The sequence below is a fragment of the Jiangella aurantiaca genome (genome assembly GCF_004349105.1).
Lineage (GTDB): Bacteria > Actinomycetota > Actinomycetes > Jiangellales > Jiangellaceae > Jiangella > Jiangella aurantiaca.
Window position 1 is genome coordinate 112,054 of the sequence record NZ_SMLB01000009.1, and the last position, 56,733, is coordinate 168,786.

The 56,733-nt window shown below is 72.6% G+C and carries 51 protein-coding genes (1 of these 51 only partly in view); 22 read left to right on the forward strand and 29 right to left on the reverse strand.

Annotated elements, in window-relative coordinates; translation table 11 throughout:
* A protein-coding gene (locus E1262_RS09605) for a DEAD/DEAH box helicase (RefSeq protein WP_132102905.1) crosses the window boundary here: on the reverse strand, positions 1–788 show its 5' portion. Its footprint begins 1,540 nt before the window's first position; 788 of the gene's 2,328 nt are visible here — the first part of the coding sequence; its start codon is at positions 786–788; the stop codon falls past the left edge of the window.
* 89 nt (positions 789–877) lie between these two features.
* Between E1262_RS09605 and E1262_RS09610 the strand changes: the two genes are divergently transcribed.
* Positions 878–1,225 carry an STAS domain-containing protein gene (locus tag E1262_RS09610; RefSeq protein WP_131988954.1) on the forward strand — a complete coding sequence of 116 codons (348 nt, stop codon included), beginning with the start codon at positions 878–880 and terminating at the stop codon, positions 1,223–1,225.
* Between the two features lie 237 nt (positions 1,226–1,462).
* Positions 1,463–3,721 carry a sodium-translocating pyrophosphatase gene (locus E1262_RS09615; RefSeq protein ID WP_132102906.1) on the forward strand — a complete coding sequence of 753 codons (2,259 nt, stop codon included), beginning with the start codon at positions 1,463–1,465 and terminating at the stop codon, positions 3,719–3,721.
* Positions 3,722–3,853: 132 nt separating this feature from the next.
* Here E1262_RS09615 and E1262_RS09620 read toward each other — a convergent pair whose 3' ends face one another.
* A complete protein-coding gene (locus E1262_RS09620) occupies positions 3,854–5,155 on the reverse strand; it encodes an aminotransferase-like domain-containing protein (protein WP_132102907.1) in 1,302 nt (433 codons plus the stop codon).
* 65 nt (positions 5,156–5,220) lie between these two features.
* Between E1262_RS09620 and E1262_RS09625 the strand changes: the two genes are divergently transcribed.
* Both E1262_RS09625 and E1262_RS09630 read left to right on the forward strand, forming a co-directional pair.
* Positions 5,221–6,144, forward strand: coding sequence for a DMT family transporter (locus E1262_RS09625; protein ID WP_162605839.1), 924 nt, complete (start codon positions 5,221–5,223; stop codon positions 6,142–6,144).
* 82 nt (positions 6,145–6,226) lie between these two features.
* Positions 6,227–6,637, forward strand: coding sequence for a protein-tyrosine phosphatase family protein (locus E1262_RS09630; RefSeq protein ID WP_132102909.1), 411 nt, complete (start codon positions 6,227–6,229; stop codon positions 6,635–6,637).
* Between the two features lie 22 nt (positions 6,638–6,659).
* Here the strand turns inward: E1262_RS09630 and E1262_RS09635 are convergent, their stop codons facing one another.
* Entirely contained in the window at positions 6,660–7,202 is a 543-nt protein-coding gene (locus E1262_RS09635; RefSeq protein ID WP_132102910.1) for an RNA polymerase sigma factor, read from the reverse strand.
* Between the two features lie 537 nt (positions 7,203–7,739).
* A complete protein-coding gene (locus E1262_RS09640; RefSeq protein ID WP_132102911.1) occupies positions 7,740–8,432 on the reverse strand; it encodes a biliverdin-producing heme oxygenase in 693 nt (230 codons plus the stop codon).
* 453 nt (positions 8,433–8,885) lie between these two features.
* On the opposite strand from E1262_RS09640, the gene E1262_RS09645 reads away from it, so the two are divergent.
* On the forward strand, positions 8,886–9,536 hold the full coding sequence (locus tag E1262_RS09645) for a LysE family translocator (RefSeq protein WP_132102912.1): 651 nt from the start codon (positions 8,886–8,888) through the stop codon (positions 9,534–9,536).
* A 13-nt stretch (positions 9,537–9,549) separates the two neighbouring features.
* Here the strand turns inward: E1262_RS09645 and E1262_RS09650 are convergent, their stop codons facing one another.
* Positions 9,550–10,509, reverse strand: a complete 960-nt coding sequence (locus E1262_RS09650) for a phosphotransferase family protein (protein ID WP_132102913.1) — start codon at positions 10,507–10,509, stop codon at positions 9,550–9,552.
* Between the two features lie 17 nt (positions 10,510–10,526).
* On the opposite strand from E1262_RS09650, the gene E1262_RS09655 reads away from it, so the two are divergent.
* Positions 10,527–12,020, forward strand: a complete 1,494-nt coding sequence (locus tag E1262_RS09655) for a DUF7059 domain-containing protein (RefSeq protein ID WP_238992886.1) — start codon at positions 10,527–10,529, stop codon at positions 12,018–12,020.
* Here E1262_RS09655 and E1262_RS09660 read toward each other — a convergent pair.
* The 9 genes from E1262_RS09660 to E1262_RS09700 form a co-directional block, all read right to left on the reverse strand.
* Entirely contained in the window at positions 12,017–12,859 is an 843-nt protein-coding gene (locus E1262_RS09660; RefSeq protein ID WP_132102915.1) for a hypothetical protein, read from the reverse strand. The genes E1262_RS09655 and E1262_RS09660 overlap by 4 nt on opposite strands.
* Positions 12,856–13,587 carry a hypothetical protein gene (locus E1262_RS09665; RefSeq protein ID WP_132102916.1) on the reverse strand — a complete coding sequence of 244 codons (732 nt, stop codon included), beginning with the start codon at positions 13,585–13,587 and terminating at the stop codon, positions 12,856–12,858. The genes E1262_RS09660 and E1262_RS09665 overlap by 4 nt, the downstream gene beginning before the upstream one ends.
* A gap of 432 nt (positions 13,588–14,019) precedes the next feature.
* Complete coding sequence (locus E1262_RS09670) at positions 14,020–14,427, reverse strand: VOC family protein (RefSeq protein WP_132102917.1); 408 nt, start codon at positions 14,425–14,427, stop codon at positions 14,020–14,022.
* Positions 14,428–14,469: 42 nt separating this feature from the next.
* A complete protein-coding gene (locus tag E1262_RS09675; protein WP_132102918.1) occupies positions 14,470–16,704 on the reverse strand; it encodes a glycoside hydrolase family 31 protein in 2,235 nt (744 codons plus the stop codon).
* The gene (locus E1262_RS09680; RefSeq protein WP_132102919.1) at positions 16,701–17,840 is read right to left on the reverse strand and encodes a glycoside hydrolase family 15 protein; all 1,140 of its coding nucleotides are present in this window, start codon (positions 17,838–17,840) and stop codon (positions 16,701–16,703) included. The genes E1262_RS09675 and E1262_RS09680 overlap by 4 nt, the downstream gene beginning before the upstream one ends.
* Before the next feature lie 32 nt (positions 17,841–17,872).
* Positions 17,873–19,120: an ABC transporter substrate-binding protein gene (locus E1262_RS09685; RefSeq protein ID WP_132102920.1), complete on the reverse strand. Its 1,248-nt coding sequence runs from the start codon at positions 19,118–19,120 to the stop codon at positions 17,873–17,875.
* A 12-nt stretch (positions 19,121–19,132) separates the two neighbouring features.
* Positions 19,133–19,933: a carbohydrate ABC transporter permease gene (locus E1262_RS09690; protein WP_132102921.1), complete on the reverse strand. Its 801-nt coding sequence runs from the start codon at positions 19,931–19,933 to the stop codon at positions 19,133–19,135.
* On the reverse strand, positions 19,926–20,891 hold the full coding sequence (locus E1262_RS09695) for a carbohydrate ABC transporter permease (protein ID WP_132102922.1): 966 nt from the start codon (positions 20,889–20,891) through the stop codon (positions 19,926–19,928). The genes E1262_RS09690 and E1262_RS09695 overlap by 8 nt, the downstream gene beginning before the upstream one ends.
* A complete protein-coding gene (locus E1262_RS09700; protein ID WP_132102923.1) occupies positions 20,888–22,066 on the reverse strand; it encodes an ROK family transcriptional regulator in 1,179 nt (392 codons plus the stop codon). The genes E1262_RS09695 and E1262_RS09700 overlap by 4 nt, the downstream gene beginning before the upstream one ends.
* A 166-nt stretch (positions 22,067–22,232) precedes the next feature.
* On the opposite strand from E1262_RS09700, the gene E1262_RS30250 reads away from it, so the two are divergent.
* Positions 22,233–22,652 carry a hypothetical protein gene (locus E1262_RS30250; protein ID WP_162605841.1) on the forward strand — a complete coding sequence of 140 codons (420 nt, stop codon included), beginning with the start codon at positions 22,233–22,235 and terminating at the stop codon, positions 22,650–22,652.
* 60 nt (positions 22,653–22,712) lie between these two features.
* Here the strand turns inward: E1262_RS30250 and E1262_RS09715 are convergent, their stop codons facing one another.
* From E1262_RS09715 to E1262_RS09730, 4 genes are all read right to left on the reverse strand, one after another.
* Positions 22,713–24,248 (reverse strand): DEAD/DEAH box helicase, encoded by a 1,536-nt coding sequence (locus E1262_RS09715; protein WP_203453724.1) that lies wholly within the window; start codon positions 24,246–24,248, stop codon positions 22,713–22,715.
* Positions 24,249–24,635: 387 nt separating this feature from the next.
* Positions 24,636–25,715: a fatty acid desaturase family protein gene (locus tag E1262_RS09720; RefSeq protein ID WP_132102927.1), complete on the reverse strand. Its 1,080-nt coding sequence runs from the start codon at positions 25,713–25,715 to the stop codon at positions 24,636–24,638.
* 185 nt (positions 25,716–25,900) lie between these two features.
* Positions 25,901–27,124 (reverse strand): sensor histidine kinase, encoded by a 1,224-nt coding sequence (locus E1262_RS09725; protein ID WP_132102928.1) that lies wholly within the window; start codon positions 27,122–27,124, stop codon positions 25,901–25,903.
* Positions 27,121–27,792 carry a response regulator transcription factor gene (locus E1262_RS09730; RefSeq protein WP_132102929.1) on the reverse strand — a complete coding sequence of 224 codons (672 nt, stop codon included), beginning with the start codon at positions 27,790–27,792 and terminating at the stop codon, positions 27,121–27,123. Before E1262_RS09730 ends, E1262_RS09725 begins: the two co-directional genes overlap by 4 nt.
* A gap of 180 nt (positions 27,793–27,972) precedes the next feature.
* Here E1262_RS09730 and E1262_RS09735 point away from each other — a divergent pair, with 180 nt between their 5' ends.
* From E1262_RS09735 to E1262_RS09745, 3 genes are all read left to right on the forward strand, one after another.
* The gene (locus E1262_RS09735; protein WP_162605842.1) at positions 27,973–28,659 is read left to right on the forward strand and encodes a GNAT family N-acetyltransferase; all 687 of its coding nucleotides are present in this window, start codon (positions 27,973–27,975) and stop codon (positions 28,657–28,659) included.
* A complete protein-coding gene (locus tag E1262_RS09740; RefSeq protein ID WP_132102931.1) occupies positions 28,656–29,663 on the forward strand; it encodes a hypothetical protein in 1,008 nt (335 codons plus the stop codon). The genes E1262_RS09735 and E1262_RS09740 overlap by 4 nt, the downstream gene beginning before the upstream one ends.
* 162 nt (positions 29,664–29,825) lie before the next feature.
* Positions 29,826–30,731: an arginase family protein gene (locus E1262_RS09745; protein ID WP_162605843.1), complete on the forward strand. Its 906-nt coding sequence runs from the start codon at positions 29,826–29,828 to the stop codon at positions 30,729–30,731.
* Between the two features lie 70 nt (positions 30,732–30,801).
* Here the strand turns inward: E1262_RS09745 and E1262_RS09750 are convergent, their stop codons facing one another.
* The 3 genes from E1262_RS09750 to E1262_RS09760 all read right to left on the reverse strand — a co-directional run bounded on the left by E1262_RS09750 (position 30,802) and on the right by E1262_RS09760 (position 32,849).
* Complete coding sequence (locus E1262_RS09750; protein WP_132102933.1) at positions 30,802–31,638, reverse strand: SMP-30/gluconolactonase/LRE family protein; 837 nt, start codon at positions 31,636–31,638, stop codon at positions 30,802–30,804.
* Positions 31,639–31,690: 52 nt separating this feature from the next.
* Positions 31,691–31,942 (reverse strand): hypothetical protein, encoded by a 252-nt coding sequence (locus E1262_RS09755; protein ID WP_132102934.1) that lies wholly within the window; start codon positions 31,940–31,942, stop codon positions 31,691–31,693.
* Between the two features lie 73 nt (positions 31,943–32,015).
* The gene (locus E1262_RS09760) at positions 32,016–32,849 is read right to left on the reverse strand and encodes an alpha/beta fold hydrolase (RefSeq protein WP_132102935.1); all 834 of its coding nucleotides are present in this window, start codon (positions 32,847–32,849) and stop codon (positions 32,016–32,018) included.
* Between the two features lie 145 nt (positions 32,850–32,994).
* Here E1262_RS09760 and E1262_RS09765 point away from each other — a divergent pair, with 145 nt between their 5' ends.
* On the forward strand, positions 32,995–33,504 hold the full coding sequence (locus E1262_RS09765; protein WP_162605844.1) for a CGNR zinc finger domain-containing protein: 510 nt from the start codon (positions 32,995–32,997) through the stop codon (positions 33,502–33,504).
* A gap of 135 nt (positions 33,505–33,639) precedes the next feature.
* Here E1262_RS09765 and E1262_RS09770 read toward each other — a convergent pair whose 3' ends face one another.
* Complete coding sequence (locus E1262_RS09770) at positions 33,640–34,044, reverse strand: VOC family protein (protein ID WP_132102937.1); 405 nt, start codon at positions 34,042–34,044, stop codon at positions 33,640–33,642.
* Between the two features lie 83 nt (positions 34,045–34,127).
* On the opposite strand from E1262_RS09770, the gene E1262_RS09775 reads away from it, so the two are divergent.
* Both E1262_RS09775 and E1262_RS09780 read left to right on the forward strand, forming a co-directional pair.
* Positions 34,128–34,628 carry a gluconokinase gene (locus tag E1262_RS09775; RefSeq protein ID WP_132102971.1) on the forward strand — a complete coding sequence of 167 codons (501 nt, stop codon included), beginning with the start codon at positions 34,128–34,130 and terminating at the stop codon, positions 34,626–34,628.
* Positions 34,629–34,891: 263 nt separating this feature from the next.
* Positions 34,892–37,384, forward strand: a complete 2,493-nt coding sequence (locus tag E1262_RS09780) for a transglycosylase domain-containing protein (RefSeq protein WP_162605845.1) — start codon at positions 34,892–34,894, stop codon at positions 37,382–37,384.
* Here E1262_RS09780 and E1262_RS09785 read toward each other — a convergent pair.
* Positions 37,365–38,714, reverse strand: a complete 1,350-nt coding sequence (locus E1262_RS09785) for an FAD-dependent oxidoreductase (RefSeq protein ID WP_132102939.1) — start codon at positions 38,712–38,714, stop codon at positions 37,365–37,367. The two genes, E1262_RS09780 and E1262_RS09785, sit on opposite strands and share 20 nt — an antisense overlap.
* A gap of 197 nt (positions 38,715–38,911) precedes the next feature.
* On the opposite strand from E1262_RS09785, the gene E1262_RS09790 reads away from it, so the two are divergent.
* From E1262_RS09790 to E1262_RS09825, 8 genes are all read left to right on the forward strand, one after another.
* Positions 38,912–40,348, forward strand: a complete 1,437-nt coding sequence (locus E1262_RS09790; RefSeq protein ID WP_132102940.1) for an MFS transporter — start codon at positions 38,912–38,914, stop codon at positions 40,346–40,348.
* A gap of 94 nt (positions 40,349–40,442) precedes the next feature.
* Positions 40,443–42,632, forward strand: coding sequence for a molybdopterin oxidoreductase family protein (locus E1262_RS09795; RefSeq protein ID WP_132102941.1), 2,190 nt, complete (start codon positions 40,443–40,445; stop codon positions 42,630–42,632).
* Positions 42,629–44,110, forward strand: coding sequence for an FAD-dependent oxidoreductase (locus E1262_RS09800; protein ID WP_132102942.1), 1,482 nt, complete (start codon positions 42,629–42,631; stop codon positions 44,108–44,110). Before E1262_RS09795 ends, E1262_RS09800 begins: the two co-directional genes overlap by 4 nt.
* Positions 44,107–46,623, forward strand: coding sequence for a nitrite reductase large subunit NirB (gene nirB / locus E1262_RS09805; protein WP_132102943.1), 2,517 nt, complete (start codon positions 44,107–44,109; stop codon positions 46,621–46,623). The genes E1262_RS09800 and nirB overlap by 4 nt, the downstream gene beginning before the upstream one ends.
* The gene (gene nirD / locus E1262_RS09810; protein ID WP_132102944.1) at positions 46,620–46,961 is read left to right on the forward strand and encodes a nitrite reductase small subunit NirD; all 342 of its coding nucleotides are present in this window, start codon (positions 46,620–46,622) and stop codon (positions 46,959–46,961) included. The genes nirB and nirD overlap by 4 nt, the downstream gene beginning before the upstream one ends.
* A 38-nt stretch (positions 46,962–46,999) precedes the next feature.
* Positions 47,000–48,130, forward strand: a complete 1,131-nt coding sequence (locus E1262_RS09815) for a uroporphyrinogen-III synthase (protein ID WP_132102972.1) — start codon at positions 47,000–47,002, stop codon at positions 48,128–48,130.
* A complete protein-coding gene (gene cobA, locus E1262_RS09820) occupies positions 48,127–48,849 on the forward strand; it encodes a uroporphyrinogen-III C-methyltransferase (RefSeq protein WP_132102945.1) in 723 nt (240 codons plus the stop codon). The genes E1262_RS09815 and cobA overlap by 4 nt, the downstream gene beginning before the upstream one ends.
* Before the next feature lie 107 nt (positions 48,850–48,956).
* The gene (locus tag E1262_RS09825; protein WP_238992888.1) at positions 48,957–49,673 is read left to right on the forward strand and encodes a sirohydrochlorin chelatase; all 717 of its coding nucleotides are present in this window, start codon (positions 48,957–48,959) and stop codon (positions 49,671–49,673) included.
* On the opposite strand, the gene E1262_RS09830 is transcribed toward E1262_RS09825, so the two are convergent.
* From E1262_RS09830 to ddaH, 6 genes are all read right to left on the reverse strand, one after another.
* On the reverse strand, positions 49,619–50,134 hold the full coding sequence (locus E1262_RS09830; protein WP_132102947.1) for a hypothetical protein: 516 nt from the start codon (positions 50,132–50,134) through the stop codon (positions 49,619–49,621). The two genes, E1262_RS09825 and E1262_RS09830, sit on opposite strands and share 55 nt — an antisense overlap.
* The gene (locus E1262_RS09835) at positions 50,131–51,282 is read right to left on the reverse strand and encodes a hypothetical protein (protein ID WP_132102948.1); all 1,152 of its coding nucleotides are present in this window, start codon (positions 51,280–51,282) and stop codon (positions 50,131–50,133) included. The genes E1262_RS09830 and E1262_RS09835 overlap by 4 nt, the downstream gene beginning before the upstream one ends.
* Positions 51,283–51,319: 37 nt before the next feature.
* Complete coding sequence (locus E1262_RS09840) at positions 51,320–53,596, reverse strand: S8 family peptidase (RefSeq protein WP_132102949.1); 2,277 nt, start codon at positions 53,594–53,596, stop codon at positions 51,320–51,322.
* Between the two features lie 25 nt (positions 53,597–53,621).
* A complete protein-coding gene (locus E1262_RS30255; protein WP_162605846.1) occupies positions 53,622–53,798 on the reverse strand; it encodes a hypothetical protein in 177 nt (58 codons plus the stop codon).
* A 54-nt stretch (positions 53,799–53,852) separates the two neighbouring features.
* On the reverse strand, positions 53,853–55,070 hold the full coding sequence (rocD, locus tag E1262_RS09845; protein ID WP_132102973.1) for an ornithine--oxo-acid transaminase: 1,218 nt from the start codon (positions 55,068–55,070) through the stop codon (positions 53,853–53,855).
* 62 nt (positions 55,071–55,132) lie between these two features.
* Entirely contained in the window at positions 55,133–55,930 is a 798-nt protein-coding gene (ddaH, locus tag E1262_RS09850) for a dimethylargininase (protein ID WP_132102974.1), read from the reverse strand.
* A gap of 212 nt (positions 55,931–56,142) precedes the next feature.
* Here ddaH and E1262_RS09855 point away from each other — a divergent pair, with 212 nt between their 5' ends.
* Positions 56,143–56,613: an Lrp/AsnC family transcriptional regulator gene (locus tag E1262_RS09855; RefSeq protein WP_132102950.1), complete on the forward strand. Its 471-nt coding sequence runs from the start codon at positions 56,143–56,145 to the stop codon at positions 56,611–56,613.
* Positions 56,614–56,733 lie beyond the last annotated feature (120 nt).

The window sequence follows — 56,733 nt, forward strand, 5'->3', positions numbered from 1 at the left end:
AGGGGCGGCTCCCAGAGCAGGAACGTCTTCCCCCCGCTCGGCGACCCGTCATCCGTCACGGCCTCGACCGGCAGCCCGATGAGCAACTCGGCCGTGCGCGCCGGGTCCGCCGTCGTCGCGGAGGCGAGCACGAACGTCGGCGACGACCCGTACATGGCGCAGACGCGCCGCAGCCGCCGCAGGACCTGCGCGACGTGGGAGCCGAAGACGCCGCGGTAGCCGTGACACTCGTCGACCACGACGAACCGCAGCGACCGCAGGAAGCCGGCCCAGCGGTGGTGCGCCGGCAGCATCGCGTGGTGCAGCATGTCCGGGTTCGTCAGCAGGTAGGTCGCGTGGCTGCGGGCCACGTCGCGCAGCTCGACCGGGGTGTCGCCGTCGTAGGTGGTGGCCATGACGCCGGGGACGCCCAGGTCGTCGAGCGAGCGCAGCTGGTCCGCCGCCAGCGCCTTGGTCGGCGAGATGTACAGCGTCGTGCCGCCCAGGCGGCGTCCGGTGCGAGCCGCCGTCAGCGCCGGGAGCTGATAGGCCAGCGACTTGCCCGACGCTGTGCCGGTGGCGACGACGACGTGCCGTCCCGACCAGGCCAGAGACGCGGCCTGTGCCTGGTGGTCCCAGGGCGCTACGATGCCTGCGGTCATGAAGCGATCGCGCACGACGGGGTCCACCCAGAGCGGCCACGCGCCGGGCTTGGCGGCCCGGGCGGGTATCGATTCGATGTGCGTGACACGTCCGGTCCGGTGCGGACCGGTCAGCAGTACATCGAGCAGGTCGTTCGGGCGGGGCACCCCGTGAGTCTCGCATCATGGTTGAATGCGGATGAGCCCGGCACGCGGTGAACGCTGTGTGTTGACCGATGGAGGCATGGAGGATCTGCGTGGACCTGTCGTTGTCGACCCGTACCGAGAGCGGCCGCAGCGTGGTCGCGGTCGGGGGTGAGATCGACGTCTACACGGCGCCGAGACTGCGCGACCAGCTGGTCGAGCTCGTCGACTCGGGTCACTACCACATCGTCGTCGACATGCGTGAGGTCGAGTTCCTCGACTCGACCGGGCTCGGCGTCCTCGTCGGCGGCCTCAAGCGGGTCGGCCAGCACGACGGTTCCCTCCGGCTTGTCTGCAACCAGGAGCGGATCCTGAAGATCTTCCGCATCACCGGTCTCACGAAGGTCTTCCCGATTCACGAGACGCTCGAGGAGGCCGTGGCCGCCACGGAGATGCCCTGAGCGGGTCTGTCGAGGCGGCATCGTGTGGGTACTTTCACACGATCGTAACGATGTCGGTGGGGGACCGACGTGAACTTTGGGTCCAGGTCGCTCTAGACTCCGCAGGTCGGCCGGATCCTACCCACCTCGCGGTCCGGCGACACAGAACGAGCCGATTCCTGTCAGCGGTCGGTCCAGCGGACCGACCGCGGACAGCTGTTTCAACGCCCTGCCCGAGGGCGACGTCAAGGAGGACGAATGACCGGGCTCAACCTCTCCTACGTGGTTGTCGTCGCGTTGATCGCGGTGGCAGCCCTGGCGATGGCGGCGCTGTTTCGCCGAGAGGTTCTCAGTGCCAGTGAGGGCACCGAGAACATGAAGACGATCGCGCGCGCCGTGCAGGAGGGCGCCGCGGCCTATCTCAACCGGCAGTTCCGGACACTCGGCATCTTCGTGGTGCTGGTGTTCGGCCTGCTCTTCCTGCTCCCCGGCGATGCCGGCGTCCGGTTCGGCCGGTCGTTGTTCTTCCTGGTCGGTGCGGCCTTCTCCGCCGCCATCGGCTACCTGGGCATGTGGCTGGCCACGCGGGCGAACGTCCGTGTTGCCGCCGCTGCTCGTGACGAGGGCCGCGACCCGGCGATGAAGGTCGCGTTCCGCACGGGCGGTGTGGTCGGCATGGCCACCGTCGGTCTCGGTCTCCTGGGTGCGGCCGTCGTCGTCCTCACCTACCAGGAGGACGCCCCGACGGTGCTTGAGGGCTTCGGCTTCGGCGCCGCGCTGCTCGCCATGTTCATGCGTGTCGGTGGCGGCATCTTCACCAAGGCCGCCGACGTCGGCGCCGACCTCGTCGGCAAGGTCGAACAGGGCATCCCCGAGGACGACCCCCGCAACGCGGCGACCATCGCGGACAACGTGGGGGACAACGTCGGTGACTGCGCCGGTATGGCGGCCGACCTGTTCGAGTCGTACGCCGTGACGCTGGTCGCCGCGCTGATCCTGGGCCAGGTCGCCTTCGGCCAGGAGGGCCTGGTCTTCCCGCTGATCGTCCCGGCGCTCGGTGCGCTCACCGCGGTGCTCGGCATCTATCTGACCCGGCCGCGCGTCGGCGAGAACGGCCTGACCACGATCAACCGGGCGTTCTACATCTCCGCGGTGTTCTCAGCGGTGCTGTGCGCGATCGCGGCGTTCGCCTACCTGCCGGACAGCTTCGCGCAGCTCGACGGCGGCCTCGGCGACCACGACGGCGACCCGCGTGTGCTGGCGACCGTCGCCGTGTTCCTGGGCATCGTGCTGGCCGGCGTCATCCTGTGGCTGACCGGATACTTCACCGGCACCGACAAGAAGCCGACCGAGGACGTCGCCAAGACCTCGCTCACCGGCCCGGCCACGGTCGTGCTCTCGGGTATCGCGCTCGGCCTCGAGTCCGCCGTGTACACCGCGCTGGTCATCGGTGGTGCCGTCTACGGTGCGTTCCTGCTGGGTGACGGCTCGGTCGAGCTGTCGCTGTTCCTGATCGCGCTGGCCGGCACCGGCCTGCTGACCACGGTCGGCGTCATCGTCGCGATGGACACGTTCGGCCCGGTCAGCGACAACGCCCAGGGCATCGCCGAGATGTCCGGCGACGTCGACGGCGAGGGCGCGCAGATCCTCACCGAGCTGGACGCGGTCGGCAACACGACCAAGGCCATCACCAAGGGCATCGCCATCGCCACCGCGGTCCTGGCGGCGACAGCGCTGTTCGGCTCGTACACGCGGGCGATCAGCGACGAGCTGGCATCGATCGGCGCGGACATCACCGGCGAGACGTCGTTCCTCATCGACATCGTGTCGCCGAACGTCCTCGTCGGCGTGATCATCGGCGCCTCGGTCGTGTTCATGTTCTCGGGCCTGGCCATCAACGCCGTCGGCCGGGCCGCCGGCGCGGTCGTGTTCGAGGTGCGCCGGCAGTTCCGCGACGACCCGGGCATCATGGCCGGCACGTCGACGCCGGCTTACGGCCGCGTCGTCGACATCGTCACCAAGGACTCGTTGCGCGAGCTGGCCACGCCGGGTCTGATGGCGGCCCTGGCGCCCATCGCGGTCGGCTTCGGCCTCGGCGTCGGCCCGCTGGCCGGTTACCTGGCCGGTGCCATCGCGACCGGTGTGCTCATGGCGGTGTTCCTGGCCAACTCCGGTGGAGCCTGGGACAACTCGAAGAAGCTGGTCGAGGACGGCAACCACGGCGGCAAGGGCTCCGATGCCCACGCGGCCACCGTCATCGGCGACACCGTCGGCGACCCGTTCAAGGACACCGCCGGACCGGCCATCAACCCGCTGATCAAGGTGATGAACCTGGTGTCCGTGCTGATCGCGCCGGCCATCGTCTCCATGTCGGTGGGCGCCGACGCCAACGACGGGCTGCGCTACACGATCGCGCTGGTCGCGGTCGCGATCATCATCGGCGCGGTCTGGTTCTCCAAGCGGCGCTCGACGGTCATCGGTGAGGACCAGCCGGCCCGGGAGGGCGCGGCGGTCTGACCGACTGATCCACGGCGCGGCGGCCGCTCCCCTCGTGGGGGCGGCCGCCGTTCCATGTCCGCTGCTGTCTCTCCGCCGTACGACGGCGCCGGCAGCCGCTGGGTTCCTGGTCGCGGTCGACGACAGCCGGCCTCAGCGGACGGCGGCGACCGAGATCACGGCGCCCGGGTGCCCCTCGTCCTCGACGACGGCGGCGGGTATGCCGGCGGCCCGCAACTCGCCCGACAGCGCCGCCGCCTCGTCCGTCGGGGCGAAGGCGTGCACCCCGACCGGCGCGCCGCTCAAGGCGTATCGGGGGGCCAGCCGCTTCGCCAGCAGCGCCCGGCGTCCGTCGTAGACCCGGCGTGCCCGGCGCAGGTGCCGGTCCAGGTCGCCGGACTCGATCAGCGCCGAGACCGTCAGCTGCAGCACCGTCGACACCCCGAGGTCGGAGTCCTCGCGCTGTTCGCGGAGCCGGTCGGCCACGGACGGCGGCGCGACGATCCAGCCCAGCCGCAGTCCCGGCGCCAGCAGCTTGGACAGCGACCCGGTGAACACGACCAGGTCCGGCGCCAGCGCCTGCACCGCCGCAGGCACGACGCCCGGTGCGGCGAGGTGCGAGTCGTAGTCGTCCTCGACGATCCAGCGGCCGCCGGCGCGGCAGGCGTCGACGAGCGCCCGTCGCCGCGGGGCGGACAGCTGCACGCCGGTCGGGTACTGATGGCTCGCCGTGATCATCACCGCCCCGATCCCGCTGCCGCCAGCTGGAGCGCCGGGCAGCAGGGCGGGATCGAGACCGGCGGCATCGATCGGCACCTCCACCACCTCGACCCGGCGGCGCACCAGGTGATGCGTGGTGCCGGGGGAACATGGCCGCTCGACCGCCCAGGTCCCTACGCCGAGCACCGTCGCCAGCATCCACATCGCGTGCGAGACGCCGCCGGTGACGTGGATCTGATCCGGTTCGGCCGACACGCCGCGGGTCCGGGCGAGCCAGTCCGCCAGCGCGGCGCGCAGCCGTGGATGACCGGCCGGATCCGGATAACCGAGGTCCCGCTCGGAGAGCCCGGCGAGCGCGGCGCGGGTCGCGGCGGCCCAGGGCCGATGCGGGAAGAGCGCCGGGTCGGGCACGCCTGGCGACGGCGGCGGCGCGGCCGAGCTCGGTGGGGCCAGCGCCGGTGCTCCGGGACCGGGTCCGCCGGTCACCATCGGCCGTCGCCGCGGTTCGGAGCGGATGAACCCCTCGTCCTGCAGCTGCGCGTACACCGCGTCGGCCGTCCCGCGGGCGATACCGACGGCCTGAGCGAGGTCACGGGCGCCGGGCAACGCCGTCCCTGCCGGCAGCCGGCCTCCGAGGATCGCGTCGATCAGCCGGCCGCGCAGCCACGTGGCCTTCCCGTTCGGCGGCGGCGGACCCCAGGGCGCGGCGAGCTCGGCGGCGGCATCGGACGTCACTGGCCTAGTGGACCATGTCCTGTCTGGCCCTGTCTATCGGGCCAGATGCCGCACAGGATCGTGCCATGACCCGACTCACGTCGCCCACCCTCTCCGGGGCGCTGGCCTGCACCGTCGGCATGACCATCGTGGGGGCCTCGATCGCCTTCGGCCCGCTGCTCGCCGACTACCCGGTGCTCGCGGGACAGACGTGGCGGTATCTGCTGGCCGGGCTCGTGCTGCTCGCCGTCATGCGGGTGCGCCGGGTCCCCGTCCCGCGGCCGCGGCCGCGCCAGCTGGGCCGGCTCCTGCTCCTGGCCGGGACCGGGCTGGCCGCGTTCAACTGGCTGCTCATCGAGGGCACGCAGCAGTCCGACCCGGCGTTCTTCGCGGCCGTGCTCGGTGCGACGCCGCTGGTGCTGGCGCTGGCCGGTCCGCTGTTCGACGGCGGCCGCGTGCGCGCCCGGACCGTCGCCGGCAGCGCGGTCGTCGTGGCCGGGATCCTGGTCGTGCAGGGAGCGACGACCGCCCCGCTCGGCGCGCTGCCGTACGCCGTCGGCTTCCTGCTCTGCGAGGCGGCGTTCACGCTGCTCGCCGTCCCGCTGCTCAAGGAGTTCAGCCCGCTGCAGGTGTCCGGCGCGGTCTGCCTGGTGGCGGTCCCGCTGCTGGCCGTCCTGGCGCAAGTGGAGCCGGGCGCCGACCTCGTCGTCCCGACGGCGTCCGAGGCGGCGACGCTCGCGTTCCTGGCCGTGTGCACGACGGCGATCGCGTTCCTGCTGTGGTACGGCGGCGTGGTCCGGCTCGGCGCGGACCGGGCCGGCCTGTTCGCCGGGGTGATGCCGATTGCCGGCATGGTCGTCGCCGTTGTCGCCGGCACGTCCGTCTGGTCCCCGGTGGGTTCGGCCGGCTCGCTGCTCTGCGGTGCCGGCATCGCCCTCGGGCTGCGCCGTCCGGCGGCTCCGGCCCGGCGTCCCGAGGCCGCGGGCACCAGCGTCCCCGAGACCGTCTGAGCGACCGACCGGCGCCGGGTGTTCGCGGCGGGCGTAGGCGAGCCCGGCCCGCACCGGACGGCCGCGGCCCGAGAATCTACGCATGGTGGACTGGCTCGACGACCAAGGCGTGGTGACCCTGCCCAGCGGCGCGACGGTGCGCGGACGGGCGCTCGGCTTGGAGGCCAGTCCGGCGGACTTCGCGCTGGTCCTGACGGACGGGACCATGCCGGCGTGGCCGCATCGGCGGATCCGCTGGCCGGACTTCTGGATCCCGCTCGACCGCGCCGACGCCCTCGACGCGCTGCACGAGGCGCACAAGCGGGCACGGGACGGCGACCGGGTCGAGGTCGCCTGCCGTGGTGGCCGGGGCCGGACGGGAACGGCGCTGGCCGCGCTAGCGATCCTCGACGGTGTCCCGGCGGCGGAGGCGGTCGGCTGGATCCGTGCGCGCTATCACCCGAAGGCCGTCGAGACTCCCTGGCAGCGCCGGTGGCTCCGTGCCGTGCGCTGACGACCCCGGCGGCCGGCGCCGGTCAGTCGATCGCCAGGTACGCCGTCCGCAGGGCCTGCCGGGCCCGCGACGCCAGGCTGGAGACCGCGTTCGGCGTCAGCGACATGCCGGCCGCCAGCTCAGCCGGCGAGTAGCGGTCGACCTCGACCAGCCACAGGATGCTGCGCCAGCGCGGCGGCAGCGAGGCCCACGCGGCGGTGGCCCGCTCCGCCTGTGCCGGTGGCTGGACGGGGTCGGTGTGCCGCTCCCACATGTCGGGATCGTCGTTGGTGACGATGCGGCTCTCCGACTTGGAGTACCGGTACGCCAGGTGCTTCACGGTCGCCAGGACGTAACCGGTGAAGGAGTCGCGCGGGCCGCGGCCGGACCGGACCGCCCGCAGTACGAGATAGAAGGTCTCTTGGACGAGGTCGTCGGCGGCGTGTGTGTCGCGCACGATGTTGTGCGCGGCGCGCCGGGCCATCGGGGACACTCTGCGGTAGAGAGTGCCGAACGCGACGTCGTCCCCTTGATACGCGCGATCGAGCAAAACGGTCAACTCTTCATGATCCCACCCCTTGATCATGCTGAAACGTTGGCTGTGACCAGGCCGATCCGGCGTCGGGGATGTCCGCACGCGTGCATTCGGTAAACACGTACGTGGTCCGGAAAAGGACCGAAATAGCCGGTTCAAAACCGATGAAATCCGTTCAATATGGACAACCCAAACCAATGACTGTGAGCGAGATCACGTTTATCATTCGTGCTGTGGTGCCGACGTGGCGGCTCTTCAGGGGTGAGGCCGCCAGTTGGAGGGGGCGAGGGATCCATGGCAGAACGCAGGCGCAAGTACCGGGCCGCACATGCCCAACTCGGGACGGGTCCGCGATACCTGACCGCGATGAGCCGCGGCGCCGGGGCACACCGGGCCCGCGCACACAGGACGGGTCTCCGCCAGCGGTTCAGAGCCATGTTCGTGGCCCGGTCCTGGTAACGGGTCGCCGCACCCGACCGGCCCGTTGAGCTCGGCGCCTTTCCCGGCTACGGCCCGTCCGCCCGGAGCCGGGAAAGGCGCCGCGGCCGGCCGCCCGTGCCTGCGCCGCGATGTCAGCGACGCCGCACGTCAGCCGGCCACCGCGGGCGTCGCGGGGTGCGCCGCGCCGAGCTCGGTGAAGATCTCGGTGTTCATCCCGTACGCGGCGATCACCTCGTCGATCACCCGGTCCCGCTCGTCCGGGTTCCACGGCGCGGCGTCGAGCCGCGCGCGGTAGGCGTCCTTGAATGGCCGCGGCTTCGGGATCTGCGCGAAGTGGTAGAACCGCACGCCGTCGCCGCCCGGCTCGAAGCCGTACGTGCGCGACACGATCGTCCCGACGGCCAGCCCGCCGGACAGATCGCCCAGATAGCGGGTGTAGTGGTGGGCGACGAAGCCGCCGGGCCACTGCGCCGTCTCACGGATGCGGTCGGCGTACCGGCGGGTCCCGGTGAGCGGCTCGAGATCGTCGACGGCGTCGGCGCCGCCCAGCAGGAACGCGAGATCGCGGCGCAGCGACGGCGCCCGGGTGAGGTCGTCGGTGACGAACGGCCCGGCGATCGGGTCGTCGCGCATTCCGGCGGCCACCGACTCCAGCGCCTCGTAGACGAACAGGTGCTGGGTGACGAGCGCGGTGTACCCCTCGCGGCTGATCCGGCCCTCCATCAGCGCGTTGATGAAGTCTGCGCCGTTGGCGACGTCGTGCAGAGGCCAGCTGCGCTCGCGCAGGGCCTGGGAGAATGTTCGGGGCTCGGCCTCGGCCGGCGTTCGGGTGGTCGGCACGGATTCTCCTCCGGGTCGGCGCTGCGCTTGGGACAGTATCGCATCTTAGGTTTGCCTACCCAGATATAGGTATGCCTTACCTATACCGATACCGTGGCTCATGACCCACAGAAGCCCGACATCAGGGTGAAGGGCGGGACATGTCGAACGCTTCCGACGGTGCCCGCATCGCCGTCGACCTGTGACGGCGCTGCGGGTGGTCCTGGCGACGGGGCCTCGGTGAGCTCGGCTGAGACCGTGGCGGCCGCATCCGGCACCGGTCCGGAGGCCAGACGATCACCGAGCCCAAGGCCGACGGGCTCGACCCGGCCGGTGAGACGATCACCCGCTCCACAAGTTGATCTTGGAGTTGTTCGGCATTGGTGGGCGGTTTGTCCGATAGATGGCCGAACAATTCCAAGATCAACGTGGGCGGAGTGGAATCGAGGGAGCGGGCGGCGGGTTGGTTCGAGCATGGTGACCACCGGAGCGCTGCTCGGAATCGCGGCCGTCGCGCTGGGCCTCGTGCTCACGCCGGGGCCGAACATGATCTACCTGGTGTCGCGGTCGATCACCCAGGGACGCCGGGCGGGGCTCGTCTCGCTGACCGGTGTCGCGGCCGGTTTCGTCGTCTACGTGCTGGCCGCCGCGGCCGGCATCGCGGCGGTGTTCACGCTGGTGCCGGCGTTGTACACGGCGCTGAAGATCGCCGGCGCGGCCTACCTGCTGTGGCTGGCGTGGAAGGCGATCCGGCCGGGCGGCGAGTCGGTGTTCGCGCCGAAGCCGCTGCCGGCCGACCCGCCGCGCCGGCTCTTCGCCATGGGCCTGGTGACCAACCTGCTCAACCCGAAGATCGCGATCCTCTACGTGTCGCTGCTGCCGCAGTTCGTCGACCCCGCGCGCGGCAGCGTCGCGGGGCAGAGCGTCGTGCTCGGGCTGACGCAGATCGCGGTGGCGCTGACGGTGAACGCGCTGATCGTGCTGACCGCCGGCTCGCTGGCGTCGTTCCTCGGCTCGCGGCCGCTGTGGCTGCGGGCGCAGCGCTGGATGATGGGGTCGGTGCTGGCCGGGCTCGCGGTGCGGATGCTCACCGACCGGTCCAAGCCGGTCGCCGCCGCGACCTAACACACGCCGTAGTTCAGATACATGAGGCCGTTGCCGAACTGGCGCTCGTCCAGCCGAGCCGCCGGTGGACCCCGGCGAACGCGCGCTCGGCCTCCGCGCGGCAGTAGGCGGATAGCGTCGGCAGCCTGGGCGGCGCCGGCCGCGCGCCCCGCCAGGCCTGCGAGCCGGCGAACGCCAGCGCCAGGTCGGTCACCAGGTCGTCGTCGACCGGCCGCTCCGCCATCAGCTCGTCGAACGCCGGAGTGTCGACCCAGGTCAGCGCCAGCATGAACGCATCGGCCCACGACGGACCGAGGCAGGACATCCCCCAGTCGAGGATCACCACGGCGTCGTCCGGCCGGATCAGCAGGTTGTCCTCGCGCACGTCCCAGTGGCACAGCGACTCGACGGCGAGCCGCTCCGGCAGCCGGGCGACGCGTCGGTACAGCGTGGCGATCCGGCCGGCCATCCACGGCGGCAGGGCGTGCTCCGGTGCGCCGGCCAGCTCGGCCCAGCGCTCCCGCCAGCGCTCGGCCACGTCCGGGAGCCGCCGCGTGACCACGCCCGGCGGCGACGGCGTCAGCTCGCGCGCCTGCCGGTCGACCAGGGCACGGACGGCGGTCGCGTCGGCGCCGTACGGATCGGCGAGGTCCGGCGGGCGGCCGTCGACGTCCTCGAGCAGCAGCGCGACCCAATCGCCGTCGTCGTAGCTCCCGAGCAGCGCGGGCCGGTACGGCGCCGGCGGCAGCCACCCGAGCACCGCGATCTCGCGACGGAACAGCAGCGGCGTGTCCGGCTGCAGCGACGCGCCGACCGCCTTGACGAACGCGGTCTGTCCGCCGGCGGTCACCAGCCGGGTTGCGCAGCCGGGCGACATCCCGCCGGTCTGCTCGGTCGTGGTCGTGACGGCGGAGCCGAGCGACGTCTCGACCCAGTCGCGCACCGCCGGCGGAATCCGCTCGTACCGGACTCGGACCCCGGCGGCTCGCGGCATCGCGACAGAATATCGGCGTGACGACACCACACCCCAGCCTGTCCGACGACGACGTCGCCCGCGTGCGCGACGCGCTGGCGGCGGCCGGGTACACCGTCGACGGCGTCCGCCACCTGCTCGGTCCGCGGGCTGCCGCGGCACTGGACCGCAACGAGACCACGCCGGGCCGGCTCGCCGTCGGCGGGCGGGACGACGCGCCGGCGCTGCTGGCGCGGCTGTGGTCGCTGCAGGCGCCGGTCGAGCGGCGGCTGCTCGAGCGGGTGCTGCCGGTCGAGCCGCTGCTGGCCGGCGGCATCCTCGAAGCGAGCGCCGACGGCGACACCGTCCGGGCCGTGGTCGACGTCCGGCCGTACGCCGACGACGCCGGCGACTGGTGGGTGGTCGCCGACCTCACGCCCGGCATGGACGGTCAGCGGGCGCCGATCCCCGACGACCACGTCCTCGGCCTCAACGCCGCATCCAGCACGCTCGCCCAGCTCACCGTCCGCCGGCCGATCGAGCGCGCCCTCGACCTCGGCACCGGCTGCGGCGTCCAGTCGCTGCACCTCGCCCGGCACAGCGTGCACGTGGTCGCGACCGACGTGAACCCCCGGGCCCTGGCGCTGGCGGCGCTGACTGTGCGCCTGAACGGCCTCGACGTCGACCTGCGCCGCGGCAGCCTCTTCGAGCCGGTCGGCGGCGAGACGTTCGACCTGATCGCGACGAACCCGCCGTTCGTCGTCTCACCCGGCGGCACGCACGTGTACCGCGACGGCGGCCTGCCGGGCGACGAGATCTCCCGCCGGGTCGTCGTCGACGGGGCCCGGCACCTTTCCGAAGGCGGGCTGCTGCAGTCGCTGGCGAACTGGACACACGTCCGCGGGGAGGACTGGCGCGACCGGCTCGGCGCCTGGGTCGCGGCGACCGGCTGCGACGCCTGGGTGATCCAGCGCGAGGTCGAGGACCCCGCGGAGTACGTCGAGCTGTGGCTGCGCGACTCGGGCGAGGTCGGCGACGCCGGCTACGCGCAGCGGTACGCGGACTGGCTGCGCTGGTTCGATGAGCAGTCCGTCGAAGGGATCGGGTTCGGCTGGATCGCTCTGCGCCGGTCCGGCGCGGCCGACCCGGTGGTCCGCATCGAGGAGTGGCCGCACGCCGTCGAGCAGCCGCTCGGGCCGGCCGTCGGCGCGTGGTTCGACCGGGTGTCCGAGCTGCGGGTTCGTGACGACGAGCTGCTGGCCACCCGGCTCGTGCAGGCCGCCGACGTCGTGCAGGAGCAGGTCGGCCGCCCCGGCGACGAGGATCCCGAGCACATCGTGCTCCGGCAGCGGCGCGGCCTGCTGCGCGCCGTCACCGCCGGGACCGCCGAGGCCGGGTTCGTCGGCGCCTGTGACGGGACGCTGCCGGCCGGGACGATCGTCGACGCGCTGGCGACGGTGCTGGAGGCCGACGCCGTGGCGCTGCAGGCGGAGCTGCTGCCGCGGGTGCGCACGCTCGTCCAGGACGGCTTCCTGGAGTTCATCGGCCGTTAATACGCGCCGGCGACGGCGGTGACGCCGACCACCAGGTAGACCAGCCCGCCGAGCAGGACGCCGACGGCGGCGAGCAGGGGCACGCCGCGGGTGATCCACGTCAGCCGGGACGAGCGGTGCGCCGAGTCCGCCAGCAGAGAGCTGCCCTTGATCACCAGCAGGCCGACGGCGGTGAGCGTCCCGGCCAGCCCGATCGCGAAGCAGACCACCAGGATCAGCGCGTACGCCGTCCGGCCGGTGAGGATGCCGCTCACCAGGATCAGGAACGCCGACGGCGACGGCAGCAGCCCGCCGGACAGCCCGAGCGCGACCAGACCCCGTCGCGACCACGGCGCCACGCCGGGCGGCGGCTCGTGCCCGTGACCGTGGCCGTGCCCATGGCCGTGCCCATGACCATGACCGTGCCCGTGTCCGTGCCCGTGTCCGTGCCCGTGTCCGTGGCCGGCGGCGGCGAGTGCCGGCGCGGCCCGGACGCTGCGCACGTACCGCCGCAGCAGCCCGACCCCGACGGCGACGACGATCACCGCGGAGATCACCTGCAGCCAGGACGTGAGCACCCGGGTGTCGGTGCCGCCGGACGCCGTCAGGCCGACCCAGCCCAGCGCCAGCACGAGCACCGAGAACGTGTGCATGCCGGCGACGATCGCGCCCAGCACGACCGCGTCGCGGTACCGGGCGTGCGCGCCGATCAGATAGGCGGCCGCGATGGTCTTGCCGTGCCCGGGCGCGACGGCGTGCGCGCAGCCCACCACGACCGCGACGACCAGCCCGGTCCACCAGACGCCCGGGTTGTCGAAGAGCGCGATCAGCCGGGTGTCGAGTTCGTAGAGCCAGTTCACCGGGCCGCCTCGACGGTCTGCGCCATCGCGTCGGCGGCCGGGCGCGCGTCGGGCTGCCGCCGGGTCGTGCCGCGGCGCCACCAGAGCAGGCCGCCGGCGAGGGCGGCGAGAATCAATCCGCCGGCCGTCATCAGCGCGACCCGGGCCGTCCCGCCGGCCGACGCCGCGTCGAAGCTCCACTGCTGCGTGGCGGTGCTGGCCGTGAACAGCGCCTGTGCGGGCTCCGACGCGACGTCCGACGTGACGACGGTGCGGTAGTTCTCGTTGATGTCGGTGAGCGTCGTGACCGTCAGCTCGACGGTGCCGACCGGCCGCGGGCAGGTGTAGACCAGCTGCGCGCCGAGCGTCAGCAGATCCTGCAGCTGCGTGACCTGCCCCTCGCACGGCTGCCCGTCCTGCTCGATCACGAAGTGCGAGAGCAGGTAGCTGGGCAGGTTGTCCGAGCGGGCCAGCAGCTCGGCGCCGGTGAGCTGGGCGCCGTTCTCGTCGGTCTGCGTCGTGAACGCGTCGAGGTGCTCGCCAAGGTTCACCCAGTCGTCCTCGGCCGCGGTCCAGGTGACCGCCACCTCCGCGCCGTCGACGTCCAGCCGTGCCGACAACGGCGGCCCGAACGGGTGCGCGCCGGCCGGCGCCGCCGCCAGTCCGGCGACCCCGGCGGCCGTTATGACGGCTGCGAGCGCTACGGCGACCTGCCGGCGCGGACCGCGGTTCCTGTGGACGATCGGCACCGGCCCTCCTTCGGCGTGACAGGACTGCGCACAGCCAACATCGGCCGGGCGCGCAGCATCCGCCGCCCGGCCGTCGTCCACGTGAACCCCCGATGAACATCCCGTTCGTCCCGGCATGTCCGGTTCCGGTGGGCCAACCCAGTCGGGGGCCATGGAGAGACGTGATCGGCGCGGCGATCTCGTCCGTACGCCGACGCCGCGCCGCCCTGGGCTGGGCTGGGCCGGTCGTGACCCCGGGGACGGGGTGACACCGGTGCCAACAGTTGGCGTCCTTGTCACCACGCTCCTACGTCGACCCTCCCGGCGTCGGTGAGAGCCAGCGGGTCGACGTTCTCGGCGGCACCACCTGACCACGGATCGGGGCGAGGAGCCTCAAGAGTCCGCCGATTCGTCGAACCGAGGGCCGTGGGATCGTGTGTACGGCCATGCGACTCAGGACTGCGCGCCGGCCTCGGCCAGCTGGGCGTCGCTGCGGAGGACGCAGAACTCGTTGCCCTCGGGGTCGGCCAGCGTGACCCAGCCCGTGCCGGCGCCGTATATGCCGCGATGGTCGGCGACCTCGGTGGCGCCGATGCCGCGCAGCCGCTCGATCTCCTCGTCCTGGGTGCGGTCGGTGGGGCGCAGGTCGAAATGCATGCGGTTCTTGACGGTCTTGCCCTCGGGCACCTCGATGAACAGCACCTGGTGGCTGCCGTCCGGCGCCTGGATCATGCACTCGTCGTGGCCGGGCTGGTTGGGGTCGTCGGCGATGTCGACGTAGGCGAGGACCTGCTTCCACCACTCCGACAGCTCGTAGGCGTTGGCGCAGTCGATGGTCGTGTGCGAGATGCGCGACGTCATGGGCCACAGCCTGCCGCACGACGGCGCCGCCGGACGACAGGTTTACGGCAGGCCGTCAAACACTGCACGCAGCTCCGGCCACGCGGACGACCGGCAGTAGACCGGGATCTCGTCGATCGGCACCGGCCGGGTCACCGCCTGCCCACCGGACACCGGCGTGCCCGTCCACACGTCCACCCACGAGCCCGCCGGCAGGTATACGTTCCACGTCGACGCGCCCGGTGACAGGACCGGCGCCACCAGCAGGTCGTCACCCAGCAGGAACTGCCGGTCGGCGACCGACCACGCCGACGCGTCGCCGGGGAAGTCGAAGAACAGCCCGCGCATCAGCGGCGCCGCACCCGACACGGCCGCCGCGGCGGCCGACGACAGGTAGCCGACCAGTCGCTCCCGCAGGTGCGCGAACCGGCGGAACACCGGCAGCACCCGCTCGTCCCCGGTCTGTTCGGCGACGTTCCACGGGGTGCGGTCGCGCAGCGGCAGCCGGTGGTGGTTGAACTCCGAGTGGTACTGCATGATCGGCATGAACGTCGACGCCGCGGCGGCGCGCAGGTACAGCTCGGCATCGGGCACGTCGCCGGAGAAGCCGGCCAGGTCCCAGCCCCAGTAGACGATCCCGCAGGCCCCGGCCGTGACCCCGGCGACGACGGCAGCGCGGAACCCGTCCCACGTCGAGTCCTCGTCGCCGCCCCAGAACGCGCCGTGCGCCTGCGACCCGGTGAAGCCGGCCCGGCTGAACGTCACCGGCGCCTTGCCCGCCGACCGCAACAGGTCGCCGTAGGCCCGCGCGTACTCGACGGGGAACCGGTTGTTGCCGGCCAGCCCGCGCGCCGACCCGCCAGCGTGCACCAGGTCGTGCCCCCACGCGTGCTCGCCGCCGTCGGTCTTGAAGCCGTCGATCCCGACCTCCTCGACCAGGTAGCGGCGCTTCTCCGTCCACCAGGTGCGCGCCTTCTCCGACGCGAGGTCCGGCATCAGCGCCAGCGGGAACCACCAGCCGCGGTTGCGGTACGGCCGCCCGTCCGCCTCGGTGACGAGGAAGCCGCCCGCGATCGCCGCGCGTGCGTCCGCCGCCAGCTGGCCGGTCGGGTGCGGCCGCATCTTCAGCAGTGGGATCTGCCACAACAGGACCCGGACGTCGCGCGCGTGCAGCTCGTCGACCATGCCCTTCGGGTCCGGCCAAGCGCCGTCGGCGGGGAAGGTGAAATCGGCCAGCAGGTGCGGCGAGCCGTCCTCGTTCACGTCGTAAACGGCGTCGCGGAACGCGGTGAACGTCGACTCGTCGCTCCACGCCTCGATGACCAGGGCGCCGACGGGGATGTCGTGGTCCCGGTGGGCGTCCAGCTCCGCCATCACCCGGGCCTGCGTGTTCCACTCGTTGCCGCTGGCCCAGAGCCGGAACACCCAGTCGGGCAGGGCCTCCGGCCGGCCCACCTCGTCGACGAACTGCCGGACGACATCGGCGGGCGCGCCGGCGTAGAGCCGGACGGAAAGCGCGTCGTCGCCGTCCAGCTCGGCCTCGACGACCAGCTGGTCAGGCGTCGTCGCGCCGACGTCGTACCAGGTGCGCCGGGCCGTGCGGACGTGGAACCCCCACGACGAAGACGAACCGACGACCAGCGCGTACGGCATCGGCAGGTACGTCCGCCCGTGCGCGCCCTGCGCCTTGTACTGCTCGAACACGACGGCGTCCAGCGTGCGGCCGCGCTGGTCGACGGCGTCGTAGCGCTCACCGAACCCGACGACGTGCTCGCCCCCGGCAAGCTGGAGCGCGAACCGGACGCGTCGCGGCCCCTCCGGACCGGTCAGCCACTCGACGCTGCTCGGCACCAGCCGGTCGGTGCCGCCCTCGCCGGACAGCGTCAACTCGCCGCCCGACGACGACCACGCGCCGGCCGACACCTCATACCAGCGAGTCCGTCGAGTCGCACCGGAAGCCGTCGTCGCCACGAACCGGTACCGGTACACCGTCCCGGCGGCCAGTGGCGGCGTCCACACCGACCAGTACGACCGGTCCGCCAGCGACCGCGCCTGCGCGGCGGCCAAGTGCCCGCCGTCCGCCGCCTCGTCTGCGGCGGAGTCCCCCGACGACGGCGCCAGCAGCGGCCAGGTCTCCACCCCGCCAGGGCCGGACCACTCGCACACGACGGCGACGACGGCGTCGGACCCGCGAACCCGCAGCTCGCAGGCCTGGCCGTCCACCGGGAGCGCCGGGACCCGCTGGTCGCCGGTGACGGCGTACGGGTGCTCGGAGCCGAACGGACGGTGCCGGATCATCGGGCGCTCCCCACCAGGCCGAGCTCGGCCGCCAGCGTCAGGTACATGCCGTGCGACCAGAGCAGCGGCGTCGCGACCGTGCCCCAGCGGTCGATCCACTCCTGCTCGCGGTCCGGGGCCAGCAGGTGGTGCCCGACCTGCTCGGGCAGCTCGCCGTCCGGCGTGGCCTGCGCCGCGATCCACCGCAGGCTCGCCAGCGCCTTCTCACGACGCCCGGCCGCGGCGTGGTTCCAGCCGAGCAACGCCGTCAGCAGCGGCCACTGCCCGCCGCCGTAGAACGTGTCGGCGGCGTACCGGTGCACGCCACCGTCGACGCACAGCGCGGCCTCGACGGCGTCCACCGTCGCCCTCCCGATCGCGCTCTCGACTCCGACCAGCCCGAACGGCGCGACGCAGGCCAGCAGGCTCGCGTCGACGTCGGCCGCGCCGAGCCATTTCATCAGGTGACCGTCGACAACGCCCTCGGCGAGCACCAGCGAGTCGATCGCCGCGGCGGCCTCGGCCGCGGCCGACCGCAATGCGCCCGGCAGCGCGCCGGCCAGCGCCGGATGGGCCGTCGCCGCCGCCAACCCGGCCCGGATCGCGCCCAGCGTGGACACGTGCCGGTGGTCGACGTGCTCCTCCCACCAGTCGTAGCAGGGCCGGGCCCAGAACGTCGTCAGGTACCGCACCGCCGTGGCCACGCCGCCGTCGACACCGTCGACCGGTCCGTGCCGGTCGGCGTGCGCCGCCAGCGCCCACAACCAGGTGCCGTAGCCGTCGAGCTGGAAGTCCCACCACGGGTCGTTCCCGACGGCGCCGTCGATGGTGTACCGCGTCGGCAGCATGTCGGCGACCGGGATGTGCTCGCCCCTGCCGGCCCGCCCGACCAGCGCGTCGACCTGGTCCGTCCGCTTGGTCAGCACGTCGGCGCACCAGCGGTGGAAGGCCGCCGGGCCGTCGGCGTCGCCGTACCGGCTGGCGCCCTCGGCGATGAACGCGCCGTCACGGAACCAGCTGTAGCCGCGGTAGGCGCTGAACGTCGGGCTGGCCGGGTAGGCGCCGGACGGGGCCTGGTGGGTGGCGATGACCCGGTGGCTGGCCTCGGCGAGCGTGACCAGCTCGCCGAGGTCGGCCGGGGTGGAGGTGTCGGTCACGGATGCTCTCTTCTTCGTCGACCCAAGGGTGGTCAGAGCAGCTCGTCGACGCGGGCGGCGGCGTCGGCGACGGCCTGCTCGACGGTCTTGCGGCCGGCCGCGGCGTTGCCCAGCTCCTCGGTGACGGCGTCCTGCATCTCCTGCTGACGGACGATCACCGGCGGCAGCACGGTCTCGTCCAGCGCGTCGAAGACGGCCTGACGGTTCGCCGGTGGCGTCTGCTCGAGGTACGGCGCCAGCTTGTCCTGGTCGGCGATCGGCGGGAGCTCCCAGCCGGCGTTGAGCCGGGTGTCGACCGTGGTGTCGGACGACGTCAGGAACTCCAGCCAGGCCTGCGCCTCCTCGGGGTGCTCACTGTTCGCGCTGACGACGACGCCGTTGGTGAACATCGCGCTCGCCTTGGTCTGGTCGCCCGGCTCGACGACGACGTCCCACTCGAACGGGACGTCGGCCAGCGGGCCGAACATCCAGATGCCGCTGTGCCACATGGCCAGCTTGCCCTCGCGGAACAGCGTCGAGTCGAAGTCCGGGGTGCCGGCGCCCTCGGCCTCGGTCGGCATGACGGTGCCGGACTTGCCGGTCAGCCAGGTCGCCGCGGCGATGCCCTCGGGGCTGTCAAACGCCGTTGCGCTGCCGTCCTCGGTGAGGAACCGCCCGCCGGCCTGAGCCAGCGCCTTGTAGAACTCGTGGAACGTCGCCGGCTGGTAGTCGCCCCAGACGCCGGCCGCGGTGTCCGTCAGCGCCTCGGCGGCGGCCCGCTCATCCTCCCACGTCCAGTCCGCGGTCGGCTCCGGCACGCCGGCCGCCGCGAACAGGTCCTTGTTGTAGAACAGGACGACGTCGCTGAACGACTCCGGCAGGCCCAGCTGGGTGCCGTCGTGCTGGAACGCCTCGAGCAGCGACGGCGTGTAGGCGTCACCGTCGACGTCGAGCTCCGCGAGCGCGCCGCTCTCGGCGTAAGTCACGAAGTTCTCGTAGTTCAGCTCGAACGCGTCGGCCTCGGTGCCGCCGGCGACCGCCGTCTGCAGCTTGGTGAAGTAGTCGGCGTACGGCGTCGTCTCGACCTGGACGTCGATGTTCGGGTTCTCGTCCTCGAACGCGGCGACGATCGCGTCGAGGTTCTGCTCGTTGCCGCCGTTGGACGAGAACTCCATGTAGCGGACGACGACCTCGCCGTCCTCGCCGCCGTCGGAGCGGGTGGCCGAGCCCTGGGAGCAGGCCGAAAGCGCCAGTAGCGCGGCCGCAGCGGCCACGGCGCCGAGCCGGATCGGGTGAGTCATCGGTAACTCCATTCACTTGAGCCCGGAGCGGGCCACGCCTTGGATGACGTACTTCTGCGCCGCGAGATAGAGCACGGCGATCGGGACGATGCTGATCACGGAGCCGGCCATCACCACGTCCCACTCGGTGGTGAACTGGCCGTGCAGTGTGCTGAGGCCGAGCGGAAGCGTCATCAGCTCCGGCGAGCGGATGACCACCAGCGGCCAGAGAAAGCTGTTCCAGCTGGACATGAACGCCAGGACGGCGAACGTCGCCAGCGCCGGCCGGATCAGCGGCCAGACGATCGAGACGAAGATGCGCAGGTGCCCGGCGCCGTCGATGGTCGCCGCCTCGTCCAGCTCGATCGGCACCTGCGCGACCGCCTGCCGGAGCAGGAACACGCCGAACGCCGACGCGATGCTGGGCGCCAGCAGGGCGGCGTAGGTGTCGACGAGGTTCAGCTCGCGCATCTCGATGAACAGCGGGACGACGAGCACCTGCATCGGCACCATGAGCGTCGCGAGGTACACCAGGAACAGCGCGTTGCGGCCCGGGAAGTCCAGCCGGGCGAACGCGTAGGCGGCCATGGCGCTGGTGATGAGCTGCAGCAGCGTCGACGCGACGGCGATCCAGAGGCTGTTGGCCAGGATCCGCCAGAACGGCATCGCGTCGAGCAGCGTGCGGTACGCGTCCAGCCCGGGCTCGTCGGGGATCAGGTCCGGCGACCCGAGCCCGGCGCCCGGCGTGATCGACGTGATCACCGTCCAGGCGAACGGGAACAGCATGACCAGCGCGCCGGCGATGACGGCGGCGTACAGCGCGGCTCTACGCATAGGTCACCCACCTCCGCTGGCCGCGGACCTGGATGATCGTGACCACGAGCACCACCACGAACAGCAGCCACGACAGCGCCGACGCGTCGCCGGCCCGGCCGTACCGGAACGTGAGGTCGTAGATCTGCTGGACGACGACCTCGGTCGCGCCGGCCGGCCCGCCGCCGGTCATGACGTATACCTGGTCGAACACCTGGAAGCCGTTGATCAGCGAGATGACCACCACGAAGAAGGTCGACGGCGACAGCAGCGGCAGCGTCACGTACCGGAACCGCTGCCACGCGCTGGTGCCGTCGACCCGCGCGGCGTCGTACAGCTCGCCGGGGATCGACTGCAGCCCGGCCAGCAGGATGATCATGACGAAGCCCAGGTCCTTCCACGCCGACGCGAGGATCACCGACGGCATCGCCCACGCCGGGTCGGTCCACCAGCCGGGTCCGTCGACGCCGACGAGCTCGAGCACGTGGTTGACCAGGCCGTTCGCCGGGCTCAGCAGCCAGCGCCACAGGAGCGCGACGACCACCCAGCTGGTGACGACCGGCAGGAAGTACGCCGCCCGGAACACGTTGCGGCCGCGCAGCGCGGTGTTCAGGGCCAGCGCCGCGGCGAGCCCGAGGACGTAGACGAGCGGCAGGTAGCCGGCGATGTAGCCGAGCGTGTGCCCGAACGCCGCCCAGGTGTCGCCGTCGGAGAGCAGCTCGCGGTAGTTGGCCAGGCCGACGAACTCCATCGGGGTGATGAGGTTCCAGTCATGCAGCGACACCCACAGCGAACTGACCATCGGGACCAGCGTGAACAGCGTCAGCGGAACCAGACTCGGGGCCAGGAACAGCGCGACGATGCCGGCGTAGCGCAGCCGGTTGCCGCCGTAGCGCAGGGCGTTGCGGTGACGGTTCTTGGGCTGGCGCGGCCGCTCCGTCGCCGTGTGCGTGGGGTGGCCGGTCGTCGCGGTGCTCATGACAGCTCCCCGGCGAGCGCGCCGCCGAGCCGGGCCCGGACCAGCTCGCCCTGACCACCGGTCGCGCCGGCCGCGTCGTACGGGGTGGCGAGGACCAGCGCGGCCGCACCCAGCGCCCACGACGTGTCGTCCCACGACTCGACGACGACGGGCACGCCGCGGCGCGACGGCATCAGGTGGGCGCGCAGGCTCGGTTCGAACCCCGGCCGCCAGTGCTCCCAGGCGCGGGTGCCCTCGCCGAGCACGATGACGATCTCCGGGTCCATCACGTTGATCAGGCCGGCGACGCCGCGGCCGAACAGCTCGCCGGCCGTCGCGAAGATCGTCGCGTCCGGCGCGTCGAGACCGGCGTCGTGCGCGGCACGCAGCAGCGCCTCCTGGCCGACGGCCGCCTCGAGGCAGCCGGTGTTGCCGCAGGAGCACTGTGGGCCGTCGGGTCGGACCGGGAAGTGGCCGAACTCGCCGGCCCCGCCGCCCGCGCCGCGGTACACGCTCCCGTCGACGACCAGCCCGGCGCCGACGCCGCGGCCGATCGTCACGACGAGGAAGTTCCGGTGCTCGCGGCCCCGGCCGTACAGCCGTTCGGCGACGGCGAGCGCGTTGACGTCGTTCTCGACGAGGACGGGGGCCGGCAGGGCGGCGCGCAGCCGGGCGCCGAGGGCGAGCCGCCGCCACCCCAGCGTCGGCGCGTCGACGGCGCCCGCCTCCTGGTCGTCGACCGCGCCGGGGACGCCGATGCCGATGCCGAGGATCGGCGCGGCCGGGGCGTCGTCGCCGGCGTCGTCCGCCGGCGTCTCGACGAGCGGCCGGAGCAAGTCCACCAGCCGGTCCGGCGCGTCCGCGGCCATCGCGTCGAACGGCCATTCCCACGACTGCCGCACGTGCCCGTCCAGCCGAACGTCGACGACGGCGACATGGTCGGCGGCGACCTTGGCGCCCAGGGCCCGGCCGGCAGAGCCGACCAGCCCCAGCAGCACGGCCGGCCGGCCACCACGGGACGGGCGGTGCTCGACCTCGGCGACCAGGCCGCGGGCCAGCAGGTCCTTGACGATCTGGGTGACGGTGGCCGGGCTCACGCCCAGCGTCCGGGCGATGTCGGTCCTGCTCAGCGGGCCGGACGTGCCCAGCGCGGCCAGCACGGCCGAGCGGGTGAGGTCACCGCGGGGAACGGGCATCCGGCACTTCCTTCGGGACTAAAGTTAGTCATAAAGAAACACCCGCGACACCGGCCTGTCAAGCTCTGCGGATCGGCATTCTTGACAAATATTATTGTCGGTGGAAGCGTGGAGGCATCGATCAGAGCCATGGACGCCGGCCGACCGGCAGAAGCGGAGCACTGCCATGAGCACCAAGACCGTTGCCGAGAAACTGCTGGTGAAGCCTGGTACGTCCGTGTGGATCTCGCATCCCGACCGGCGGCCGCTGCTCGACCCGCTGCCTGACGGCGTGCGCGTGGTCGACGGGCCGGCGGACGCCGGCGTCGCGGTCGTCTTCGGCGACGACGCGGCATCGGTGCGCCAGGTCCTCTCCGCGCATCGCGACGCGGTGACGGCGCCGCAGGTGGTCTGGGTCGCCTACCCGAAGGGCGGGCGGTCGGACGTCAACCGCGACTCGCTCTGGCCGATCGTCGCCGAGTTCGGCCTGCGCCCCAACGGTCAGGTCGCCATCGACGACGTGTGGTCGGCGCTGCGGTTCCGGGCGTCCAGGCCCGGGGAGGCCCCGTTCACCGGCGGTGCGAAGTCGTCGACCGCGCTCCCTTGATCATCAACCTTCTCGGCTGCCGTGACGACACGGAAGGTTGATGATCAAGGGGTGAGTGGGTCAGCGGCGGCGGAGCGAGGCGGAGAAGCTGCCGGCGGTCGCCTTGGCGGCGGCGGATCCGGCGCGGTCCTGGCCGCGGTTGCCCGAGCCGCCGCGGTTGCCGTTCCGCGACCGCCCGCCCGACGTGGTCGACGAGCGTCCGCCGGACGTGTTCGCGGCGTGGTCCTGCCGCTCGCGCCCGGAGCGCCCGGCGGCGGCGTGACCGCCCGACCCGCTCGAGCCACCGGCGGAGCCGCGACCGCGACCGCGGCCGCGACGGCGGCCGGCCGGACGGTCTCCGGCTGCCTCGTCACCGGAGGTGCGGCGCCGGGCCGGCGCCGCCGGCGCCACGATCGGCGTCACGAGAGGGGCCTTCGGGCCGGTGAGCGCCTCGATGGCGGGGTGGCCGGCCGAGACACGGGTGAGGGTCGGCGTGATGCCGGCCTGCCGGGTCAGGGTGCGGACGTCGCCGGCCTGGTCGGGGGTCATGACGGTGACGACGACGCCGCCGGCGCCGGCCCGTGCGGTCCGGCCGGACCGATGCAGGTAGGCCTTGTGCTCAGCCGGCGGATCGACGTGCACCACGAGGCCGACGTCGTCGACGTGGATGCCTCGTGCAGCGATGTCGGTGGCCACGAGCACTCGCGCCGAACCGGCCGAGAACGCGGCGAGGTTGCGCTCGCGGGCGCCCTGGCTGAGGTTGCCGTGCAGGTCGACGGCCGGGATGCCGGCCGCTGTGAGCCCCTTGGCCAGTTTCTTGGCGCCGTGCTTCGTGCGGGCGAACAGCAGCGTGCGGCCCTGACCGGACGCGAGCTCGCGCACAACCTGGCCCTTCATGACGGTCTCGACCGCCATGACGTGGTGCGTCATGGTCGAGACCTGGGCCACGGCGGGCGCCGTCGAGTGCATGACCGGGTTGGCCATGTAGCGGCGCACCAGGGTGTCGACCCCGTTGTCCAGGGTGGCCGAGAACAGCAGCCGCTGGCCGCGGCGCGGCGTGGTGTCGAGCAGGCGCCGGACCGCCGGCAGGAAGCCGAGGTCGGCCATGTGGTCGGCCTCGTCGAGCACCGTGACCTCGACGCCGCCGAGGTCGCAGTAGCCCTGGGCGATCAGGTCCTCGAGCCGGCCCGGGCAGGCGATCAGGATGTCGATGCCGCCGGCCAGCGCCCGCACCTGCGGCCCCTGACCGACGCCGCCGAACACGGTCGTGATCTTCAGGCCGACGGCCGCGGCGAGCGGCCGCGCGGCGGCGGCCACCTGGTTGGCCAGTTCGCGGGTGGGCACGAGGATCAGGGCACGAGGACGGCGCGGCCGTCGAGGTGCGCCGGTGGCGAGCAGCCGCGACACCGTCGGGACGGCGAACGCGATGGTCTTGCCGGAGCCGGTCTGGCCGCGGCCGAGAACGTCACGACCGGCGAGTGTGTCAGGGAGCGTGGCAGCTTGGATCGGGAACGGCGTGGTGACGCCGTCCGCCGCCAGGGCGGCGACGACCGCGGTGGGCACGCCGAGCTCGGCGAACGACCGCCCGTCGACGACGGCGACCGGGGCCGCCTGCACGACCGACGAGTCGGGCGCGACAGCGGAACCGACCGCGACCTCCGATGCTGCGGCGATGGCCTGAGTCGGCCGGCGGCGGTTGCGGGGGCGGCGGCGAGCGCCGTCGCCCCGCGGAGTGCGGGAATCTGTGGGCACGAACGTCCTTCCAGGACGTAGAGGGAGTGGCCGGTCACGATCGGACGCCCGCTCATCTGGAAGGGGGGACCTGCGCCTTCACACGGCGCGTCGCACTCGACCTCGGGGACCTGTACTGAGGTCCCGTCGGTGCCTAGTGTGCCCTATCGGGCGCCCGGCCACCAACCGAGCCCCTCCATGATCATCAAGGATCGACCACGCCATGGTGTGGAGCACCCTTGATGATCATGGGCGCTGGGCCGGCGAGCGCGGCTACGTCCGGTACTGCGCCGTGATGGGGCACTGGAACGGATCACGCGCCCGCAAGCCGACGTCGTTCAGATACCGGACCACGATGCGGTACGACCCCACCAGCGAGGTCTCCGTGTAGGTGATCCCGTGGCGCGCGCAGAACTCGCGCACGATCGGCTGCGCCCGCCGCAGGTTGGGGCGGGGCATGCTCGGGAACAGGTGGTGCTCGACCTGGTAGTTGAGGCCGCCCATGGCGAGGTCGGTGACCGGCCCGCCGGTGATGTTGCGGGACATGAGCACCTGCCGGCGCAGGAAGTCGATCTTCATCGAGGCGGGGACGATCGGCATGCCCTTGTGGTTGGGGGCGAACGCGCCACCAAGGAGCACCCCGAACAGGCCCATCTGCACGCAGAAGAACGCGATGGCCTTGCCCGGGGGCAGGACGATGAACAGGGCCGTCAGGTAGCCGCCGAGCCGGACGGTGACGAAGAGGATCTCGACCCACCGGTGCTCGAGCCGTTCGCGCCGGGCGATGTTCTGGATGCTGTGAACGTGCAGCGCGAGGCCTTCCAGGAGGAGCAGCGGGAAGAAGAACCAGCCCTGCCGCCGCGCGAACCACTGCCCGACCGGGCCGCGCTCGTGCAGCGCCGCGGGCGAGAACGCCAGGACGCCCGGTGCGATGTCGGGATCGGCGCCCTCCTTGTTCGGGTTGAGGTGGTGGCGGGTGTGCTTGCGCATCCACCAGCTGTAGCTGAGCCCGGTGAACAGGCCCGAGATCACCCGGCCGGTCCATTCGTTCCAGCGATGCGAGGCGAAGATCTGCCGGTGCGAGCCCTCGTGGCCGATGAAGCCGAACTGGGCCAGGACGACGGCGAGCGCCGCGGCCAGCAGCAGCTGGTACCAGGAGTCGCCGAGGAGCGCGAAGCCGACCCAGATGGCGGCGAACGCGGCGACCGTGCCGAGCATGAGGGTCCAGTAGAACGCGTATCGGCGTTTGAGCAGGCCGGCCGCCTGGATGACTTTCGAGAGCTCGGCGTACGCGCTGACGTGCCGCTCGCGGGGGGAACCGAGCGCAGGCGAACTCTCCATGGCCGTGGTCATCAAAGGGGCACCCTTCTGGTGATCGCGGCCGTCTCGGCCGAGGCGTCAAAAGATGTGACGTCGTTACTGCGACAACGGCTCCGTCGAGTACGAGGTTCCGGAATCAGGTTCCGGCGGCGACCCGAACCTATCGGTGCCGACCACCCGAGGATACGCACAGGTGGCGCATCGGGCATGACGGCTCATCACGCCGCGGGGAACGTGAGGGTGACGGTGGCGCCCTGACCAGGACGGCCGTCGATCGTCAGTGTGCCGTCGTGGGCGTGCACGATCTCGTCGACCAGCGCCAGCCCGAGGCCGAGCCGCGGGTGGTGGCCGTTGCCGTTGCCGGTGGCGCCGCGGCGGAACCGCTGAGTGAGTTGGGCCGCCACCTCGGGGTCGAGGCCGTCGCCGTCGTCGATGACGCTGATGCGGACGGTGCCGTCGGCCCCGGACAGCCCGAGCGTGATGGTGCCACCGCGGGAGACGTGGTCCATCGCGTTGTCGACGAGGGCGGCGACGGCGCGGCGCAGGGCGCTCGGCACGCCCGTGACGACGTGGTGATCGGTGGGGACGGTGTCGACGACGAGGTCGATGCCGGCCTCGTCGGCGGTGGCCGAGAAGGAGTCCTTGACCTCCTTGGCGACCCGGGCGAGGTCGACCGGCTGCCGTGCCTCCGGGCGGAACTGCATCTCCGCCGACAGCAGCAGGTCGTTGACGATGTCGTTGAGCACCCGGGCGTCGTCGACCAGCTGGTCGATCTCCTGCCGCTGGTCGTCGTCGGTGCTGGGACGGCGCTGCAGCAGCTGGGCGCGGGTGTGCAGGATCGCCAGCGGGGTGCGCAGCTCGTGACTGGCCTCGGCGACGAACCGGCGCTGCGAGGCCAGCGCGTCGCCGAGCGGACGGACGGCGCGCCGCGCCACCAGCCAGCCCAGCCCGGCCGCCGCAAGCACACCGACGGCGCCGACCAGGATGGACAGCCGGGCCAGCCGCTCGGTCTCCTCCTGCTGCTCGACGAAGTTGGTGGCCGCGACCGTCCGGGCGTCGCCGGAGTCGTCGACGTACATCAGGAACGGGGTGTCGCACAGCTCGACCCGGGTGGAGCCCGGACCCAGATCGTCGGCGACCGCCCAAGCGTCCTCGTCGGTGCAGCCGTTCGGCAGCCCGTCTACGACCAGGCGGCTGCCGTCGGGCGCGGCCGGGACGTACTCGGCGGCGTTGGCGGCCTTGTCCTGCAGCTTGTGCTCGGTGGCGGAGACCCGCTCCTGTCCGCTGATCGAGTAGACCAGCGCGATGATGACGCCGATGACCAGCGCGACGGCGATGCCCGTCTGCACGGCGACGACGATCGACGCCCGGCGCAGCAGCCGCCGGTCGGCGGGCGCGGACGGTGGACGGCGGCGCTCGGAGCCGCCTCGGCGCCAGCTCAAGCAGATCCCATCCGGTAGCCGAGGCCGTGGACGGTACGGATGACGTCTCGGCCGAGTTTCCTGCGCAGATAGTAGACGTAGGTGTCCACGGCGCCGGGGCTGTCCGCGTCCTGGAACACCAGTCGGCGCAGCTCGTCGCGGGTGAAGACCTGTGACGGGTGGGCGGCGAACAACTGCAGCAGCTCGTTCTCGCGCCCGGACAGCTCGATCGGCCCGGCCGTGCCGCCGAGCACCCGCCGCGCGGCGACGTCGAGGTACCGTTCGCCGAGGTCGAGCCGGGTCGAGGTGTCGGTGTGCCGGCGCAGCAGAGCGCGCAGCCGGGCCAGCAGCTCGTCGATCTCGAACGGCTTGACGACGTAGTCCTCGGCACCGGCGTCCAGGCCCTCGACGCGGTCCTCGGTGGTGCCGCGGGCGGTCAGGACCAGGATCGGCGTCGCCACGCCCCGAGCGCGCAGCCGGCGCACCAGGTCGACGCCCTCGATGGCGGGCAGCCCGCGGTCGATGACCATGACGGCGTACCGCTGGGTCAGCGCGTGGTGCAGCCCGGACTGGCCGTCGCGGGCCATGTCGACGGTGTAACCCTCGCCGGTGAACAGCCGGTCCAGCAGCGCCGCCAGCTTGGCGTCGTCCTCGACCAGCAGCAACGAGCGGTCGTGGTCGCCTGTCATGTTCTCGATGCTCGCACGGGCGCTCTGAGGTTCCTCTGAGATTCGCGCCGAAGCATGGATCCCACGGTGCAGCGGAGTCCGCGGATGAGAGTTCGGCACCGCGTGCCAACCGATCGTCCACGGACTCCGTTTACCAGCCAAAGGGGGCATGACGTGGGGTCGGTCGCAGAGAGGCTGAAGATGAGCATGGGGCACGAGATCGAGGTCCTGGCCGCGAGCGAGGACGACCTGCGTACGACCGCGGCGCTGCACGTGGCGGAGCTGCCACACGGGCTCTTCCCGCGGCTCGGCGAGGGGTTCGTCCGCCGCTGGCACGGTGCCCACCTGGAGTCGCGGTACGGCGTCGTGCTGGTCGCCAAGCAGGACGGCGAGGTCGTCGGGTTCGCGCTCGGCACCACCGACCGACCCGCCAACGTCGCCTGGATCATCGGCCACCGCCGCCGCGAGCTCGCCCTGGCGGGGCTGCGGGCGCTGCTCACCCGGCCAGTCGTGGCCGCCGGGTTCGTCCGGACACGCGGGTTGCGGTACGCACGGCGGCTGCTCGGACGGGGTGCGGCGCCGGCCCGGGTGGCCGGCCGGGGCGACGTGCCGGAGGCGGGGTTCGGCCCGATCGCCGTGCTCGAGGCGATCGTCGTCGCGCCGGAGCGTCGGGGGCGCTCGGTCGGCACGGCGCTGTCCGAGGCGTTCCTGTCCAGCGTCGCGGCGGCCGGCGGCGACCGCGTCGAGCTGATCACGAAGGCGGGTGCCCGCGGTGCGGCCGGGTTCTACGAGCGGGCCGGCTGGCGCCGCGTCGGCAGCCATGTCGACCGCGACGGCGACGAGGTCCACACGTACCGGATCGACCCGCGGTTCGTGCGGGTTCGATGACCGGTCGCGGCGTCGGCCGCCGCGGCTTCCTCCTCGCGGCGGCGGGTGCGGTGGCGGCGGTCGCGACCGCGTGTGGCGCGGACGAGCCGTCGGAGCCGCGCACCGGCCGCGTACTGCCGCGGCCGACCCCCAAGCAGCCGGCGGGTCCGGCACCGGAGCCCCCGTCATCGGTGCCGGACCTGCCGGTGGTGACACCCTGGCAGCCGGGGGGCAACGAGATCGCACCCGAGGTGAAAGTGGCCGCGGTCCGGGTGCTGGAGGCGCTCGGGACAGTGCCCGACGGCGTCGCTGTCACCCCCGCGGCCGACCGGCTCGCCGCCGCGGGCGCGCCGCCGGCGCTCGAGGGGGCCGCCGGGCCACTGCTCCCGCCCGCCGCGCCCGCCGTCGCGCAGCTCGTGTACCCGCAGTACGGCGGGCTGGAGCGCAGCACCGCGAGCATCATGGCGGTCGTCCGGCAGACCTGGGTCGACGGCGAGACGCTGCGGGACCGGGTCGTGACGGCGGACGTCCGTCTGCGTCGCTCAGGCGGCGGGTGGACGGTCACCGAACTGCACCCCGTCGCGCCGGCGCCCGACGCGGCCGCCGCGCTGACCGGTCCGGCCGCCGAGCTCGCCGCGAGCGGGCGCGTCGAGCTGCCGGAGGCCGCCGTCGCCGACCTCGCCGCCGGCGCCGTCGACGCGCGCGTGGTCGCCGCGCTGTTGCGCCTGGCCGGGACCTACCAGCTGGCGGTGTCGGTGTTCCGGAGCGGCCATCCGGAGAACGTCTTCGGCACCGACCGCACCAGCAACCACACCCGCGGCCGGGCCGTCGACATCTGGGCGGTCGACGGCCGGCCGGTCGTGTCGATGGTCAAGGACGAGCCGTTCCTGCTCGACTTCCTGGCGGCGGTGCGGGCGACCGGCAGCGACGAGATCGGCGGCCCGGTCGACCCGGACGGTCCCGGCGGTAAGCACTTCGCCGACGACCTGCACCGCGACCACGTCCACCTGGGCTTCGAGCGGTAACGTCGGAAGTTGCAGCCGCTACACCGGATGTCAGCGTGAGGCTCGGCACCATGACAGCGAAGGCCACGCGGATCTCGGCCCGCCTCGCGCTTGTATCTTGTACCTAAGTACGGGTTTACGCTCGACGCGTGGACGCTAGATGTCTGTGCGAGAGGAGCGCCTGTGACCGCACCGCTGGCAATCCTCGGTGTTCCCTCGGGGGCCGGCGCCTGTGGTGTCGGCCAGCACCAGACACCGGCTGCGATCCGCGCCGCAGGACTGATCGACTCACTTTCCGACGTCGGCTATGACGTCAGCGATCTCGGGGATTCCCCGGTGATTCCGTGGCGTCCCGACCGGACCAGGCCCCAGGCCCAGAACCTCGAAACCGTCGTGCACGTGGTACAGACCACGGCTACGCGAGTCGCCGATGCCCTCCACGAGCCAGACCGAGCAGTTCTCGTCCTGGGCGGCGACTGCACTGTGGGGATCGGCACGATCGCCGGAACCCAGCAAGTGCTCGGTGACATCGCCGTCGCCTACTTCGACCTGCATTCCGACCTCAACACACCTGCCACCGGGGCCGACGGAGCGTTGGACTGGATGGCACTCGCGCACATGCTGGCAATCCGCGGGACCGAACTCGCCCTGGCAAAGGCCACAGGGCGCGCCCCGCTGCTCCAACCCAGCCAGATCCTGTTGTTCGCGCACGACATGCGACACGCCACACGGTTCGAACGGGCTGAGATCGAACGATTGGGACTTGCCCGAACGGCGGTGGAGGATGTCCGCAGTGATCCCGCGCGCGCAGCGCGTCAAGCCCTGCAGCTGATCACCGCCCGGTCCGGACGCTACGCCATCCACCTCGACGTCGACGTTGTCGACTTCACCGACGCGCCACTCTCGGAGCACCCGTCCCGCAATGCCGGCCTGAAGCTCGACGAGATGCTCACCGCGCTGAAGATCCTCGCCTCCGGCCCCGGCCTGGCCGCGATCACCGTCGCCGAGCTCAACCCCCACAACGCCGCCGCCGACCACGGACTACTCGAGCGCTTCGCCAGCTCCTTCGCCAAGGCGATCAGCCGGTAACCAACGGTGCAAGGCGCCCAGCCAGCCACCACCACGACACCGACCGCCGTCCGGCCACCGACTGACGGGGTCAGGGCCGGCCGGCGCCCGGCGCGGGCGCCGGGTACGCGACCAGCCGCCCGGTGGGCTCGGGCGGCGGCGGGCCGTCCCACTGCTGGCCGACGACGTACAGGCGCGGGTCGTCGCCGCGGCTGAGGGCGCAGGCGAACGCACCGCGGTCGAACTCGACCGTCGCCAGGACCTCACCGCCCTCGCGGACGCGCACGCAGTGCCGGTTGGCGACGTCGGCGTACCAGACCGCGCCCTCGGCGTCGACGCAGATGCCGTCCGGGTGGTCGCCGGGGGTGTCCGCCCACACCCGCCGGTCGCTGAGCCCGCCGTCGGCGCCTATGGAGAACGCGGTGAGCCGGTTCGCGTACGACTCCGCGACGATGAGCGTGCCGCCGTCGGCGGTGATGGCCATCCCGTTCGGGAAGGCGAGGTCGCCGGCGACGTGGTCGACGCGGCCGTCCGGCGTGACCCGGACGACCAGGCCCGGGGCGAACTCGCCGGCGGGGAAGTCGAAGCCGATGCCGTTGACGTAGGCGTCGCCGCCGTCGCTGACCACGATGTCGTTCCACGGGTGCTCCGAGAACGCGGCGAGGTCGGCGTGCGGGACCAGCGACCCGTCCGGCTCGCGGCGCAGCAGCCGGCGCTGCGCGGAGTCGACCACCAGTAGCCGGCCGTCGGGCAGGAAGTCGATGCACATCGGGAACGACTCGACCGTCGCCATCACCTCGTGGCGGCCGTCGTCGTCGACCGCGACGACCTGGTGGGCGCCCCAGTCGGAGAACCACAGCCGTCCGTCGTGCCAGCGCGGCGACTCGCCGAACACGATCCCGTCCATCAGCACGTGCGGTGCGCTCATGTCTGTCCCTCCTCTTCGGTTCGGCGGGTTAGACCACGGAGAGCACGGGAACTCATCGCGGCGTCCGGTTGCGACGGTCGAGGCGGCGTAGACGGCGCGGGCCGTGCACGGCCAGGGCCGGTTCGACCAGGATCCACTCGCCGAAGCGGTAGTCTGCGCCCCAGACCAGCCGGCGGGCCAGTTCCGGATGGTCCCGATGCAGATGGGCGCGGCGGCGGGACGCCCGCCAGTGCTCGTGCTCACCCCGGAGCAGAACCGCGCCGACGGCGCCGGAACACGAGGACGGCGTCGGCGGCAGCGTCATGCCCCGAGCCCATGGACCGAACACGCGACGAAGGGCGGCCGGACCCCGGGCCCGGCCGCCCCTCGTCGGCGACTCACTTGCGCAGGAAGGCGAGCAGCGCCTCGGTCACCTCGTCGGCGTGGGTCCAGAGCAGGCCGTGCGGGGCGCCCTCGACCTCGACGTAGTCGGCGTCCGGGAGCCGCTTGGCGAACTCGCGGGCGGTCGCGTCGATCGGCAGGATGCGGTCGGCGGTCCCGTGCAGGATCAGCGCCGGGACGTCGATCTTCTCGATGTCCGCCCGGAAGTCGGTGTGCCAGCTCGGCACCACGGCAGACGACGCATACCAGGACGCGCCGGCGGCGACGTTCCAGCTGCCCCGGACCGCGGCCTCGCTGATGCGCGTGCCGAGGTTCTCGTCGAGGTTGTAGAAGTTCTTGTAGAACTCGTCGAACCAGGCGTAGCGGTCGGCCTTCGCCGTCTGCTCGATGCCGTCGAACACGTCCTGCGGCAGGCCGGCCGGGTTGTCGTCCGTCTGCAGCAGGAACGGCTCCAGCGACGCGAGGAAGGCGGCCTTGGCGACCCGCTCGCTGCCGTACGTGCCGAGGTAGCGGCCCACCTCGCCGGTGCCCATCGAGAACCCGACGAGCACGACGTCGCGCAGGTCGAGGGTGTCGAGAACGGTCTTGAGGTCGGCGGCGAACGTGTCGTAGTCGTACCCCGTCGTGGGCTGGCTGGACCGGCCGAAGCCGCGGCGGTCGTAGGTGATGACGCGGTAGCCGGCGTCGAGCAATGCCGCCGACTGCTTCTCCCAGGAGTGACCGTCGAGCGGGTAGCCGTGGATCAGCACGACCGGCTGCCCGGTGCCGTGGTCCTCGTAGTAGAGGTCGATGTTCGTGGAGTTCTCGGTTCCGACGGTGATGTACGACATGGCGCTGGGCTCCGTTTCTGCTCGACCGGTCTTCTAACCGGTTCCGTTGTCTGTGGCGGTTACAAGTCAGATGGAACCGTAGCTATTCCAACCCGTCAAGTGTCGCGATGGAGTTAGAATGAGAGGCGACCGGGAAGGAACGACGATGACACCGCTGCTGCTCGATCTGGTGAACTCGCGCATCGTCTACCCCGACGGGCCGCACGACGAGCTCGCCGACGACGCCGCCGCACGGGCGTGGCTGCGCGAGCGCGGCGTCGAGGGGACGCGCGAGGAGATCGCCGACGCCCGCACGGTGCGGCCGGTGCTGGCCGCCGTCATCCGGGGCGAGGAGCCCGCAGACGCGCTGGCGCCATGGGTCGACGTCATGCACCGGCGGGCCCGGCTGACCCGCGACGGGTTGCGGTGGCAGGACGACGTCCCGGCCGGTCGCCGGGTGGGTGTGCGCGCCATCGAGGAGTGGGCCGCACTGCAGGGCCCCGACGGGTCGCGCATCCGGCCCTGCGCCGATCCCGACTGCCAGCACTTCCTCGTCGACCACAGCCGCGCGAACGCCCGCAAGTGGCATTCGATGGAGATCTGCGGCAACCGCGCCAAGGCCCGGCGCCACTACGCGCGGTCGAAGGAGAAGGGCGGCGCCGGCTCGGCGCAGTGACGGTTGCCCGGTGAGATCTCACCGCGATCCGGCGCACGTCACGACGTTTTCTGGAGCATCACTACGCCTGCAATCGTGTCGACGCTCGAGAAATCCTCGTGATGGCCCCGCCCAACGATCACGGGGTGAGCGTCGTCAGTCGCCGAGCTCGGTGAAAAGCGTCAGCTGCAGCCCGCCGGGAGCGTCCAGGCGCGCGTTGAGCGAGTTCCACGGCGTGCGGGTCGGCTCGGCGAGTACCTCGGCGCCGCCGTCGGCCAGTCGCCGGGTCGTCGCCGTGGAGTCGTCGACCTCCAGGGCGACGCGGACGTGACCGGCCACGCGCCGGCCGACCTCGACGCGGTCGATGAACTCGGCCTGGGACTGGTCGACGATCTCGATGGTGGCCCGGCCGGCGCCGAGCAGGATCACGCGGCCGTCGGGCGAGGAGAAGTCGGCCAGCTCGGGCAGGCCCAGTACGTCGCGGTAGAAGCGGACGGCCTCGTCGTGGTCGGGGACGGTCACGACGAGCCGCAGCTCGCGCACCGGCGCGGAGTCGGTCATGCTCCCAGTCTGGACGCCCCCGACGCCGCCGGCCAGGGCGTGTGATGCTGGACCACGTGACCCTCCCGCCCCATATCGTTGTCATGGGCGTGTCCGGCTCCGGCAAGACGACTATCGCCACCCGGCTCGCCGACCAGCTCGGCCGGCCGTTCGCCGAGGCCGACGACATGCACCCGCCGGCCAACGTCGCCAAGATGTCGGCCGGCACGCCGCTCACCGACGAGGATCGGATGCCGTGGCTGGCCACTGTGCGTGACTGGCTCACCGCGCAGGCCGAGCAGGGCCGCAGCGCCGTCGTCACCTGTTCCGCCCTGCGCCGGGTCTACCGCGACGTGCTCCGCGGGGCCGCCGGCGGCGTGACGTTCGTGCATCTCCACGGCGACGCCGCACTCCTCGCCGAGCGCATGAAGCGGCGGAAGGGCCACTTCATGCCGGCCAGCCTGCTGCAGTCGCAGCTCGACACGCTGGAGCCCCTGGAGCCGGACGAGTACGGCGTGCGGGTGCCGATCGACGGCACACCTGACGACATCGTGGCCGAGGCGCTGCGCCGGCTCGGCGCGGAGGTGCACGGTCACGCGGAGTGATGTGACCCCGGCCTCGGTTTCAGCCGTGGGACGAACCGGGTATACCGGGTCGGCGGGCAGGGCGCGGCGGGTCGTGGTCTCCGCTCGCGGGGGTGGCGGAGAAACGTCGCTGCGCCGTGCCCGTCCCCGGGCGGGCCGCAGCGGCGGCGACCCGCCGGGCGGGAGCCGGCGGTGACGGGCCTCCCCGGAACTCCATGGCGGTCCCGGCCGTCTTCCCATTGGCACAAGGGACCCGAACCGCGCAACGTACCATCGAAGACGTCATGAGCACGGAACCCGAACCTGAGAATCCCGACACCACTGACTCCGAGGGCCGCCCCGACCGGGGCGGCGCCCGTTATCGAGCCGGCCGCCAGAAGCGAACCGGCTGGCGACGCGTCGTCAACTGGAAGGTGTTCGGCTTCACCGTGCTCGGCATGTTCCTGCTGGGCGCGGGCGCCATCGGGGTCGCGTTCGCCGTGATCGACGTGCCCGAGCCGAACGACTTCTCCACGTCCGAGACCACCATCGTCTACTGGGACGACGGCGAGACCGAGCTGGGCCGGTTCAGCGCCGAGAACCGCGAGATCGTCGACATCGAGGAGATCCCGCAGACGCTTCAGCAGGCCGTCGTGGCCGCCGAGGACCGCAGCTTCTACGAGAACTCCGGGTTCTCGCTCACCGGCATGGCCCGAGCCGGGTGGGACGCCTTGCGCGGCGAGTCGAGCGCCGGCGGCGGGTCCACGATCACCCAGCAGTACGTCAAGAACTACTACCTCACGCAGGATCGCTCCTACACCCGCAAGCTGCGTGAGCTCGTCATCTCGGTGAAGATCGACCAGGACGTCGACAAGGACCAGATCCTGGCCGACTACCTCAACACCATCTGGTTCGGCCGCGGCACGTACGGCGTGCAGACGGCCTCGCGCTCCTACTTCGGCGTCGACGTCGCCGACCTCGACCTCGCGCAGAGCGCCGCGCTGGCCGCCATCCTGCGCTCGCCGACGAGGTACGACCCCACGCTCGGCCCCGAGAACGCGGAACGGTTCGCGCAACGGTTCCAGTACGTCCTCGACGGTATGGTCGTCACCGGCGCCATCGACCAGGCCACCGCCGACGCCACCGTGCCGCCGGAGATCCTTCCCGAGAAGCAGGTCAACCGCTACGGCGGGCCCAACGGCTACCTGCTGGCGATGGTGCGCGACGAGCTCTTCGCGATGGGCTACGACGAGCAGGAGATCGAGACCGGCGGCCTGCGCGTCACATCGACGTTCAACACCCAGGCGCAGTCGGCCGCCATCCAGGCGATCCAGGACGAGCGGCCCACCGAAGATGCCGACGGCGTGCGCATCGGCCTCGCGGCGGTGCGGCCCGGCGACGGCGCCGTCGTCGCAGTCTACGGCGGGCCCGACGCCGTCGAACAGAGTTACAACGACGCCGTCGACGCCATTCCACAAGCCGGGTCGACGGTGAAGCCGTTCGTGCTCGCCGCGGCGCTGGAGAACGGCTATTCGCTGCGCAGCACGTTCTGGGGCAACTCGCCGTTCGACCCGCCGGAACTCGGTCCGCCGGTCAACAACCAGGGCAACGAGGACTACGGCCGCAACGTCAGCCTGGAACGGGCGATGGAACGCTCCATCAACACCGCGTTCGTCGACGTCGCCATGGAGATGGGGCCCGACAAGGTCGTCGACTCGCTCGTCCGGGCCGGCTTCCCCGACGACGAGCAGCTGCAGGCGAACCTGAACCCCCGTGTCGCCATCGGCATCGGCGGCGTCTCGGCGCTGAACATGGCCAACTCCTACGCCACGCTGGCGTCTCGGGGCACGCACACCGGCACGCACACCGTCCAGCAGATCGTCGATCGCGACGGCGCGGTCGCCTACGAGCACCAGGCGGCCGGAGAGCAGGTGTTCGAGGAGGACGTCATGGACGACGTCACGTACTCGCTCACCGAGACCGTCGACAACGGCACTGCCGAGGCCGCGCAGGACCTCGACCGCCCGGTGGCGGCGAAGACCGGTACGCACGACGACCTCACCGCGTGGTTCAGCGGGTACACCCCGCAGCTGGCCGCCTCGGTCGTCTACTTCCGCGGCGACGGCACCCAGTCGCTGGACGGCGTCGGCGGCATGGACCACTTCAGCGGCGGCGCCTACCCGGGCCGCACCTGGACGGCGTTCATGCAGGGCGCGCTCGAGGGCATGCCCGAGGAGGACTTCCCGGAGGCCGCGAACATCCGCGAAGAGAACGACAACGGCGGTGGCGGCGGCAACGACCGTCCTGACCGCCCCGACCGGCCGGACCGTCCGAACGACGACGACGAGAACGACGACGGCGGCGACGAGGGCGGCCAGGGCGACGAGGGCGAGGAGACGCCGCCGAGCGACGAGAGCGGCGAGCAGCCGGGTGGCGAGGAGACCGGCGGCGACGAGTCCGGTGCCACGGAGTCGGGCGAGGAGACCGGCGGCGACGAAACTGGCGCGACCGAGTCGGGCGAGGAGACCGGCGGCGACGAATCCGGCGCGACCGAGGTCGGCACCGAGTGGGGTGGCACCGACACCGGCGGGACGGAGACCGGTGACACCGGTGACACCTCCGGCGACACCGGGACCGAGACCGGCGACACGTCCGGTACCGAGACCGGGGACACCGGAACCGACTCGGGGACCGACACCGGGACCCCGGCGCCGAACGGACGCGCCGCCCAGGCCGCGGTCCTGGTGCTCGGCGCCGGTGCGCTCGCCTTCGGCAGGGTCAGCCGGCGGCGTCGATGACCTCGAGGGCGGTGGCCAGGTCGTGCACCACGATCGGGTCGCCGCCCGCGGCGTCGCCGGTCGCCTTCTCGTGCGACTCGAGCCGCAGCCAGTCCGCCCAGGTCACCACCCGGACCCCGCGCTCGGCCAGCAGCTTGTCGACGCTGTCCGGGTCGGACGGCGGCTCCGGCAGCGTGTCGAGGTCGGCGAGCACCGACTCCGTGACCTCGTTGGCGTCGCCTCGGTTGGTCGCGATGACGCCGGTCGGACCGCGGCGCAGCCAGCCGGTGACGTAGACCCCGGCGACGACCGCGCCGTGGGCGAGCACCCGTCCGTCCTGCGACGGCACGGTGCCGCCGGCTTCGTCGAACGGCAGTCCGGGGATCGGCCTGCCGTGGTAGCCGATGGCCCGCACGACCAGCTGCGTCGGCAGCGTGAGCACCGGCGCGTCGGCGTCGCGGGTGGGCTCCAGCTCGATGCCGGTGACCGCGGTCTCGCCGAGGATCCGGGCCGGACGGCGCCAGTAGTGCAGGTGGATGCGGCGCGGCGCGCCGGTGGCCGGCCGCTCTGACCACTCACGGCACACATCGACGGTGACCTTGGCGTGCCGGTTCTGTGCGACGGCCTCCTCGTCGGCCGGGCCGAGCACGAGGTCGGCCGGGTCGACGACGAGGTCGACGCCGTCGAGCGCGCCCAGCTCGTGCAGCTCGGGTGAGGTGAATTTCGCCTGCGCCGGCCCGCGCCGGGCGACGAGGTGGACGTCAGTGACGGTGCTCGCCGCCAGCGCGTCGACGACGTGCCGTGGCATCGACGTGGTCCGCAGCGTCGCGGCGTCCTTGGCCAGGATGCGGGCGATGTCGAGGGCGACGTTGCCCGCCCCGATGACCGTCGCGCTGGTGAGGTTCGCCGGCAGTTCGACGGCGCGCGCCTGCGGGTGTCCGGTGTACCAGGCGACCAGCTCGGACGCGCCGTACGAGCCGGGCAGGTCCTCGCCCGGGATGCCCAGCCGCCGGTCGCCGAGCATGCCCGTCGATACCACGACGGCGTCGTAGCCGGCGCGCAGCTCGTCGACGGTGACGTCGCGGCCGACGCTCACGTTGCCCAGGAACCGCACCCGGGTGTGCTCGAACCCGCGGGCCAGCACGCGCGAGATGTTCCGGGTCTTCGGATGGTCCGGCGCGACGCCGTAGCGGACCAGGCCGTACGGCGCGGGCGCGGCCTCGAACACGTCGATGCGTTCGAACCGCTCGCTGCGCACCAGTGCCGCCAGGGCGTACAACCCGGCCGGTCCGGCCCCGACGATGGCGGCAGCGCGGCCGGCCGACCCGGATCGACTCCCGTCGTCCTCCATCCACCCAACGTATGCCGTAATCGCCTCCCCGCACCAGCGCCCCGCTGCGAGGGCAGGGTGGGGGCGCGATCTCACGGACGCGTCGGCGGCGGGGTGAGCAGACGTTGACACGGACGCGCCGCACGGGCGACGTCGCCGTAATGGCGCGTTCCTAGCGTCGGCGGCCAGTGGAGTCAGACCCCGATCCGGAGGACGTCATGACCGACACGCCGACGCTCGCACCCGCCAAGACCACCGCACCGTCCCCGCTCGCGGTACGGCGCCGGGGTTCGCGCTGGATCGATCACTGGGAGCCGGAGGACGAGACGTTCTGGCAGCGCACCGGCCGCAGGATCGCCCGGCGCAACCTGGTCTTCTCGATCTTCGCCGAGAACGTCGCGTTCTCGGTGTGGACGCTGTGGAGCATCTCGTCGGCACTGCTCGTCGCGCACTACGGCTTCGGATTCACCGCCGCGCAGATGTTCTTCCTGGTCGCGGTGCCGAACCTGGTCGGCGCGGTGCTGCGGATCCCGTACACGTTCGCCGTCCCGCGGTTCGGTGGCCGGAACTGGACGGTGGTGAGCGGCCTCCTGCTGATCGTCCCGACGGTGCTGCTGGCCGTGGCGGTCAGCAATCCCGGCACGCCGTACTGGGCGTTCCTGCTGATCGCGGCGACCGCCGGGTTCGGCGGCGGCAACTTCGCGTCCAGCATGACCAACATCAGCTTCTTCTACCCGGACCGTTCCAAGGGACTGGCGCTCGGGCTGAACGCGGCCGGCGGCAACATCGGCGTCGCGCTGATCCAGCTCGGGCTGCCGCTGATCGTCGGCGCCGGCGGGCTGTTCGGGCTGGTCGGCGCGAGTGCCGCCGGGGTGGACCTGGCGCGGGCTGGGTGGGTGTGGGCGGCACTCGGCGTCGTCGCCGCGGCCTGCGCGTGGTTCTTCATGGACAACCTGTCCGTGTCGCTGGCGACGTTCCGCGAGCAGATCACCGTCGTGCGGCACAAGCACACGTGGATCGTGTCATGGCTCTACATCGGCACGTTCGGCTCGTTCATCGGCTACTCGTCGGCATTCCCGCTGCTCATCCAGCTGCAGTTCCCGGAGGTGCCGGCAGCGAACTACGCATTCCTCGGCGCGCTGGTCGGATCGGTGGCCCGGCCGTTCGGCGGCTGGCTGGCCGACCGTGTCGGCGGCGCCCGGGTGACGCTCTGGAACTTCGTGGCGATGGCCGCCGGCACCGTCGTCGTGATCGTCGCGGTCGACGCCGCCCGGTGGCCGCTGTTCCTCGGCGCATTCCTGCTGGTCTTCGTGACGACCGGGATCGGCAACGGGTCGACGTTCCGGATGATCCCGATGATCTTCCAGCAGCAGGCGCTGCGGGAGACGGGGGACGGGGACCGCGCTGCCGCCCTGTCGCGTGGCCGGACCGAGGCGGCCGCCGTCATCGGGCTGTCGTCGGCGGTCGGGGCGTTCGGCGGGTTCGTCATCGTCGCGACGTTCGGCGTGCTCGGGCTGGTGAACGACGGCAGGGTGCCAGCCGGCGCCGTCGCCACCGCGTTCGTGATCTTCCTCGGCTTCTACGTCACCTGCGTGCTGCTGACCTGGTGGAACTACGCCCGACGAGGCTCGGCGCTGGCCGGCGCGGACATCTGATCACGGTTCGCGGAGGATACGAGTGCGAGGCATTTATCGCGGGCGTAACGTGCCGGAGTCGGCCCGGAAACCGCAGCTTCACACCGTAGCGGGCATGGGCACCACGGCTACGCACTGTGCGTACTGCGCCTTGCAGTGCGCGATGACGCTGACGGCGGACGCCGGCGGCCGGGTCACCGTGGGCCCGCGCGACTTCCCGACCAACCGCGGCGGACTGTGCCAGAAGGGCTGGACGGCGGCCGACCTGCTCGGCTCCCCGGAACGGCTGACGACGCCGCTGCTGCGCGACGGCCGGTCGGGGCCGTTCCGGGAGGCGACCTGGGACGAGGCGCTGGAGATCGTCGCCGGGCGCATCCGCGACACCCAGCGCGCGCACGGCCGGGACGCCGTCGCCGTCCTGGGCGGCGGCGGGCTGACCAACGAGAAGGCCTACCAGCTGGGCAAGTTCGCCCGGGTCGCGTTGCGTACGAAGAACATCGACTACAACGGCCGGTACTGCATGTCGTCGGCCGCGGCCGCGTCCAACCGGGCGTTCGGCATCGACCGCGGGCTGCCGTTCCCGCTGCCCGACCTGGCCGAGACCGGCGCCGTCCTGATCGCCGGCGGCAACGTCGCCGAGACGATGCCGCCGTTCGTGCAGCACCTCGCCGCCGTCGTGGACCGGGGCGGGTCGCTGATCATCGCCGACCCGCGCCGCACCGCCACCGTCGAGCGGGCCACGCTGCACCTGCCGGTCATGCCGGGCACCGACCTGGCGCTGGCGCTCGGGCTCCTGCACATCGCCGTCGCCGACGGGCACGCCGACCGCGCCTACATCCAGGACCGGACGACGGGGTTCGAAGAGACCTGGCGGGCGGCCGCGCAGTGGTGGCCGGAACGGGTCGAGCGGGTCACCGGGGTGTCGGTCCTGGCGCAGCGGGCGACTGTCGCCCAGCTCGCCGCCGGGGCGCGCGGCCGGGGCGCCGTCGTCCTCACCGCGCGCGGCGCGGAGCAGCAGAGCAAGGGCACCGACACCGTCACCGCGCTGATCAACCTGACGCTCGCACTCGGCCTGCCGGGAAAGCCCCACAGCGGTTTCGGCTGCATCACCGGCCAGGGCAACGGGCAGGGCGGCCGCGAACACGGGCAGAAGGCGGACCAGCTGCCCGGCTACCGGAAGATCGACGACCCGGCTGCCCGGGCGCACGTCGCCGGGGTCTGGGGCGTGGACCCCGACGAGCTGCCTGGGCCGGGGCCGTCGGCGTACGAGCTGATCGAGAGCCTCGGCGCCGACGGCGGGCCGCGGACGCTGCTCGTCCACGGCACCAACCTCGCGGTGTCGTCGCCACGCGGCCGCCGGGTCGTCGAACGCCTGGCGGCGCTGGACACGCTGGTCGTCTGCGACGTCGTCATGTCCGAGACCGCCGCGCTGGCCGACGTCGTCCTGCCGGTCACCCAGTGGGCCGAGGAGGACGGCACGATGACCAACCTGGAGGGCCGGGTGATCCGCCGGCGCCGCGCCGTCGCCCCGCCGCCCGGCGTGCGCTCAGAGCTGGAGATGCTGACGGCGCTCGCGGACCGACTGGGCCGCGGCGACCGGTTCAGCGCAGACCCGGAGACCGTCTTCGACGAGCTGCGCCGGGCCAGCGCCGGCGGCATCGCCGACTACGCCGGCATCAGCTGGGACCGCATCGACGCCGAGGGCGGCGTGTTCTGGCCGTGCCCGTCGGACACGCATCCGGGGACGCCGCGCCTGTTCGCCGACGGCTTCCCGACGCCCGACGGCCGGGCCCGGTTCGTCGCCGTCGAGCACCGGCCGCCGGCCGAGGACGTCGACGCCGACCACCCCGTCTACCTCACCACCGGCCGGGTGCTGCAGCAGTACCAGAGCGGCGCGCAGACTCGCCGGGTCCCGGCGCTGGCCGCCGCGGTGACCGAGCCGCACGTCGAGATCCACCCCGACCTCGCGGGCCGGTCCGGACTGGCCGACGGCGACCTCGTGCGGGTGGTCAGCCGTCGCGGCGACGCCGTCGGACGGGTCCGGCTGACCACGACGATCCGGCCGGACACCGTGTTCATGCCGTTCCACTGGGGCGGCGAGCAGGCGGTGAACCGGGTGACGAACCCGGCGCTGGACCCGATATCGCGGATGCCGGAGTTCAAGGTGTGTGCGGTCCGGCTGGAGCGGGTGGTGGTCTCCCAGGGAGGCTCATGCGGCACCGACGGCGACACGGGGCCGGAGGTCTCGCCGAGCCGTCGGTCGAGACCGACTGCCGACTGGAGCGAAGGAGGCAGCGCCGCATGAGCCGACCGACTGATGTCGCGCCGCGCATCGTCGTCGTGGGACACGGCATGGCCGGCGCCCGGTTCGTGCAGGAGCTGCGCGCCCGCGACCTGTCCCGGCGATTCGAGGTCACGGTCCTCGGCGCCGAGCCGGAGGCCGCGTACAACCGGGTGCTGCTGTCATCGGTGCTGGCCGGCTCGTTGACCCCAGCGGAGATCGAGACGGTGCCGTCGGCCTGGTACGCCGCCGAGGACGTCGAGCTGCGGACCGGCGTCGAGGTGGCCGCGATCGACCGCCGGCACCGCCGCGTCCTGACGACCGCCGGCGAGCACGTCCCCTACGACCACCTGGTGCTGGCCACCGGCAGCCGGCCGTGGGTGCCGCCGATCGACGGGCTGGTCGCCGACGACGGCGAGCTGGACCGCGACGTCGTCGTCTTCCGCACGCTGGGCGACTGCCGGACGATGCTGGCCCGGCTGGACCGGGTGCGCTACGCGGTCGTGCTGGGCGGCGGGCTCCTCGGACTGGAGGCGGCCCGCGGGCTGGCCGGCCGTGGCGTCGACGTCGAGGTCGTGCACCCGGCGGACCGGCTGATGGAACGACAGCTCGACCTGGACGCCGGGCGGGTGCTGGCCCGGACGCTGCGGTCCCTGGGCGTCCGGACGCGGCTCAACGCGCAGGCGGTCCGGTTCACCGACGGCTGGGGCGGCGGCGGGCGCGGGATGCGGCTGGACGACGGCACCCGGCTGCCGGCCGACCTGGTCGTCGTGGCCTGCGGCGTCCGGCCCAACACCGGTCTGGCCGCGGCCGCCCGGCTTGAGGTGGAGCGGGCGATCGTGGTGGACGACACCATGACGTCGGTGACCGACCCGGCGATCCACGCGATCGGCGAGTGCGCCCAGTACGACGGCCAGGTGTACGGGCTGGTCGCGCCGGCCTGGGAGCAGGCGGCGGTGCTGGCGGACGTGCTCACCGGCGGGCCGGAGCGGTACCGCGGCTCGCCCGTCGTCACCCGGCTCAAGGCGGCCGACGTCGACCTCGCGGCGATGGGCGAGACGGACGTCGACGAGCTCTCCGACGACGAGGAGGGCCTGGAGGTCCTGCGGTTCGCCGACCCGGCCCGCGGGACGTACCAGAAGGTCGTGATCCGCGACGAACGCGTCACCGGCGCGATCATGCTCGGCGGCCCGGAGACCGTCGGCGCCGTCACCCAGCTGTTCGACCGAGCGGCGCCGGTGCCGGCCGACCGGCGGGCGCTGATCTTCCCCGGCGTTGTCGACGCGGGCGCCGCGCTGGACCCCGCCGACCTGCCCGACGACCACACCGTCTGCCGGTGCAACGGCGTCACCGCCGGCCGCGTCCGGGCCGCCTGCGAGGCCGGCGCGGACACCGTCGCCGAGATCGCGGCCACCACCCGCGCCACCACCGGCTGCGGCGGCTGCCGGTCCGACGTCGCGGCGCTGCTCGCGTCCCGATCGACCGTGGAGGTACCCGCATGACCACACAACGTCAGCTCGTCGTCGTCGGCAACGGCATGGTCGGGCAGCGCCTGGTCGAGGCGGTCCGGCAGCGCGACCCCGAGCGGCGGTGGCGGATCACCGTCCTGGGCGAGGAGCCCCGGCCCGCGTACGACCGGGTCGCGCTGACGTCGTACCTCACCGGGACGACCGAGGCGGAGCTCGGGCTGGTGCCGGACGGGTGCTACGACGGCGACAGCGAACTGGTGCTCGGCGAGGCGGTGACGCGGATCGACCGGGACGCTCGCGTCGTCGAGACCTCGGCCGGGCGGGTCGTCCCGTACGACGCGCTGGTCCTGGCCACCGGCTCGCGGCCGTTCGTCCCGCCGGTCCCGGGCGCGGACCTGGACGGCTGCTTCGTCTACCGGACCATCGACGACCTCGACGCGATCCGCGACCGCGCCGGTCACGTGGCGAGCGGCGTGGTGATCGGTGGCGGGCTGCTCGGGCTGGAGGCGGCGAACGCGTTGCTCTCGCTCGGCCTGTCGGCCAGCGTCGTCGAGTTCGCGCCGCGCCTGATGCCGGCCCAGGTCGACCAGGGCGGCGGCGAGGTGCTGCGCCGCAAGGTCGAGGAGCTCGGCCTTGCGGCCCGGCTGGACACCGCGACCGAGCGGATCGCCGCCGTCGACGGTGGCCTGCGGATGTCGTTCGCCGACGGGTCGTCCCTGGACACCGGGCTGGTGGTGTTCTCCGCCGGCATCCGGCCGCGGGACGAGCTGGCGCGTGCGGCGGGGCTGGCGGTAGGGGAGCGCGGCGGCATCGTCGTCGACGAGGCGTGCCGGACGTCGGACCCCTCCATCTGGGCGATCGGCGAATGTGCGCTGGCCGGCGGCCGTGTGTACGGGCTGGTCGCGCCCGGCTACGAGATGGCCGAGGTGGTGGCCGACCGGCTGCTCGGCGGCGACGCGGCGTTCCTCGAGGCCGACATGTCCACGAAGCTCAAGCTGCTCGGCGTGGACGTCGCCAGCTTCGGCGACGCGCACGCGGCGACCGCGGACGCCCTCGAGGTGGTCTACGCCGACCCCGTCGGCGGCGTCTACAAGAAGCTGGTCGTCACCGACGACGCGTCACGGCTGCTCGGCGGCGTGCTGGTCGGCGACGCGTCTGCGTACGCGGCGCTGCGGACGATGGTCGGGCAGCCGCTCACCGACACCCCGGAGAAGCTGCTGCTGGCCGGGCCGTCGACATCGGACCTCGGCGACGACGCGCAGGTGTGCTCGTGCCAGAACGTCAGCGCCGGTGCGATCCGGTCGGCGATCCACGACGAGGGCTGCGCGGACGTCGCGTCGATCAAGGCCTGCACCCGCGCCGGTACCGTCTGCGGCAGCTGCGTCCCGCTGCTGAAGACGCTGCTCACCCAGTCCGGCGTCGAGGCCAACCCGGCGCTGTGCGAGCACTTCGACGTCGGCCGGGCCGAGCTGTTCGACATCGTGCGCGTCACCGGGCTGCGCACGTTCAGTGAGATCATCGCCCGGCACGGCCGCGGCCGCGGCTGCGACATCTGCAAGCCGGCGATCGCGTCGATCCTGGCCAGCCTCGGCTCCGGGCACATCCTGGACGGCGAGCAGGCGGCGCTGCAGGACACCAACGACGCCTTCCTGGCCAACATCCAGCGCAACGGCACGTATTCAGTCGTGCCGCGGGTGCCTGGCGGCGAGCTGACGCCGGAGGGACTGATCGCGATCGGCGAGGTGGCCCGTGACTTCGGCCTCTACTCCAAGATCACCGGCGGGCAGCGGATCGACCTGCTGGGCGCCAGGGTGGAGCAGCTGCCGGCGATCTGGAAGCGGCTGGTCGACGCCGGGTTCGAATCCGGGCACGCGTACGGCAAGGCGCTGCGCACGGTGAAGTCGTGCGTCGGCTCGACCTGGTGCCGATACGGCGTGCAGGACTCCACGTCGCTGGCGATCATGCTGGAGCTGCGCTATCGCGGGCTGCGGGCGCCGCACAAGATCAAGGCCGGCGTCTCCGGGTGCGCCCGCGAGTGTGCCGAGGCCCGCAGCAAGGACGTCGGCGTCATCGCGTCGGAGAACGGCTGGAACCTCTACGTCGGCGGTAACGGCGGATTCCGGCCGCGGCACGCGGAGCTGTTCGCGTCCGACTTGTCCGACGCCGAGCTGGTGCGGCTTGTCGACCGGTTCCTGATGTTCTACGTCCGCACGGCCGACCGGCTGCAGCGGACGGCCGCCTGGATCGAGGCGCTCACCGAGGAGCACGGCGACGGGCTGGCCTACCTGCACCGTGTCCTCGTCGAGGACGAGCTCGGCGTGTGCGCCGACCTGGAGGCGGCGATGGACCGGCACGCCGGCTCCTACACCGACGAGTGGGCGGCGGTCCTCGACGACGAGGAGAAGCTCAGCCGGTTCGTGTCGTTCGTCAACGCTCCCGAAGCCCCCGACCCGAGCATCCGGTTCGTCACCGAGCGGGGGCAGATCCGCCCGGCCGACGGCGCTCCGGTCGTGGCCGGGCCGACCCTGGAGGTGGTGCGCCGATGACCGTTCTCGACGTCCGCGCGTGGACCGTCGTCTGCCGCTTCGACCGGCTGCTGCCCGAACGCGGGGTGGCGGCGCTGGTCGGCGGCGAGCAGGTGGCGATCTTCCGCACGCACGACGGCGCGCTGTTCGCGCTGGCCAACCGCGATCCGTTCAGTGACGCGTACGTGCTGTCGCGCGGCATCGTGGGGTCGCGCGGCGCGGTCCCGACCGTCGCGTCGCCGATGCACAAGCAGGTGTTCTCCCTAGTCACCGGGGAGTGCCTGGATGAGCCCGGCGTCGCCGTGCCGGTGTACGAGGTGCGGGTGCGCGACGGCGACGTCGAGGTGGCGGTGCCGTGACCGTCGCGTCGTCGGCCGCGGCGGGCGTGGGGGCCGGGATGCTGCCGCTGGAGGGCTTCACCGTCGCGGTGACCGCCGCCCGTCGCCGGGAGGAGCTGGGTGCGCTGCTGGAGCGGCGCGGCGCCCGGGTCGTGCAGGCGCCGGCGATCCGGATCGTGCCGCTGGACGACGACGCCGAGCTGCTGGCCGCGACCCGCACCTGCATCGAGCTGCCGATCGACATCGCCGTCGCGACCACGGGTATCGGCTTCCGTGGCTGGATGGAGGCGGCCGACGGCTGGGGCATGGGCGAACGGCTGCTGGAGCGGCTGGGGTCAGCGACGCTGCTGGCGCGCGGGCCCAAGGCGCGCGGCGCTATCCGGGCGGCCGGGCTGTCCGACGACTGGTCGCCGCCGTCGGAGTCGTCGGCGGAGGTACTGGAGCACCTGCTGGCGCAGGATCTCGCCGGCAAGCGGATCGCCGTCCAGCTGCACGGCGAGCCGCTGCCGGACTTCACCGACGCGCTGGAAGCGGCCGGAGCCGTGGTGGTCGCGGTGCCGGTGTACCGGTGGGTGCCGCCGGACGACGTCGCGCCGCTGGGCCGGCTGGTCGAGGCGGTCGCGGCGCGGCAGGTCGACTGCGTCGTGTTCACGAGCGCGCCGGCGGTGGCCAGCCTGCTGTCGCTCGCGGCGTCGATGGGACTCTCGTCCGAGGTCGAGGCAGCGCTGCAATCGTCGGTGGTGCCCGCCTGCGTGGGCCCGGTGACCGGGGCGCGGCTGGAGCGGATGGGGATCGCGACGGTGCAGCCGGCGCGGTCCCGGCTCGGCGCGCTGGTCCGCGAGATCGTCGCCGAGCTGCCGGCCCGCTGCCGCACGCTGCGGGTCGCCGGGCACGCCGTCCAGCTGCGCGGGCACGCCGTCGTCGTCGACGGGGTCGCGCGTGAGCTGCCGCCCGGGCCGATGGCCGTGCTGGCCGAGCTGGCTCGTCGTCCGGGCGTCGTCGTGTCGCGGGCCGAGCTGCTCGCCGTCCTGCCCGGCGGCGGCAGCGACGAGCACGCCGTCGAGATGGCGGTCACGCGGCTGCGCGGCGCCGTCGGGGCGCGGGTCGTGCAGACGGTGGTGAAACGCGGCTACCGGCTGGCCTACGAACCCGAGGCCGCCGGATCGGTGAAGTACGGGGGGTCCTCATGACGGGTCATGTCGCGATCGTCGGCGGGGGACCGGGCGATCCGGGGCTGCTCACACTGCGCGGGTTCGACCTGCTCAAGCAGGCCGACGTCGTGCTCGTGGACCGCCTGGCGCCGCGGTCGCTGCTGGACGCGCTGCGCCCGGACGTCGAGATCGTCGACGTCGGCAAGGAACCGCACAAGCACCGGCGCAGCCAGCGGGAGATCGAGGCGCTCATGCTGGACCGCGCCCGCCGAGGGCTGCGGGTCGTCCGGCTCAAGGGCGGCGACCCGTACGTCTTCGGCCGCGGCGGCGAGGAGGCGCACGCATGCGCCGCGGCCGGCGTCCCGTACGAAGTGGTGCCCGGCGTGACCAGCGCGGTCGCCGTCCCGGCGCTGGCCGGCATCCCGGTAACCCAGCGCGGTGTGACCCAGGAGGTGACGATCGTCAGCGGGCACGCCCACCCGGACTCTCCGGAGTCGACGGTGGACTGGGACCGGCTGGCGGCCGGGACCGGCACGATCGTCGTGCTCATGGGCGTGACGCACCTGGCGGCGATCGCTTCGCGGTTGGTGCGCGGTGGCCGGCGCGGCAGCACGCCGGTCGCCGTCGTCGCGGACAGCGCGGCGCGGGTCGTCGTCGCGACGCTGGACACGGTGGACGGTGCGGCGGACGGGATCGAGCCGCCCGCCGTCGTGGTCGTGGGCGACGTGGTGGCGTTGCGCGACCTGCTCGCGTCATGACCGGCCGGTCAGCCGCGGGTGCCGCGGGCGCGGCCGGCGGACGGTCGACGGGCGTCACGTTGGACCGTACGAACTCCGGCGAGCCGGCGTCGAGCGAGACTAGTTCCGTGACCGATGTACTCGTGGCGGTGGCGCACGGAACCCGCGCCCCCGAAGGCCCCGTCGTCCTGGCGGCGCTGCTCGACCGCGTGCGCGGGCTGCTGCCCGGCGTGGACGTGCGGGTGGCGTATGTGGACGTGATCTCGCCGACCTTGGAGTCGGTGCTGGAGTCGGTGCCGCACGGGGTGCGCCCGGTCGTGGTGCCGATGTTCCTGGCGTCCGGGTACCACGTGCGGGTGGACGTACCGTCGGCCGTGGCGGCCGACGGCGGACGGGCGGTCGTGACGCCGGCGCTCGGTCCGGACGCGGCGGTCGTGGCGGCGGTCGAGGAGCGGCTGCGGTCGTCGTCGCCGGACGGGCTACCTGACGCCGTCGTGCTGGCGGCGGCGGGCTCTTCCGATGCGTCGGCGCTGGCGGAAGTCTCGACGGCTGAGTCCCTGCTCGCGTCGTCGCTCGGCCGGCCGGTCGTGGCCGGCTATGTGACGACGGCCTCGCCGTCCGTGCCCGAGGCGGTGACATCCCTGCGCGCCGCCGGCCACTCGACCGTCGGTGTGGCGTCCTACCTGCTGGCGCCCGGGCTGTTCCAGCAACGCCTCGACTCCGTCGGCGCCGATGTCGTCGCCCCGCCGATCGGGCCGCACCCGCTGGTGGCCGAGCTGATCGCCGACCGCTACCGCTCCTCGCGAAGGCCGGCTTCGGTCAGGCGACGCAGGTGGCCGGCGTAGCCGTCCGGCTCCGGCCGCCGGAGCGTCGCGCTGGAAATGGCGTCGTACACGTCCTCGGCGACGAGACCGCGGGCGGCCAGCCACTCCGGCGCCCCGTCGCTCATAGCCTCTTCCTCGTCGTTCACGGCGTAGATCATGTACGTGGTCACCCGGGTGGATCCCCAGTCCTCGGCCGGGACCGGATACGGATCGCCTGGGGGTGCCTCGGGTCCGAACACGTCGTACCAGATGCTCCGATACCACTCGTCAGTCACCCACTGGGTCGAGCCACGCAGGGGTGGATTCGACGAATCCCGGATGTGCGCGGCGAACTCGTCGCGGATGGCGTGGAAGCTGCCGTCGGCATCCTCGGCGAGCCGCTTCGGGGCCCGCTCACAGGCCTCGATGTACATGTCGGCGGAGTCGGTGGTGTCGAACCAGGTCCCGATGTACCTGGAGAAGGCCTTCGTCCGTGGGATCACGTGGGGTACTCCAGGCGTACGTTGTCGGGTCCAGGTGCTGTTGACGGATAGTACGTGGTCATGACCCAGCCGTTCGTTCCCTCCTTGAAGACCACTCGAACTCCCGGGTCGGAACCGTCGGTGACCGGATCGTAGGTCAGGGCCCGAACTGGCGGTGCACATTCGCCATCCTTGCCCATGGCGGCGGCGCGGACACGGACCCAGTCGCTCGCGGCCTCGGCCGTGCCGGTACCGGCGCCCCGATAGCCGAAGGTGTCGCCCGGGCGTAGGTCGGTGGTGGCCGCCGGTAGGAAGAAGGCGACCGCTCCGTCGTCGGCGTGATCGGCGAGGAGCTGTTCGAGGCCACCTGGGTACTGGTCGGCGTGTGCCAGCAGGAGGCCGAGTGGGCGAGCGAACGCCGCCGGGGAGTTGAATCGGCTCGCCTCCGCGCCTGGCCGGTGTTTCGAGATGACCTTTCCGTCGTCGGGGCGGACGCGCCACTTGTCGGCGCCTTCGGTGCCGTGATCCGGCGGGCGGGTCCAGCCGGCGCGGAACTCGAGGTCGCGGTCACTCACCTGGGGCCCGTGGACCTCGACCGCATGACAGTCGGGATGCGACAACCACTCCCGCACTCGCTCGCGGTGCTCCGGTGCGACCGCGGCGACGATCTGGTCGCGGGCGGCATCGATGGCCGCCTGCTGAGCGCCGGGGTGGGCGGACGCCTCGGCCTTGGACGTGGTGCGGCCGCTGGACAGGTCGCCGAGCACGGTCGCCACGTACGAGCGGGCGAAGCCTTCAGGGAAGGCCGTCAGGAATCCTGTGGCGCCAGGCACCGAGAGCGGCCGGGCGTCCAGGGGCGGCAGCGGCGGCAACTGGTGATGGTTCACGGCGAGGAGGTCGAGCAGGGCGTGCACCTCGGTGGCGATGGCCGTGCGGGTGGCGGTCGACAGCGCGGCCAGCTCGTCGGGGATAGCGCCGGCAAGGGCGGCGGCGTCGTCGCCGGCGCGGCGGGCGAGCGGGTGTCGCCCGGCCCGCGCGGTCTCGGCCGGTCGCACCGCGGCCTTCGCGACCCGGGCGGTCAGCTCGTCGAGGCCGCGCTCGGCGTCGGCGCGGGCGCGCAGCAGCGACTCCACCGCCTGGCGCAGCACGCTCTGGCCCGACCCGCTCACACCACCGAAAGCTGCCGCCGGACCGACCCTGTGACAGCTACGGCCACGGAACCTCGGTGCGGGTGGGCGTGGCCCAGGGGCCGTCCGTGACGGCACCGAGCTCCTCGGGCGACGGGCCGTCGGCGAGCGGCGGGTCGAACGCGGCCAGGCCCGGATAGGCGATCAGCCAGCTCTGCTCGACGGCGTCCTCGATGCCCTCCAGTGGCCGGGCGGCGGCGGTGTCCTCGGAGAGCTGCTGCCACTGCCCGCCGTCGAGCCGCCACAGCCCGCCCGGCTGGAGGGCGGAGCAGTTGCTGGCCGTCTGCGCCAGCGTCGCGTAGAGCGCCTCGCCGTTGAAGAACATCTCCTCGACGATCAGGTCCTCGGGCACCGGGGCCACCGCGAGCTCGGTCAGGCCGGCGGACTCGAGCACTGTGACCTCGGCACTGCACGCGCCGTAGCCGGTCACGACGGCGACCTGCTCGCCCTCGGCGGCGGCGGCGATCGGCGCCTGCGGTGAGCCCATGACGTCGGCGGACAGCTCGGCGGCGCCGGACGCCGGATCGAGCAGCCATACCCGCTCGGACGCCTGCGCGCCGCCGGACTCGTGCACCAACAGCTGCCCGCCCACCGCGCCGAGCAGCGTCTTCGTGCCGACGGCGTCGGCCGGGAAGGCCGGCGTCGTCGCGGCGGCCTCTTCCAGTGTCGCTACGTCATACCAGGTCATCGCGCCCGTGTAGTCCATGCCGACGATGAAGTCGCCGGTCGCGCCGTCGACGTGGACGTCCTCGAGGAACGCACCCCGGCTCTCGGAGCACCAGCCGCACGCCGTCTCGACCAGCTCGGACCCGTCCCAGGCGAACAGCTCACCGCCGACGACGCCCACCAGCAGGGACCCGTCGGCGGCCCAGTCGACCCAGCGCACCTCCGCACCCGGGTCGAGCGTCAGGACCGGTACGAGTTGCGCCCCGTCGAAGGCGACCAGCTCGTCGTCGCGGACGAACACCGCGTGGGTGCGCTCCGCCGGCGTCATCGCGGGCGGCAGGCCGGCCAGGACCTGGTCCAGCGCGCCGGTGATGTCCAGGAAGCCGTGGCCGACGCCGGGTCCCTCGCGGTCGCCCTCGTCCAGCAGATCGAGGTCGGCGGTGTCGAGCAACGCCTGCCCGATGGCGTCGCCGGATGCCTCGGGCGCGGCGCCCCGGATCAGCGCGGCCGCGGCGGCCACATGCGGCGCGGCCTGGGACGTGCCCTGGATCCCCTTGTGCCCACCACCGGGGTACGTGGAGAGCACGGTGGTCATCAGGTCGCCGCCGCCGGGTGCGACGAGGTCGATGTCCTCGTTCCGGGTCGAGTACCCGGCCAGGTCGAAGTCCTCCTGGACCGCGCCGACGGCGATCACGCCGGGCAGCGAGGCCGGGTTCTGCCGCTGGTTGTCATTGTCGCAGTCGGTGAGCGGCGACGGCCCGCAGTTGCCGCCGGACGCGACCACGACCACGTCGTTGCTGACGGCGAAGTACACCGCCGCCGCCGCGACCTCCAGGCCGTGGGCCTGCTCGACGTCCGGTTCCGCCGGGATCGGCCCGCCGAAGGACATGTTGACCGCGTCGGCGCCGTGGTTGACGGCCCAGGCGAGGCCGGTCGGCCAGCTCGGCCCGTTCTCGTTGGCGTCCTTCAGCCGCACCGGCACGTCGAGCACGCTCACCCGCGGCGCGACCCCGATGATGCCGCCGTTGTCGCGCCGGGCGGCCGCGATCCCGGCGACGTGGGTGCCGTGACCGTTCGCGTCGTGCTTGCCCTCACCGGGGTAGTGGCGGCGCTCGACGACGGCGTCGCCGAGGTCCGGGTGCGTCTCGTCGATGCCGCTGTCGAGGACCGCCAGCACGGCGTCGTCGCCGTCCGGCCAGGGCAGGTCCGGCGAGCCCACCTCGGCGCCCAGCCGGTCCAGCGGCCACTGGTCGTCGCGGCGGTCGTCCTCCGCGTCGACGGCGACCTCGCCGACCACGCCGGCGGCGACGATGCCGTCCTCGGCCATCAGTTCCGCGCGCCGCGCCTCGACCTCGTCGGGCGGCAGGTACTCGGTGGACGCCACCAGGCAGTCCTGCTCGTCCACCCGCAGCACGTCCAGCGCAACCAGGGAGTCGTCGTCCGGCGCGGCGGCCGGCTCGTCCGGGCAGTCCGGGCTCGGCACGGCGGAGTCCAGCAGCGCCCGCTGCTCGTCGGCGAGCGCCACGGTGCTGGGAGTGTCACCGTCGTCCCTGGTGATCAGTACGATCGCGACCACGGCGACGATGACGACGCACACACCGGCGACTGTCCAGAGCACCCCGCGCTTCACGGCCGGTCACACTACACAGGCCGGGTCACGCCTGACGGTTGACCCGCTCTCCCGGTGGCAGAGGCTCGTTGTGCACGACGACATCGAACTCGCCGCGGATCTCGATGCGTCGGGCGTCACCGTCGGCCGCTTTCAGGGCCTGCGCCCACACGGCGGGGTTGACGCGGAGAACGGTGACCTCGTCGTCGGGCTTCTTCGGCACCCGGTCACCGTACGCCCGTCAGGTGTCCGGCAGATGACGCGCCACGCGCGGCCGTCACACCCCTCTCGCCGCCAGTACCCGGGACAGCGCGTCGACCGCGAGGTCGATCTCGTCGCGGGTGACCACCAGCGGCGGTGCGAAGCGGATCGTCGAGCCGTGGGTGTCCTTGACCAGGATGCCCTCGCCCAGCAGCGCCTCGCACGCCTCGCGGCCGCTCATCAGCTCCGGGTTGATGTCGACGCCGGCCCACAGCCCGCGGCCGCGGACCTCGACCACACTCCGTCCCATCAGCTCGCCGAGGCGCGCGTGCAGGTGCGCGCCGAGCTCGACCGCGGCCCGCTGCCACTCGCCGGTCGACAGCATCGCGACGACGGCGCGCCCGGCCGCGCAGGCCAGGGGGTTGCCGCCGAACGTGCTGCCGTGCTCGCCGGGGTGGATGACGCCGAGGACGTCGTGGTTGCCGACCACCGCCGACACCGGGACGACGCCGCCGCCCAGCGCCTTGCCGAGCAGGTAGAGGTCGGGCACGACGCCCTCGTGCTCGCAGGCGAACGTGGTGCCGGTGCGGCCGAGTCCGGACTGGATCTCGTCGGCCACGAACAACATCTGGTGCTCGTCGCACAGCCGGCGAACGTCGGCCAGGTAGCCGTTCGGCGGCACGACGACGCCGGCCTCGCCCTGGACCGGCTCGACCAGCACGGCCACCGTCGTATCGTCGATCGCCGCCTCGAGCCCGGCTGGGTCGCCGTACGGCACCACCCGGAAGCCCGGCGTGAACGGGCCGAAGTGGGTCCGTGCGACCGGGTCGGTGGAGAAGCTGACGACGCTGATGGTGCGGCCGTGGAAGTTGCCCTCCGCGACGATGACCGTCGCCTGGTCCTCCGGCACGCCCTTGACCTCGTAGCCCCACTTGCGCGCCACCTTCAGCCCGGTCTCGACCGCCTCGGCGCCGGTGTTCATCGGCAGTACGAGCTCCTTGCCCGCGAGGTCGGCCAGCTCGCGAGCGAACGGCCCGAGCACGTCGTGGTGGAAAGCGCGGCTGGTCAGCGTGACGCGGTCCAGCTGCGCCTTGACGGCGGCGACGATCTCGGGGTTGCGGTGGCCGAAGTTCACCGCCGAGTACGCCGCGAGGAAGTCGAGGTAGCGCCGGCCCTCGACGTCGGTGACCCACGCGCCCTCGGCCTCGGCGACGACCACAGGCAGCGGGTGGTAGTTGTGCGCGGTGCTGCTCTCGACGAGTGCGATCGCGTCCTGGGTGCGGGTGGTCTGCATCGTCTGATCCCCTTTTGCCTTGCGCGACTCGCCGCCGCCAGCGACCTCGCGGTCCACGATCGTCATGAGAGCTCCTCAGCGATGGACGGGGCGTGCAGTTCCAGGGTGGCGCATTTGACGCCGCCACCGGCCTTCAACAGCTCGGACACGTCGACGGGGATCGGCTCGAAGCCGGCCCGGGTGACGGCGTCGGCCAGCTCGCGCGCCTGCGCGGCGAGCACGACGTGCCTGCCGTCGCTGACGGCGTTCAGCCCGAGCACCAGTGCGTCGGCTTCGCTGGCGACGATCGCCTCGGGGAACAGCGTGGCCACGACCTCCTGGCTGCCCGGAGCGAACGCCGGCGGGTAGTACGCGATGGTGTGCCGGTCGAGCACGGCCAGCGCGGTGTCGAGGTGGTAGAAGCGCGGGTCGACCAGCTCCAGCGGCACGACGGGGACGCCGAAGACGGCGGCCAGCTCGGCGTGCGCGGCTGGGTCGGACCGGAACCCGGCGCCGGCGAGGATCCGGCCGCCCGCCCAGGCGAAGTCGCCCTCGCCCTCGTTGACGGCGACCGGCTCGGTGACGGCGACGCCGACGCCTTCGAGCCAGGACCGGTGCGCCGGAGCCTCGTCAGCGCGGACCAGCTCGCGGAACCGGGCGCCCAGCGCGCGGTCGCCGACCACGAACGCCCCGTTCGCCGCGAACACCATGTCCGGCAGCCCGGGCCGCGGGTCGAGCAGGTGCACGTGGTGGCCGAGCCGCTCGTACGTCGCGCGTAGCTCCTCCCACTGGGCCAGCGCGCGGTCGCGGTCCACCGGCCGGGACGGATCCATCCAGACGTTGATCGAGTAGTGCACGGCGAAGTGGTCGGGGCGGCACATCACGAAGTCGCGGGTCGTCGCGACGCGGTGGCCGGGCGGTGGGAGCCGGGTGAGCTCCGTGGCGTCGTTCACGGTCACAGCAGAAAGGTAGAGCGACGCCCTGGCAGCGATCGATATCGTTCCGTTGCGCGTATGGAGGCGAAACGTTGCGTCAGTTCTCGGCCTGACGGCGATTCGTTGCGCCAGGCGGGCGGAACGGGGACGATCCACCCATGACACTCGACGCGCTGGACGAGCGGATCATCCGGGTCCTCATGGCCGACGGCCGGGCGAGCTACGGCGCCATCGGCGCGAAGGTCAGCCTGTCCGCGCCCGCGGTGAAGCGCCGTGTCGACCGGCTGCGCGCCCGCGGCGTCGTCACCGGGTTCACCGTCCGGGTCGAGCCGGCCGAGATCGGCTGGAGCACCGAGGCGTACGTCGAGCTGTTCTGCAACCCGCGCACGACGGGTGAGCAGATCGCCCGGCGCGTGCAGACCTACCCGGAGGTCGTCGAGGCGTTCATGGTCACGGGCGACGCCGACGCTCTGCTGCACGTCTTCGCGGGAAGCATGCAGCACTTCGAGCGGGTGCTGACGGAAATCTCCGCCGAGCCGTTCGTCGCCCGGACTCGCAGCGTGCTGGTGCTGTCGCCGCTGCTCCGCCGCGTGCAGGCCCCGCGGACCGACGTGGAGCCCGCCGGCTGACCCCCTCCACCCAGCAGTTGATCTTGGAGTAACCGGGCAGTTGCGGGGCGAAATGTCCGATTGATACCCCAGTTACTCCAAGATCAACTTCTGGGCGGTGTGGAATTACACGGGTGTGGT

Excerpts from the sequence above, each read along its gene's own strand:
- E1262_RS09795 (WP_132102941.1), top strand. The coding sequence starts at position 40,443 with ATGGGCACCACGGCTACGCACTGTGCGTACTGCGCCTTGCAGTGCGCG.
- E1262_RS09735 (WP_162605842.1), top strand. The coding sequence starts at position 27,973 with ATGAGCATGGGGCACGAGATCGAGGTCCTGGCCGCGAGCGAGGACGAC.
- E1262_RS09775 (WP_132102971.1), top strand. The coding sequence starts at position 34,128 with ATGGGCGTGTCCGGCTCCGGCAAGACGACTATCGCCACCCGGCTCGCC.
- E1262_RS09690 (WP_132102921.1), bottom strand. The coding sequence starts at position 19,933 with ATGCGTAGAGCCGCGCTGTACGCCGCCGTCATCGCCGGCGCGCTGGTC.
- E1262_RS09645 (WP_132102912.1), top strand. The coding sequence starts at position 8,886 with ATGGTGACCACCGGAGCGCTGCTCGGAATCGCGGCCGTCGCGCTGGGC.
- E1262_RS09615 (WP_132102906.1), top strand. The coding sequence starts at position 1,463 with ATGACCGGGCTCAACCTCTCCTACGTGGTTGTCGTCGCGTTGATCGCG.
- E1262_RS09695 (WP_132102922.1), bottom strand. The coding sequence starts at position 20,891 with ATGAGCACCGCGACGACCGGCCACCCCACGCACACGGCGACGGAGCGG.
- E1262_RS09675 (WP_132102918.1), bottom strand. The coding sequence starts at position 16,704 with ATGATCCGGCACCGTCCGTTCGGCTCCGAGCACCCGTACGCCGTCACC.
- E1262_RS09790 (WP_132102940.1), top strand. The coding sequence starts at position 38,912 with ATGACCGACACGCCGACGCTCGCACCCGCCAAGACCACCGCACCGTCC.
- E1262_RS09785 (WP_132102939.1), bottom strand. The coding sequence starts at position 38,714 with ATGGAGGACGACGGGAGTCGATCCGGGTCGGCCGGCCGCGCTGCCGCC.
- E1262_RS09650 (WP_132102913.1), bottom strand. The coding sequence starts at position 10,509 with ATGCCGCGAGCCGCCGGGGTCCGAGTCCGGTACGAGCGGATTCCGCCG.
- E1262_RS09730 (WP_132102929.1), bottom strand. The coding sequence starts at position 27,792 with ATGACAGGCGACCACGACCGCTCGTTGCTGCTGGTCGAGGACGACGCC.
- E1262_RS09630 (WP_132102909.1), top strand. The coding sequence starts at position 6,227 with ATGGTGGACTGGCTCGACGACCAAGGCGTGGTGACCCTGCCCAGCGGC.
- E1262_RS09770 (WP_132102937.1), bottom strand. The coding sequence starts at position 34,044 with ATGACCGACTCCGCGCCGGTGCGCGAGCTGCGGCTCGTCGTGACCGTC.
- rocD (WP_132102973.1), bottom strand. The coding sequence starts at position 55,070 with ATGCAGACCACCCGCACCCAGGACGCGATCGCACTCGTCGAGAGCAGC.
- E1262_RS09755 (WP_132102934.1), bottom strand. The coding sequence starts at position 31,942 with ATGACGCTGCCGCCGACGCCGTCCTCGTGTTCCGGCGCCGTCGGCGCG.
- cobA (WP_132102945.1), top strand. The coding sequence starts at position 48,127 with ATGACGGGTCATGTCGCGATCGTCGGCGGGGGACCGGGCGATCCGGGG.
- E1262_RS09670 (WP_132102917.1), bottom strand. The coding sequence starts at position 14,427 with ATGACGTCGCGCATCTCGCACACGACCATCGACTGCGCCAACGCCTAC.
- E1262_RS09700 (WP_132102923.1), bottom strand. The coding sequence starts at position 22,066 with ATGCCCGTTCCCCGCGGTGACCTCACCCGCTCGGCCGTGCTGGCCGCG.
- E1262_RS09765 (WP_162605844.1), top strand. The coding sequence starts at position 32,995 with ATGACACCGCTGCTGCTCGATCTGGTGAACTCGCGCATCGTCTACCCC.
- E1262_RS09635 (WP_132102910.1), bottom strand. The coding sequence starts at position 7,202 with ATGATCAAGGGGTGGGATCATGAAGAGTTGACCGTTTTGCTCGATCGC.
- E1262_RS09780 (WP_162605845.1), top strand. The coding sequence starts at position 34,892 with ATGAGCACGGAACCCGAACCTGAGAATCCCGACACCACTGACTCCGAG.
- E1262_RS09815 (WP_132102972.1), top strand. The coding sequence starts at position 47,000 with ATGCTGCCGCTGGAGGGCTTCACCGTCGCGGTGACCGCCGCCCGTCGC.
- E1262_RS30250 (WP_162605841.1), top strand. The coding sequence starts at position 22,233 with ATGAGCACCAAGACCGTTGCCGAGAAACTGCTGGTGAAGCCTGGTACG.
- E1262_RS09740 (WP_132102931.1), top strand. The coding sequence starts at position 28,656 with ATGACCGGTCGCGGCGTCGGCCGCCGCGGCTTCCTCCTCGCGGCGGCG.
- nirD (WP_132102944.1), top strand. The coding sequence starts at position 46,620 with ATGACCGTTCTCGACGTCCGCGCGTGGACCGTCGTCTGCCGCTTCGAC.
- ddaH (WP_132102974.1), bottom strand. The coding sequence starts at position 55,930 with ATGTGCCGCCCCGACCACTTCGCCGTGCACTACTCGATCAACGTCTGG.
- nirB (WP_132102943.1), top strand. The coding sequence starts at position 44,107 with ATGACCACACAACGTCAGCTCGTCGTCGTCGGCAACGGCATGGTCGGG.
- E1262_RS09855 (WP_132102950.1), top strand. The coding sequence starts at position 56,143 with ATGACACTCGACGCGCTGGACGAGCGGATCATCCGGGTCCTCATGGCC.
- E1262_RS09800 (WP_132102942.1), top strand. The coding sequence starts at position 42,629 with ATGAGCCGACCGACTGATGTCGCGCCGCGCATCGTCGTCGTGGGACAC.
- E1262_RS09750 (WP_132102933.1), bottom strand. The coding sequence starts at position 31,638 with ATGAGCGCACCGCACGTGCTGATGGACGGGATCGTGTTCGGCGAGTCG.
- E1262_RS09720 (WP_132102927.1), bottom strand. The coding sequence starts at position 25,715 with ATGACCACGGCCATGGAGAGTTCGCCTGCGCTCGGTTCCCCCCGCGAG.
- E1262_RS09685 (WP_132102920.1), bottom strand. The coding sequence starts at position 19,120 with ATGACTCACCCGATCCGGCTCGGCGCCGTGGCCGCTGCGGCCGCGCTA.
- E1262_RS09760 (WP_132102935.1), bottom strand. The coding sequence starts at position 32,849 with ATGTCGTACATCACCGTCGGAACCGAGAACTCCACGAACATCGACCTC.
- E1262_RS09625 (WP_162605839.1), top strand. The coding sequence starts at position 5,221 with ATGACCCGACTCACGTCGCCCACCCTCTCCGGGGCGCTGGCCTGCACC.